The organism is Hamadaea sp., from assembly GCF_013362815.1.
Classification (GTDB): domain Bacteria; phylum Actinomycetota; class Actinomycetes; order Mycobacteriales; family Micromonosporaceae; genus Hamadaea.
This window is the reverse complement of record NZ_JABFVK010000029.1, coordinates 1-47,061: the sequence shown is the minus strand read 5'-3', so window position 1 is coordinate 47,061 and position 47,061 is coordinate 1. Positions and strand designations below refer to the sequence as shown.

Sequence of the window (47,061 nt, the reverse complement as noted above, 5' to 3'; positions counted from 1 at the left end):
GCGCCCGTCGCGCCCGTCGCGCCCGCCGCGGCCGCGCAAGATCCGCAGCAGATCAGGGTTCTGGGTCGAATCTTGGCCCAAGATTCGACCCAGAACCCTGATCCAGCGTCCAAGGAGCGGGAGCTCGTCGTCGTGGGGGCAGGCCCAGCCGGACTGACGGCCGCGCTGGCGGCGGCCGAGCACGGGGTCAACGTGCTGGTGGTGGACCGTGGAGCGAAGCCGGGTGGGCAGTACCTCCGTCAGTCCACAGTGCACGAGAACACCCCGCCGAAGCTCATCCAGCGCGCCGAACGGCACGAGAACATCCGGTTCCTGCTGGGCCACGAGATCTGGCGAGCCACCCCGGGCACGCTGGAGATCGCCGACGTCGACGGCCGAACCACCAGAGAATTGAAGCCGCGCGCGATCGTGCTGGCGACCGGGGCGTACGACCGGGTCGTGCCGTTCCCCGGCTGGGAGCTGCCGGGCGTCGTCACCGTCGGCGGCGCGCAGGCCCGACTCAAGGGGCTCGGCGTCAAGGTCGGGCAACGCGTACTGGTCACGGGAACCGGCCCGTTGCTGCTCTCGCTCGCGGTCTCGCTCGCCGAAGCCGGGGTCGACGTGGTCGCCGTCGCCGATCCGGTTCGGCCCCGAGCCTGGTCACGGCACTTTTCCACAGTGGTACGCGCACCGCGCAAGCTCTGGCAGGCGGTTGCGTACCGGGGTCGGCTCTGGCGTCACCGGGTGCCGGTCTGGTCGGGCTGGGAAGTGCGAGAGATCACTCCCGAGCGGGACGTCATGATCGCGAAACTGCGATGTGGCACAAAGGAACGTACGGCGGTCGTTGACGCGGTCGCCGTCGGCCACGGCTTCACCCCACAGGTGGAGCTGGCGAGCGCGTTGGGTTGCGCACTCCTCGTCGACCCGAGGGATGGCAGCCCGATCGCGCAGGTGGACGCCGACCTGCGGACCTCGCAGGCGGGCGTCTTCGCGGCGGGTGAGCTCGCCGGGGTGGGCGGCGCGGACTCCGCGTACGCCACCGGCACCCTGGCGGGTCTCGCCGCCGCACGCCACCTGGGGCGCCTCGACGAAACGGCGTACCAGGTGGCCTCGAAGCCCTGGCGCAGGCGGGCCGCCGCCGCGCGCCGTTTCGCCGACGCCCTGCACGAGGTGCACGGCTTCGCCCCCGGCTGGAGCACACGGGTCGCCGACGGCACCGTCTTGTGCCGCTGCGAGGGCGTCACCTTCGGCGAAGTGCGGGCCGCACAGGCGCTCGGCGCCGACGATCCCCGCGCCGTCAAACTGCTGACCCGCGCCGGGATGGGCCGCTGCCAAGGCCGGCTCTGCGGGCTGTCCAGCGCCGATGTGCTCGGCTGCGCCCCGCTCGCGTACGCGAATCGTCCGATCGCGACGCCGGTCCCGTTGCGCCTGCTCATGACGAACGACCCGCAAGACCAGTTGGAGGAATCACATGAATAAGCCGTGGAACGGGGTGCTGGTGGCGATCGCCACACCCTTCCGGGAGGACCTGTCGATCGACTTCGACCGGCTGCAGGAACACGTCGCCTGGCTCGGTGTGAACGGCTGCCACGGGATCGTGCCGAACGGGTCGCTGGGGGAGTACCAGACGCTCACCGACGACGAGCGGGCGCGCATCGTCACCGCCGTCGTGGAGGCCGTCCCGGACAACGTCACCGTGGTGCCCGGCGTGGGTGCGTACGGGGGTCATCAGGGTCGCCGGTGGGCCGAGCAGGCGGCGGAAGCGGGCGCCGACGCCGTCATGTCGCTGCCCCCCAACGCGTACGCCGCGTCCCCGGCCGAAGTAGTCGCGCATTACGAGCAGGTGGCGGCGGCGGGGTTGCCCGTTGTGGCGTACAACAACCCGTTCGACACCAAGGTCGACCTGGTTCCGGAGCTGCTCGCCGAACTGCACGGCAAGGGGCTGATCCAGGCGGTCAAGGAGTTCTCCGGCGACGTACGCCGAGTGCACCGCATCCACGAGCTGGCCCCCGGACTGGACGTGCTCGCCGGGGCGGACGACGTTCTCCTGGAACTCGTGTCACAGGGCGCGGTCGGCTGGATCGCCGGTTTCCCCAACGCCCTCCCCGAGCAGTCCGTACGCCTCTACAACCTCTGCATCGAGGGCAACCTGGCCGAGGCGTTGCCGTTGTACCGGCAGGTGCACGCGGCGTACCGGTGGGACTCCCGTCCGTTGTTCGTTCAGGCGATCAAGCTCGGCATGGAGCTGGCCGGGCGCTACGGCGGTCCCTGCCGTCCGCCGCGCCTGCCGCTCTCGCCGGAGCTGCACGCCCAGGTCACTGCCGACATGAAGAAAGCTCTCGGCAGTGCTGATGGCGCCGTCCCCCAGGGGGCCGGCGGTGTTTAGCAGCAAGGTCTTCCACGCAGTCGACTCGCATACGGAGGGCATGCCGACCCGCGTCATCACCGGCGGCGTCGGCGTCTTCCCCGGCGCGACCATGGCCGAACGTCGGCTGTTCGGCGTCAAAGAGCGCGACGACCTGCGGAAACTGCTCATGTGCGAGCCGCGTGGGCACTCCGCGATGTCGGGTGCGATCCTCCAGCCGCCGACCAGGCCCGACGCCGACTGGGGCGTCCTCTACATAGAGGTGTCCGGCTGGTTGCCCATGTGCGGCCACGGCACGATCGGCGTCGCGACGGTCCTGGTGGAGACGGGGATGGTCGAGGTGGTCGAGCCGGTCACCACCATCCGGCTCGACACGCCCGCCGGCCTGGTCGTGGCCCAGGTCGAGGTCCGCGACGGTCGCGCTGCCGGGGTCACCATCCGCAACGTCCCCTCCTTCTTGCATTCTCAAGATGTACGCCTAGAGGTGCCGGGGCTCGGGGAAGTAATCGTCGACATCGCCTTCGGCGGCAACTTCTACGCGTTGTTGCCCGCCGAACGGCTGGGTCTGCCGGTGACCCGGGAGAACATCCCGGCGCTGCTCGACCGGGGTCTGAAGATCATGGACGCCGTCATGGAACAGGCGCCCCCCACGCACCCCGTCGACCCCGCAATCGACGACTGTCGCCACGTCATCGCGTACCAGCTGGGAGAAGACGGCGCGGACGCCCGAGCCGCGACCCTCATCCACCCGGGCTGGGTGGACCGATCGCCGTGCGGGACCGGGACGAGCGCGCGGATGGCGCAGCTGTACGCCCGTGGCGAGCTGGCGCTGGATCGGCCGTTCGTGAACGAGTCGCCGCTGGGTACGCGATTCACCGGGCGGCTGGTGGAGGAGACCACGGTCGGCGACCGGACCGCGGTCGTGCCCACCGTGACCGGCCGGGCCTGGATCACGGGCACTGCGCAGTACCTCTTGGATCCGACCGATCCCTTCCCAGCAGGCTTCGAACTCTGACCGCGCGTTCGCGTTGATCATGAACCTAAGGTCCGGAAACGCCTTCGGCCCGGACCTTAGGTTCATGATCAACGCGGGGTGAGCAGCGGGCGCGGTACGACGGGAGGGTCGGCCGCGCCCGCTTCCTTTACCCTGAGTCGGCCGTCAATGGATGACGGCGCTATGGGGAGGGAGCCCTCGATGAATTCGATGGCGGACTGGATCGGTTTCACCATGGCGTTGCTCGGCGCGGTCCTCGTGCTCGCCGGCGCGACGCTGATCTTCCTGCACGCCCGGGGTCAGCTGCGCCCCGCCAACTCGGTCGGCACCGACACGACGGTCACCTCGGCCGCCGCGCCGGAGGCGACCGGCATGGGTTTCATCCGCCGGGTGTTCAAGGCCGTCCGCTCGTTGCCCGACGCCGACCACCTCATCGCCTGGGGCCTGGTCCTGTTGGTGCTCGGTGCGCTGGCGGCCGGTGCCATCAAGTTCGGTGTGGCGTTCGAGCTGGGCACATTCAACACGAACGTTATTCGGTGACGCGCTGCCCGCACCCGCTTGTGGGTGCGGGCCCGGCGCGTCCAGGCACCCCATGCGTCCTGGCGGCGTGCGGGGGACTATTCTGCGTCCGTGGTACGCCCCGCCGATGATCCGCTCACCCTCGCGGACGGCGGGACGCCCGAACAACACCAGCTGGTGAACAGCACAGGAGGCCGCTCGTGACAACCGTCGCACCGAAGCCGATCGAGACCAGGCAGTGGCCGGTCCGACCGAACGTCAAGGGCTCGGCGATCGCGCGGATCATTCGTACGACGGATGCGAAGCAGATCGGGATCATGTACCTGGTCACGGCGTTCGCGTTCTTCATGATCGGCGGCCTGATGGCGCTGCTCATGCGGACCGAGCTGGCCCGGCCGGGGCTGCAGTTCCTGTCCCCGGAGCAGTTCAACCAGCTGTTCACCATGCACGGCACGATCATGCTGCTGATGTTCGCGACGCCGATCGTCTTCGCGTTCGCGAACTTCATCGTGCCGATCCAGATCGGAGCGCCTGACGTCGCGTTCCCCCGGCTCAACGCGTTCGCGTACTGGCTCTACCTGTTCGGTAGCACGGTGGCGGTGCTGGGCTTCGTCACCCCGGGCGGCGCGGCCGACTTCGGCTGGTTCGCGTACGCGCCGCTGAACGACGCCGTGAACTCGCCCGGCCCCGGCGGCAACATGTGGATCGTCGGTCTGACCATCTCCGGTCTGGGCACGATCCTCGGCGCGGTCAACATGGTCACGACCATCCTGACCCTGCGCGCCCCCGGCATGACGATGTTCCGGATGTCCATCTTCACCTGGTCGATCCTCGTGACCTCGCTGCTCGTCCTGATGGTCTTCCCACTGCTCGCGGCGGCGCTGCTGGCGCTACTGGCCGATCGGCAACTTGGCGCGCACGTCTTCGACGCGGCCACCAACGGGCCCATGCTCTGGCAGCACTTGTTCTGGTTCTTCGGCCATCCCGAGGTGTACATCGTGGCGCTGCCGTTCTTCGGCATCATCAGCGAGGTCATCCCGGTCTTCAGCCGCAAGCCGCTGTTCGGCTACAAGGGCATGATCCTGGCCATGCTGGGCATCGCCGGTCTGTCGATGAGCGTGTGGGCCCACCACATGTTCGTCACCGGCCAGGTCCTGCTGCCCTTCTTCTCGTTCCTGAGCTTCATGATCGCGGTGCCGACCGGTATGAAGTTCTTCAACTGGATCGGCACGATGTGGCGCGGCCAGGTCACCTTCGAGTCGCCGATGCTGTTCGCCATCGGCTTCCTCACGACCTTCCTCTTCGGTGGTCTGTCGGGCGTACTGCTGGCCAGCCCGCCGGTCGACTTCCAGGTGTCCGACTCGTACTTCGTCGTCGCGCACTTCCACTACGTGCTCTTCGGCACGATCGTGTTCGCCGTGTACGCCGGGATCTACTTCTGGTTCCCGAAGATGTTCGGCCGGATGCTGGACGAGCGGCTCGGCAAGCTGCACTTCTGGCTGACTACGATCGGCTTCCACGGCACCTTCCTCGTGCAGCACTGGCTCGGCGCGGAGGGCTTCCCCCGCCGGTACGCCGACTACCTGCCGACGGACGGGTTCACCACGCTGAACACGATCTCCACCATCGGGGCGTACGTGCTCGGCATCTCCACGCTGCCGTTCCTCTACAACGTGTGGAAGTCCTACCGGGCGGGCGAACTGGTGACGGTCAACGACCCGTGGGGCCACGGCAACTCGCTGGAGTGGGCGACCTCGTCCCCGCCGCCGCTGCGTAACTTCGACACGATGCCGCGGATCCGCTCGGAGCGGCCGGCCTTCGACGCGAAGTTCCCGCATCTGGCGCTCAACACCACCGTGACAACCCCGAAGGCCCTGGAACCCCAAGACTGATCTCGTACGCAAAGAGCCCCGCTTCGGCGGGGCTCTTTGCGTACTGCAGACCAGTCCTGGGGTGCTGCAGATCACGGTTACGCATGCTTCCGTGCGCCGAGATGGCATGCGTAACCGTGATCTGCAGCTGAGGCAAAGCGCCGCGCACTCGGGAGAATGCGCGGCGCTTGTTGTGCCCCCGGGCCGCACTACCCGCCGCGCTCAGTGGCTAAACACGGGCTCCAGAACGGGCCGGGGACGGCGGTAGAGCGGCAGGCTCGCCGCGACGACGAGAATTCCGGCCGCACCGACAGCGGCGAAGGCCCAGCCGGGCCCGGCCATGTCGACGACGAAGCCCGCGAAGGGCGCGCCCAGGCTCACACCGGCCGTCATCGCCGAACCCTGGAGACCCATCGCCTCGCCGCGCGACGATGCGGGAACCAGGCGCGTGATCGCCTCATTACCGGCCGTGATCGACGGCGCGCAGAGCAGACCGGCCGGGATGAGCAGTACGCACAGCCACAGCCAGCTCGGCGACAGCCCGACCGGAATGGTGAGCAATCCCATGACGGCCACCAGTGCCAGCGGCGAGAACGGGCGGTGCAGCGCGCCGTAGATCAGCGCTCCGACCAGGGAGTACGCACACCACAAGGCGATGACGAGTCCGGTCGACGAGGTCGCCCCGGCTTCGCGGAGGATGCCGACGACGGCCATGTCGGTGCCGCTCAGGATCACGGTCATGCCGGTCGCGGTGGCGAGCACGGCGAGCACCGGCCCCCGCAACCACTGCCGACGCGGGATGCGTACCTGCTCCGCGGCCGCCTCTTCGGCGTCCGATCGCATCGGCGGGTTGAGCCAGTAGACCCCGATGGCCGCCAGCACCATCGCGGCGCCGAGGACGTACATCGTTAGCGTGCTCGACAGCGCGGTCGCCCCGGCCACCGCCACCGCCGGGCCGACCATGAACGACAGCTCCACGCCCATCGAGTCCAGGGCGAACGCCGGGCGGCGCTGGTCGTCCGGGACGAGCGCCGAGATCGACTGGCGGACCAGGCCGAAGATCGGGATGGCGAACAGACCGGCGAACGCGGCCGCGCCCAGGAGTCCGGCGTACCCGAGGCTCGGGGCGATCGACCAGATCACGAGCTGCGCCGAACCGGTGATCGCCATCACCCGCCGCACCCCGCCTCGGTCGAGCATCCGGCCCATCAGCGGCGACGAGACGGCGGCGGCGATGGTGTAGATCGTCGTCACCAGGCCCGCCTCGCCGTAGCTGTGGTGCAGCGTCAGCACGGTGTGCAGGGTGAACGAGATGCCGATCGCCGTCATCGGGATGCGCGCGATCAACCCGAGCAGCAGGATCGGGCGTACGCCGGGCAGGGCGAGGACGTGGCGGTAAGGTGCGAGACTCATAGCGCTCCTATCATGCCCGGGTGGTGTGACAAGTCCGCAAGCCGAATACGATGCCGAGCCATGACTGATTTCGGCGTACGCTCCTCCGTCTCCGACCTGCGCCGGGCGGCGCTGCGTCGGCCAACCACGACCGGCGACTTCGCCGGAGCCGGGTGGCGCCTCCCCGACCCGGACCTCCTCGTCCGGCAGCACGACGCGTACGCGCAGCTCCTGACCGATCTCGGGGTGCAGGTGGAACGGCTGCCGGCGGCGGACGGGCAGGTCGACGCGGTGTTCGCCTACGATCCCGCGTTCGTCATCGGCTCCGGAGTCGTGGAGTTCCGATCGGCCAAGCCGGCCCGGCAACGCGAGGGAGCGGAACTGGTCGCTGCGTTGGGCGTACCAGTGGTGGGAAAGCTGGAACCGGACGCGGTCATGGACGGTGGCGACGTGTGCTGGATCGCCCGCGACCTGGTCGTCGCGGGCCGGGGCTATCGCACGAACCAGCGGGCCCACGACCAGCTGCGCGCGTGGCTGGCGGCCGAAGGTCAGGAGCTGGTGACCGTGGATCTGCCGCATGACCGCGGACCGGCCCACGTGCTGCACCTCATGTCGGGCATCTCGCCGATCGCGGACGACCTGGCCGTCGTGTACCCGCCGATCATGCCGGTGCCGCTGCTGCAACTGCTGGCCGAGCGCGGGATCGAGACCATCGCGGTCGACGACGCCGAGTACGAGACGCTGGGCTGCAACATCCTCGCCGTCCGGCCGGGCGTCGTGGTGATCTTCGCCGGGAACCCGCGGACGACTTCGGAGTTGCGGGCGCGGGGCGTGGAGGTCCACGAGATCGACGCGAGCGAGCTGGCCAAGGGCGACGGCGGGCCGACCTGCCTCACGCGCCCACTGCTGCGCGCTTGATGATGCGATCATTGGCCTATGAGCCGTGCGCTGATCATCGTGGACGTGCAGAACGACTTCTGTGAAGGCGGTTCGCTGGCCGTCACCGGAGGTGCGCAGGTCGCCGCGGACGTCTCCGCGGCGCTCGCGACCGGCACCTGGGATCACGTGGTGGCCACCAAGGACTATCACGTCGATCCGGGCTCGCACTTCGAGGAATGGCCGGTGCACTGCGTCGCGGGGACCTCCGGCGCGGAGTTCCACCCCGAGCTGGACACGGATCGCATTGAAGCGGTGTTCCTCAAGGGACAGCAGGCGGCGGCGTACTCCGGATTCGAGGGAGTCGCCAACGGCATCGGGCTGGCCGCTTGGCTGCGGATGCGGGATGTGACCTCGGTGGATGTCGTCGGCATCGCCACCGACTACTGCGTACGCGCCACCGCTTTGGACGCTGCCGCTGCCGGCTTTTCCACTACCGTGCTGCTTTCGCTCACTGCGGCTGTCGCTGCTTCGTCGCGGGAGACTGCTCTGGCTGATTTGTCGGCTGCGGGCGTGGCTATTGCTTGATCAACGGAGTTTTCGTGGGGTCATAGCACCGCGAAAACTCCGCTGATCAAGGGATTACGCGGTGACGAAGGTGACCGGGATGGCCGGATCGCCGGCCGACAGCTTCAACCCCTCCCAGGGGATGGAGACGAGGTTCTGCCGTAGGTGCTCCCGAGCGTCCGCCAGCACCGGGGGGTCGACGAGCTTGCCGCCCACCACGTACGCCCGCTGCAACAACCGGTCGTTCGGCTGCGCCTCGGGAGCACCCTGGGAGCAGATGACCTCCTCGGTCGCCGTCCCGGTCGGCTTGTGGCGGCGTACGGCGGTTTTGCGGCCACCGACGGTCGCCTTGTTCTCCGACCGCTTCACGACCGGCCGACCGGCCACCTCGACCAGCTTGTACACCAGTCCGGCCGTGGGTGCTCCACTGCCGACGACCACTGCCGTGCCTGCTCCGTACGCGTCGACTGGTTCTGCGGCGAGGGCGGCGATGGCGTACTCGTCGAGGTCGCCGCTGACGATGATCTTCACGTCGGGCGCGCCCAGTTCGTCGAGCAGCTGCCGGGACTGAGCCGCCAGCACCGACAGATCGCCGGAGTCGATGCGGATCGCCCGCAGGGTCGGTCCGGCCACCGCGACCGCGTTCCGGATGCCCTGCGCGATGTCGTAGGTGTCGACCAGCAGCGTCGTCTCAGTGCCCAGCGCGGCGACCTGCGAGGCGAACGCCGTCGACTCGTCGTCGTGGAGCAACGTGAACGCGTGCGCGGCGGTGCCCGCCGTCGGTACGCCGTAGCGCAGGCCGGCTGCGAGGTTCGACGTCGACGCGAACCCCGCCAGGTACGCCGCTCGGGCGGACGCCACGGCCGCTTCTTCGTGCGTACGCCGGGAGCCCATCTCGATGATCGGACGACCCCGGGCGGCGGTCACCATCCGGGCGGCGGCGGCCGCGATGGCGCAGTCGTGGTTGAGCACGCTCAGGATCAGCGTCTCGAGGACCACGCACTCGGCGAAGGCGCCGCTGACCGTCAGGATCGGCGAGCCGGGGAAGAAGAGTTCGCCTTCGGCGTACCCGTCGATGTCGCCGGTGAACCGGTACGCCGCGAGCCAGTCGCCGGTGGCCTGGTCGACGATGCCCTGCCCGACGAGGTACGCGATCTCGTCCGGATCGAAGGTGAACTCGGAGATCATCTCCATGAGGCGGCCGATCCCGGCGACGACGCCGTAGCGGCGGCCGTTGGGCAGCCGGCGGCCGAACGCCTCGAAGACGCACGGCCGCTGGGCCGTCCCGTCCCGCAGCGCGGCGCTGACCATGGTGAGTTCGTACTGGTCGGTGAGGAGCCCGGGTGATCCACGCACGGTCACAGCGTACGGGCACACACCCGGTCCTCGCCGGGACGGTGAGATTCCGCGATCCCGTGGCAGGATGGGGTCATGACCACGCCCCAGATCCTGCCGGTGGAGCGGCCGGAGACTGCCGAAGAGCCGGAGCAAGCCCGGCCGTGGGTCACGATCGTCCACGACGATCCTGTCAATCTCATGACTTATGTCGTGTTTGTCTTTCAAAAGCTCTTCGGGTTCTCCCGCGAGACCGCGGAGACGCTGATGATGGACGTGCACACGAAGGGCAGGGCCATCGTGTCCAGTGGCGCGCGGGAGCGGATGGAATACGACGCCGCCCGGCTGCACAGCTACGGTCTCTGGGCGACGGTCGACAAGCAGTGAGCCTGTTCCGCCGGGAGGGCGAGGAATGCGTCGCCACGCTCTCGCTCGATGAGGTGCGCGTGCTGCGCCGGGTCGCGTCCGAGGTCGTGGGGCTGCTGACCGAGGGCTTCGACCATTCCGACCCCGTGGTCGTACGCCTGTTCCCCGCCGTCTATCCGGAGGATCCGGAGGAGGCGGCCGACTTCCGGCGCTTCACCGAGGGCGATCTCAAGACGAGCAAGATCGACCAGGCCGGCGCGGTTCTGGCGGCGCTGCCCGGTGAGGACGAGCTCGACCCGTCCGGCGCCGAGGTCCGGCTCGACGCGGAAGCCTCCGAGGCCTGGCTGCGCGCCATCAACGACGTACGCCTCGCGATGGGCGTACGCCTCGGGATCACCGACGAGACCGATCTCGACGAGGCGCTGACGGAGGAGATCGAACGGGACGTCCAATCCGCCCGGGCGTTCCAGCTGTCGGTGTACGCATACCTGGGGTATCTCCAGGAGTCGCTGCTCGACGCGATCATGAGGTAGCTCACGGTCCACCCGAAGGCCGTCGCCGGATACGCTTGTCCGCGTGCTGACCATCGACAAGGCGATCCTCGACGCGATCGTCGCCCATGCCCGCCGGGACCACCCGGACGAGGCCTGCGGCGTGGTCACCGGCCCGATCGGCGCGGACACCCCGACCCGGCACATCGCCATGGAGAACGTGGAACGCTCGCAGACGTTCTATCGGTTCGACCCGATGGAGCAGTTGCGAGTCTGGCGGGAGATGGACGACCTCGACGAGGAGCCGGTGGTCATCTACCACTCGCACACCGCGACGGAGGCGTATCCGTCCCGGACGGACGTCTCGTACGCCGGTGAGCCGGGTGCCCACTACCTGCTCGTCTCGACACGTGAGCCGGAGGTGACCGAGGTCCGGTCCTTCCGTATCCTGGACGGCGTGGTGACTGAGGAACCAGTGAAGCTGGTGGGTGGCGGCGACGAGCTCGCCGTGCAGTCCTACATGTTCGGCCAGACTCCGACGACGGTCGACTACGAGTGTCGCGGCTAGGGACCGCCTTCCTCGCCCGTCCCCGTTCGTACCCTTTCCAAGGAGTTTGAGAAAACCATGGCCGTCGAAGTTCGCATCCCCACGATCCTGCGCAGCTACACCGGCAACCAGAAGGCCGTCCAGGGCTCCGGCGACACCCTCGCCGAGCTGCTGTCCGACCTCGATGCCCGGCACACCGGCCTCAAGGGCCGCCTGATCACCGACGAGGGCGCGCTGCACCGCTTCGTCAACATCTACGTCAACGACGAGGACGTCCGGTTCCTCGGTTCGCTGGACGCCAAGGTCAGCGACGGCGACACCGTGACGATTCTGCCGGCCGTCGCCGGTGGCGCTCTCGGGCTGCTCGCCGCTGCGGCGTACCTCGGCCGCTGACGCTCCCTTTCGCGTTGATCATGAACCTAGGGTCCGTCTCGACGGTGTGTCGGCACCCCTAGGTTCATGATCGACAGCGGTGTCCCCGCGCAGGAGGTGCCCATGCGATACGACTCCATCCTCGATCTGGCCGGCAACACCCCGCTGGTCGGTCTGCCTCGCCTGTCGCCGAGCGAGGACGTGCGCATCTGGGCCAAGCTGGAGGACCGCAATCCGACCGGCAGCGTGAAAGACCGCGCCGCGTTCTACATGGTCCGCGCGGCCGAGGCGGACGGCACCCTGCGCCCGGGCGCGACGATCCTCGAACCCACTAGCGGCAACACCGGCATCGCTCTGGCCATGGTCGCCAAGCTGCGGGGTTATCGACTGGTATGCGTCATGCCGGAGAACGTGTCGGCGGAGCGCGTCCAACTGCTCCGCATGTACGGCGCGGAGATCATCTTCTCGCCGGCGGCGGGCGGCTCGAATCAGGCCGTCGTCACGGCGAAGCGGATCGCCGAGGAGCACCCCGACTGGGTCATGCTCTTCCAATACGGCAACGAGGCCAACGCTCGTGCCCACTACGAGACGACCGGTCCCGAGCTGCTGCGCGATCTGCCGACGATCACTCATTTCGTCGCCGGGCTGGGTACCACCGGGACGCTCATGGGCACCGGTCGCTACCTGCGGGAGAAGAACCCCGACATCCAGATCATCGCGGCTGAACCCCGTTACGGCGAGCTGGTCTACGGGCTCCGCAACATCGACGAGGGCTACGTTCCCGAGCTCTACGACGCCACCGTTCTCACCCGGCGGTTCTCCGTCGGCACCCAGGACGCCGTTCTGCGTACGCGTCAACTGGTCGAAGTGGAGGGTCTGTTCGTCGGCTTCTCCACCGGCGCGGTGTTCCACGCCGCCCTCGCGGTCGCCCATGCCGCCGCGAAGGCGGGGCAGAAGGCGGACGTCGCCTTCCTCGTCGCGGACGCGGGGTGGAAGTACTTGTCGACCGGTGCGTACACCGGGACGCTGGCCGACGCCGAGGAGGCGCTCGAAGGACAGCTCTGGGCCTAGCCCGAAAGCCAGCCGACGATCAGAGCTGGGTGATCACCAGCAGCAGGTTGCCGCCGAGCAGCAGCGACGCCGTCCCGAGCAGCTCCCACGGCAGCCACCGGTGATGCACGGTGGCGAAAGCGAGCCCGCCGCATACCGTCCCGGCAATGCCGACCGACATCACCGTGGGCATCAGCCAGTCCGGTCCGGGCTCGAAGACGATCGCCAGGAAGACGCGGACGGCGACGACTGCGCCGACGAGGACCAGCAGGGCCGCCCAGGCACTCATGCCGAGCATGCGCGTGCTCCCGGGGGCCGGATCGTCTTGTTCCGGTAGCCGCAAGGCGCGCATCGGGTTTCGGCGTACCCCTTGGGTTGCGACCGAAGCCGCGACGGGCAGCACGGGCAGCGAGCCCACACGTGCCCGGGTGAGTTCGGGGGCCGGGTTTTCGGTAAGGGTGTCGATGCGCGTCTCCACGACTGGCACAACGGCGCCGGGTGTGATGCGTAACGCGCCATGCGCGAGTTGTGCCTGGTCACGGTGTCACCTTGGCGACATGTTGGAGCAGACCTTACTTAAGGCTGGCGCGCGCGGCGTAGGCTCCGAGCCGTGACGGACACACCGATCGGGATCTTCGACTCGGGAGTCGGTGGCCTGACGGTAGCCCGAGCGATCCTGGACCAGTTGCCACACGAGCGCCTGCTCTATCTGGGGGACACGGCGCACGTGCCCTATGGTCCGAAGCCGCTGGCCGATATCCGCCGTTATGTCCTCGAATGCCTGGATGATCTGGTCGCCGCGGACGTCAAGATGCTCGTGATCGCCTGCAACTCGGCAGTGTCGGCGTGCCTGGCCGATGTCCGGGAACGCTACGACATCCCCGTGGTGGAGGTGATCCGCCCGGCCGTCCGCCGGGCGGTGGCAGCGACTCGCAACGGCCGGGTCGGCGTCATCGGGACCACCGCGACCATCACCAGCCGGGCCTATCAGGACGCCTTCGCCGCCGCACCGCACGTCACCGTCACCGCGGCCGCCTGCCCGCAGTTCGTCGACTTCGTCGAGCGCGGGATCACCTCGGGCCGGGCCCTGCTCGGGCTGGCCAGCGCATACCTCGAACCGTTGCAGCAGGCCGGCGTCGACACCCTCGTTCTGGGCTGCACCCACTATCCGCTCCTGTCCGGCATGCTGAGCCTCGTGATGGGCGAGCAGGTGACCCTGGTGTCCAGCGCCGAGGAGACGGCCAAAGACGTCTATCGCGTGCTGGTCGAAAACGACATGCTGCGTCCCGACGACGCCCCGCCTCCGCGCCACGAGCTGCGGGTCACCGGCGACGACGAACCCTTTCAGCGGCTCGCGCGGCGCTTCCTCGGCGACTTCCCGGCGGCCCTTCCGGATTCCACTCACGCGGGAGCGGAACGATGAGACTGACCGTGTTGGGCTGTGCGGGCAGCTTTCCCGGCCCCGAGTCGCCGTGCTCGGCGTACCTCGTGGAGGCCGACGGATTCCGGCTGCTCGTCGACTTCGGCTCCGGCTCGCTCTCCTCGCTCCAGCGGTACGCCGGGCTGAACTCGGTGGACGCGATCGTCCTGAGCCACCTCCATTGCGATCACATGATGGATGCCGCGCTGTACGTAGTGGTCCGCCGCTACGCTCCCGACGGCCCCTACCCGCCGCTGCCGGTGTACGCACCCGCGGGCGCGCCCGAGCGGCTGGCCGCGGCGTACAGCGCCGACGAGGGCCCGCTCGACGACGTCTACACCTTCTACAGCCTGCAGTCGGGCAGCTTCCCGATCGGCCCGTTCACGGTCACCGTGGACCGCGTCAACCACCCCATCGAGACCTACGGCGTACGCCTGGAGCACGACGGCCGGGTGTTGGCGTACTCCGGGGACACCGCGCCCTGTGACGCGTTGCTGCGGTTGGCCCAGGGCGCCGATCTGTTCCTGTGCGAGGCGAGCTACCTCGACGGCGCCGACAATCCGCCCGGCATTCACCTGACCGGCCGGGACGCCGGTGAAGTCGCCACCAAGGCGGGCGTACGCCGGCTCCTGCTCACGCATCTGGTGACCGCCTGGGGCAGCGAGGCGGAGACGTTCGAGGCGGCCGTCGCCGCATTCCAGGGACCGGTCGAGATCGCCCGTCCCGGGGCGCGATTCGACGTCTGATCCCCGCCGGACCACGCTGATCGCACGACAAGCCCGCGGCAGGCGGCAAATGGGTGAACTGTAGGGTTACGGGCATGACCCGACCCGATGGACGCGCGGCCGACGAGCTCCGTCCGGTGAAGTTGACCCGTGGCTGGAGCATGCACCCGGAGGGCTCGGTTCTCGTCGAGTTCGGCAACACCCGGGTGTTGTGCACGGCGAGCGTGACCGAAGGCGTCCCGCGTTGGCGGAAAGGCTCCGGCCTGGGCTGGGTGACCAGCGAATACGCCATGTTGCCCCGGGCGACGACGACCCGGTCCGACCGCGAGAGCGTCAAGGGCAAGATCGGCGGGCGTACGCACGAGATCTCCCGGCTGATCGGCCGGAGTCTGCGGGCCTGCATCGAGCTGAAGGCGCTGGGCGAGAACTCCATCGTCATCGACTGCGACGTCCTCCAGGCCGACGGCGGTACGCGTACCGCCGCGATCACGGGCTCCTACGTCGCCCTGTACGACGCGGTGACCTGGCTGGCCAAGAAGAATGCCTTGGCGAAGAAGCAGACGGTCGAGTCCACGTTGCACCGTTCGGTGGCGGCGGTCAGCGTCGGCGTCGTCAAGGGCGAGCCGCGGCTGGACCTGTGTTACGACGAGGACGTCAGCGCCGAGGTCGACATGAACATCGTCTGCACTGGCACCGGCGACTTCGTCGAGGTGCAGGGCACCGGTGAGGACGGCGTCTTCGACCGCAAGCAACTCAACCAGCTGCTCGACCTCGGCGTGGCCGGCTGTTCGCAGCTGGCCGACCTGCAGCGCGAAGTGCTGGGCCTGCCGTCGTTGTCGCCGGCCAGCCTGCTGGCGAAGTTCGGAGGGGACGTCCGTCGATGAGGCTGCTGCTCGCGACCCGCAACGTCAAGAAGCTCGACGAACTGCGCCGCATCCTCGCGACGTCGCCGTCCCTGGTCGGCGTCGAGCTGATCGGTCTCGACGACGTCCCCGAGTATCCGGAGGCGCCGGAGACCGGCTTGACGTTCGCCGAAAACGCGCTGCTCAAGGCGCGTGAAGGGGTCAAGTACACCGGTCTGCCCACCGTCGCCGACGACTCCGGCCTGGCCGTCGACGCGCTCAACGGCATGCCGGGCGTGTTCAGCGCCCGCTGGTCGGGGCGGTTCGGCAACGACTACCCGCACGGCAAGGACGTCGCCAACCTGGAACTGGTCCTCGACCAGACCCACGACGTCGCCGACGACAAGCGTGGTGCGGCCTTCGTCTGCGCCGCCGCGCTCGTCCTGCCGGGCGGTGACGGCAACCGGGAACACCTGGTCAGCGGCCAGATGCGCGGCCGTCTGCTGCGCGCGCCGCGCGGTCTCGGCGGCTTCGGCTACGACCCGATCTTCCAGGCCGAGGGCCACACGCGCTCGACCGCCGAGCTCACGGCCGAGGAGAAAGACGCGATCAGCCACCGGGGCCAGGCTTTCCGCGCGCTGGCCGCGGTGATCGCCAAGCAGCTCCAGCCCTGACGGGTACGCACAACGCTTCGTTTCCGCTGGATCAGGGATCTAGGTCGAATCTTGGCCCAAGATTCGACCTAGATCCCTGATCCAGCGCTGCCGGGGGAGTGGCGGGCGTACCAGCGGCGCATCGAGTTGCCCGCCCACATCACGATGAGCATGAAGCCGATGATGCCGATGGCGATGGCGAAGCAGGACTTGATCACGTGCGCCCAGCCGTCCGGACGGGGATCGACGAACGGGTACGGATACCAGTCCACGATGCCGCCCCTGATGAGCGCGTACACGAGCCACAGCATCGGGTAGATCAGCCACAGCCAGGCGCTCGGCAGCGTGACCTGGTTGCGGGGTGGCCGGATCAGCCAGTCGAGGAAGATGACGACCGGCGAGATCTGGTGCAGGACCGAGTTGACCCACGGCATGGTCGTGCCGACCTGCGCGGCGAGGTTGGACAGCAGTAGTGCGAAGACCACGCCGGTGGTGAAGAGGTAGGTCGTCGCCGCGCCTCGGATCGAGTCCCAGCGAGGACTGTCCAGCCGGGGCCGGATCGCCCCGACGCCGAGGACCGCTGCGCCGATGAGGTTGCTCTGGATCGTGAAGTAGCTGAAGAAGTTGCCGGTGTCGAGGATCCCGTTGGCGTTGCTGCGGCTCAGCTGGGCCACGATCGCGGCGATGATCGCGATCGCCATCAGGGCCCGATATGCCCGAACTATGTACTCCACGTCGGTGAGCCTCCCCGTTGATCATGGACTTTGGGGGTTCGACACGCCGTCGAAGCGGACCTTGGGTTCATGATCAACAGGGTCAGGGCGGGGGTCAGGCGAGCGGGCCGACCTCGGCCTCGATGGTCTCGAGCAGTGCGCGGCCGGAGATCGTCGCCCGAGCGGCGTCCAGCACTGGAGCGAGGAACACGTCCGGGCCTGGCGTACCGGCGAACGCGGTGACCGCCGCCAACGCGGCCCGGCCCGCCGGTGACGGGGTGAGCGGATCGCGAAGCTGGAGGCCGCGGCAGGCCGACAGCAGCTCGACGGCGAGCAACGAGGTGAGGTTGTCGAGCACGGTACGCAGCTTCTTCGTGGCCGACCATCCCATCGAGACGTGGTCTTCCTGCATACCGCTGGTGGGGATGGAGTCGACCGAGGCGGGGGCGGCGAGGCGGCGGTTCTCGGCGACGATGCCGGCCGCGGTGTACTGCGCGATCATCAGCCCCGAGTTGACGCCGGGGTCGGGGGTGAGGAACGCGGGCAGTTCGCGGGAGCGGGTGACGTCGAGCAGCCGGTCCACCCGTCGTTCGGAGATCGATCCGACTTCGCTGGCCGCGATGGCGAGATAGTCGGCGGCGAAGCCGAGTGGCGCGCCGTGGAAGTTGCCGGTCGACTCGACTCGCCCGTCGGGCAGTACGACGGGGTTGTCGGCCACGCTGACCAGTTCCCGGGCGGCGACCGTACGCGCGAACTCCAGAGTGTCGCGGGCGGCCCCGGCGACCTGCGGCGCACAGCGCATCGAGTACGCGTCCTGCACCGCGTGCACCAAGTCGTCGCGGTGCGAGTCCATGATCGCCGACTGCTGGAGCAGGCGGTAGATGTTGGCGGCGCTGATGCCCTGCCCCGGATGCGGGCGGATCTCGTGGATCGAGGGATGGAACGGCCGGTCGGTGCCGAGCATCGCCTCGATGGACAAGGCGGCCGTCACGTCGGCCATGGTGAGCAGGTGACCGAGGTCCTCGCAGGCCATCAGCAGCATGCCGAGCATGCCGTCGGTGCCGTTGATGAGGGCCAGGCCCTCCTTGGAGGACAGCTCGATCGGGGCCAGTCCGGCGGTGTGCAACGCGTCGGCTCCGGCGATGCGCGTACCGTCCTTGCCGAGCACCCAGCCCTCGCCGAGCAGCACCAACGCGCAGTGCGCCAGCGGGGCGAGGTCGCCCGAGGCACCCAGCGATCCGTGCTCGGGCACCCATGGCGTGATGTCGTGGTTGAGCAGGTTCATCAGAGCGTCGGCCACCAAGGGGCGTACGCCCGACCGCCCGAGCGCGAGCGACCGCACCCGGAGCAGCATCATCGCGCGGACGACCTCACGAGGCATGGGCGCGCCGATGCCGGCCGCGTGCGACCGGATGAGCGCATGCTGCAGCTCGGCCCGGCGTTCGGGGGCGATGAAGGTGTTGGCCAGCGCGCCGAAGCCGGTCGAGACTCCGTACACCGGGCGGCCGTCCCGTTCGATGCCGTCCACGATGGACCGGCTGGCCGTCATCGCCTCGACGGCGGCCGGGCTGATCACGACCTGGGCGCTGCCCCGGGCGACGGCCAGGACGCCGGCGGCGCTGACGCCGTCCGGTTCGATAGTGACGATCATCGAACCCACACTCCTTTGTGCAGTACTTTCCTTACGAGGGGGACACCCGGCCGGTAGGCCAGATGCACGGAACTCGGCGCGTCGAGCACCATGAGGTCGGCGTACGCACCGATGCCGAGATGGCCGACGTCCGATCGGCGCAGCGCTCGGGCTCCGCCCGCTGTCGCCGCCCAGATCGCCTCGGCGGGCGTCATCCGCATGTCGCGGACGGCCAGCGCGATGCAGAACGGCATGGACGAGGTGTACGAAGAACCCGGGTTGCAGTCGGTCGCCAGGGACACCGTGGCCCCGGCGTCGAGCAGCCGCCGAGCGTCCGGGTAGGGCGAGCGCGTGCTGAACTCCGCCCCCGGCAGCAGTGTCGCGACCGTCTGCGAGGAGGCCAGCGCGTCGACGTCGGAGTCGGACAGGTGAGTGCAATGATCCGCGCTGGCCGCGTCCAGTTCGACGGCCAGGCGTACGCCGCCGCCCTCGGTGAGCTGGTTGGCGTGGATGCGAGGTAGAAGTCCTTCGGCCATCCCGGCGGCGAGCACCGTCCGGGCCTCGTCCACGTCGAATGCTCCGCGCTCGCAGAACACGTCGACCCACTTCGCGTGGGGTGCGCAGGCGCGCAGCATCTCTCCGGCCACAAGCTCCACATAGGAGTCGCGCGGCACGTCCGGCGGCACCACGTGCGCGCCCAGGAAGGTCGTCTCGGTGGTGAACTCGGACGCCACCCGCAACGATCGCGATTCGTCAAGAACGCTGAGCCCGTAACCGCTCTTGATCTCGACCGTCGTGGTGCCCTGCCGCCGCATCTCGTCGACCAGGCGCTCCACATTAGACCGTAGGACGGCGTCGGAGGCGGCTCGCGTGGCCGCCATCGTGGTGCGAATGCCGCCGCCGGTATATGGCTCGCCGGCCATCCGCGCAGCGAACTCGGCCGCCCGATCCCCGGCGAAGACCAGGTGCGCGTGGCTGTCCACGAAGCCGGGCAGCACCGCCGCGCCCTGTGCGTCGAAGACCTCGTCGGCGGCGTGCGGGCTGCTCGCTGAGCCGACCCATTCGACCCGGTCGGTCACGATCATCGCCGCGTCCGTCAAAACGGAGTCGGAGTGCGTGGTCAGCTCGCCGATGTTGGTGATCAGAAGAGAGCGCACACGGCCTCCTGCAGTTCCCGGGCCACGTCGACGGACACGTGGCGGCCGTCGGCGACGACCACCCGGCCGTCGACGACGACGTGGGTGATGTCGGCCGCACCCGCCGCCATGAGCACACCGGCCGGATCGATCCCAGCCGTACGCACAGTGCCCAGGCTCACGGTGACGAGATCCGCCCGCGCCCCGACGGCCAGCCGTCCGGCCGACGGCCAGCCCAGCGAGGCATGCCCGGTCGCAGTCGCCGCGGTCAGCAGCTCCTCCTGGCTGAAATGGCCGCGCGCCTGGGCGGAGAGGCGTTCGTGCAGTTCGAGCGCGCGCGCCTCTTCCAGGAGGTCGATCACCGCGTGCGAATCGCTGCCGAGCGTGAGGCGTACCGCGCCGTCGGCGAGCGCGCGGGCCGGGCCGATGCCGTCGCCGAGGTCCCGCTCGGTCGTCGGGCAGAAACAGGCGTAGGTGTCGGCCATCAGGTCGATGTCGCCCTTGGTCAGGTGGGTCGCGTGCACCGACGTGAAGGTCTCCTGCAGGACGCCGTGGCGGTCCAGGAGCTCGGTCGGCGTACACCCGTGGGCGGCCCGGCACGCGGCGACCTCGTCCACCTGCTCGGCCACGTGCGCGTGGGTCGGCAGTCCGCCCGTCAGCTCGGCGAAATCGGTCATCACGTCGGCCGGCACGGCGCGTACCGAGTGCAACGCCGCGCCGATCATCGCGTGCGGTTGAGCGGTCAGCTCGTCGAACCGGTTCCACCAGCCGTCCATCGAACCGTCGCCGAAGCGCAGCTGCGGGCCCGCCAGCGGCTGACCGTCCACAGTGGCCTGCAAGTACACGGTGTCGAGCAACGTGATCCGAATGCCCGCGTCGGCCGCTGCGGCGACGAGCGCCTCACCCATCGCGTTCGGGTTCGCGTACGGCTTCCCGCCGGGCGCGTGGTGCAGGTAGTGGAACTCGCCCACGCAGGTCACGCCCGCGAGCGCCATCTCCGCGTACACGGCGCGGGCCAGCCGGTGGTAGCTGTCCGGGTCCAGCCGGTCCGCGACCTGATACATCTGCTCACGCCACGTCCAGAAACTGCCTTTGCCCATGTGGGTACGCCCTCGCAGCGCCCGATGAAAGGCATGTGAGTGGGCGTTGGCCAGGCCGGGTATGGTCAGACCGGTCAGCTTCGGAACATGATCCTCGACCCACCCGACGGGTTCGGCTCGCACGATCGTGCCGTCCTCGATCGCGATCAGCACGTCGCTCTGGATCCCGTCCGGCAGCCAGGCGTACTCGCAGAGGTAATGGCTCAGCAAGACAACTCCTCCAGCACGTCGGCGAGCGCGCGTACGCCCGCCTCGCAGTCGGCGTCGGAGGCGTATTCGGCGGGGGAGTGGGAGACGCCGGTCGGGTTGCGTACGAAGAGCATCGCCGTCGGCAGGTACGCACTCAGCACCCCGGCGTCGTGCCCGGCGCCGGTCGGCAACACGGGAACTCCGCCGAGGAGGGCCGCGATCCGGTCGCGTACCGCCACGTCGAACTGCGTCTCGCCACTGACCGACTCGGCGGTCAGGCTCACTCGCGTACCATCGCGGACTGCTCGTTCGGATGCGCGGCTGGAAACCGCCGCGACCAGCTCCTCCACATCGGACGTCGTGGCCGCCCGAGCATCGAGCCAGGCGCTGACGCGGGCCGGGATCGCGTTGGTGGCGTTGGGTTCCACGGCGACCCGGCCGATGGTTGCGTGACAGCCGCGCAGCCGGGCCTCCTTGTTCGCCGCGAGCACCGTGTACGCGAACGTCAGCATCGGATCGTGCCGGTCGGTCATCAGCGTGGTGCCGGCGTGGTTGGCCTCGCCGGAGAAGTCCAGCCGCCAGCGGCCGTGCGGCCAGATGGCGCTCGCGACGCCGACCGCGTGCGGGGTCTCGGCCAGCGCGCGGCCCTGCTCGACGTGCAGTTCGACGAAGCAGCCGAAGCGCGCGAGCAGGTCGGGCCGATGACCCTTGGGCGTCGTGCCCATGGCCTCGGCCAGCGTCACGCCGTCGCGGTCCCGGAGGGCAGCCGCGGCCTCGGCGTCGACCGCCCCGGTGAGCAGCCGGGAACCCAGGCAGGCGAGCCCGAACCGGGAGCCCTCCTCCTCGGCGAAGACCCCGACGACGATCGGCCTTTGTGGACGGACGCCGCGTGACCGGAGTTCGTCGACCGCGAGCAGCGCGCTGACCACCCCCAGCGGCCCGTCGTACGCCCCGCCGTGCGGCACCGAGTCGAAGTGACTGCCGGTCAGGACCGCGTTGTCTCCGGCTCCCCACCAGGCGAACAAGTTGCCGTTGCCGTCGTCTTCCAGGACCAGATCTCGTTGCGCTGCTTGGTCTTTGAACCATTCGCGCAGGTGCTTCTCCGGCTGCGTGAAGGCGTATCGCAGGTAGCCCAAGGACTCAGGGTCACGCCCGATCGGCGCGATCTCGTCCCAGAGCTCCCGGAAACCCATCACTGCTCCCGCATCGGCACGCGTACGTGCTTTTCCTCGGCGACCGTCTCGGCCAGGTCGTACCCGGCGTCGACGTGCCGAATGACGCCCATGCCGGGGTCGTTGGTCAGGACGCGCTCGATCTTCTGCCCGGCCAACGCCGTCCCGTCGGCGACGCAGACCTGCCCGGCGTGGATCGAGCGGCCGATGCCGACGCCGCCGCCGTGGTGGATGCTCACCCATGAGGCGCCGCTGGCCGTGTTGACCAGCGCGTTCAGCAGCGGCCAGTCGGCGATCGCGTCCGAGCCGTCCAGCATGGACTCGGTCTCCCGGTACGGCGAGGCGACGCTGCCGCAGTCGAGGTGGTCCCGGCCGATCACGATCGGAGCCTTGAGGGTGCCGTCGGCGACCATCTCGTTGAACCGGACGCCGGCCTGGTCGCGCTCGCCGTACCCGAGCCAGCAGATGCGCGCCGGCAGACCCTGGAACGCCACCCGCTCGCCGGCCATGGTGATCCAGCGGCGCAGCGATTCGTTCTCGGGGAACAGATCCAGCACGGCCTTGTCGGTCGCCGCGATGTCGGCCGGGTCGCCGGACAGCGCCGCCCAGCGGAACGGGCCCTTGCCCTCGCAGAACAGCGGCCGGATGTACGCGGGCACGAACCCCGGGAAGGCGAAGGCGTTGGAGAACCCGCCGAGCTGCGCCTCACCCCGGATGGAGTTGCCGTAGTCGAAAACCTCGGCCCCGGCGTCGGAGAAGCCGACCATCGCCTCGACGTGCTTGGCCATGCTCCGGCGTGCCCGATCGGTGAACTCCTCAGGCTTCTTCGCCGCGTAATCCGGCCCGTCCGCGAGGTCGATGTCCTCTGGCAGGTACGCCAACGGGTCGTGCGCGCTGGTCTGGTCGGTGACGATGTCGATCTCGACTCCGCGGCGCAGCAGCTCGGGGAAGACGGTGGCGGCGTTGCCGACGACGCCGACGGACAGCGCCCGCTTCTCCCGCTTCGCCTTCGTCGCCCGCTCGATCGCGTCGTCGAGGTCGTCGGCGATCTCGTCCAGGTACCTCGTCTCGACCCTTCGCTGGAGGCGATGCCGGTCGACGTCCACGATGAGGCATACGCCGCCGTTCATGGTGACGGCGAGGGGCTGTGCGCCACCCATGCCGCCGCAGCCCGCGGTCAGCGTCAACGTGCCGCTGAGGGTCCCGTTGAACCGCTTTTCGGCCACGGCTGCGAACGTCTCGTAGGTGCCCTGGAGGATGCCCTGCGTACCGATGTAGATCCAGGAACCGGCCGTCATCTGGCCGTACATCGTCAAGCCGAGCTTCTCCAGGCGGCGGAACTCGGGCCAGGTCGCCCAGTCGCCGACGAGGTTGGAGTTCGCCAGCAGGACGCGGGGGGCCCATTCGTGCGTACGGAAGACGCCGACTGGACGGCCCGACTGGACGAGCATCGTCTCGTCGTCCTTGAGCGTGTCGAGCGTACGCACGAGGGCGTGGAAGCTCGACCAGTCCCGGGCGGCCTTGCCGGTGCCGCCGTAGACGACCAGGTCGGCCGGGTTCTCCGCGACCTCGGGGTCGAGGTTGTTCATCAGCATGCGCTTGGCGGCCTCCTGGCCCCAGCCCAGCGCCGTCCGCTGCGCACCCCGCGCCGCCCTGACAATCGGCGTCGTCACTGCGTTCCTCCGTCTCCCTCGCTGCTTTCTGCGCGATCATGAACTTGTGGTCGTGATCGACCGGTGTGTCGTATCCGCAGCGCCCTGATCGACTCCGCGGCGCAATGATCAATCCACGAAGACGCCCCGCCGGGCGGCGGTGGTCTCGAAGTCCTCCAGCCTTCGCTGGGTCTGCCCCGGGTCGGCGTCGGTCATCGCCTGCAATACCACCATCGTCAACACCATCGGGGCGGTATGCAGGTCGAACACCAGATCCGAGCCGACTGCGGCGGGCAACGTGAGGTCGGCGACCTCGCCGACCGGGCTCAGTTTCGAGTCGGTGATCACGACCGTGGTGAGCCCGAGTTCCCGGGCGAACCGCAGGGCCTCGACCGATTCGCGGGGATAGCGCGGCAGCACCACCGCGAGCAGGGCGCTCGCCCCGGCTTCCCGGGCCTGCTCCAGGCGGTCGGCGAGCATACTGCCGCCCTCGGTGAGCGGCCGGACGTCGGGGTGGATCTTCGCGGCGAAGTAGCCGAAGTAGCTCGCGATGGGCGCGGCGGCTCGCAGGCCGAGGACCGGCAGCGGGCGTGAGCCAGTCAAGATCTGGGCGGCCTGGGTGATCGGCGACGGGTCCAGCAGCTGGTCGGCCAGCCGAGTCAGGTTCGCGATCTCTCCGCGTACGGCGAGTTGGAGATCGTTGGCGGCCGGTTCGATCGCATCCGCGGATTCGGCGGTCAGCTCGCGCAGCCGTCGGCGCAGCGCCGGGTATCCGTCGTAGCCGAGCGCCATCGCGAATCGGGTCACCGACGGCTGGCTCACCTGGGCCAGCTCGGCGACCTCGGAGGCGGTCAGGTGAGCCGCGTGCGCGCCCTGGTCGACCAGCGATCGGGCGATGCGGCGCTGGGTCGGCGTCAGGCGTACGCCGTGCACGAGGTCCGCAACATTCACGGCCGGACTGTATGCATATTTTCATTCAGTACGCAAGCCGTACTGCGGGTTTTGCGAAATTTACTCCGCTTTGGTCGCCGAGTCCCTAGTCTGCGAGCATGGCGAAATTCGAGGTCTTCAAGGACGTACGCGGCGAGTACCGCTGGCGGCTGCGGTCGGCCAACGGCCAGATCTTCGCGATCGGCGGCGAGGGGTTCAAGCAGAAGTCGGGCGCGGAGAACGGCATCGCCGCCGTCAAGCGAGACGCCGTGGCCGCCGAGATCATCGATCTCAGCGACAGCCCGCTGACCACCTCGATCAGCTCCAAGATGGAGCCCGGGATGGCGAAGAAGAAGCTGCCGCCGCCCATGTAGTCTCCCGGGGTGGCAGACCTGAGCATGGCGGGCACCCTGGGCGAGCGGATGGGCATCGAACTGCTCGAGGCCAGTCCGCAGCGGATCGTGGCGACCATGCCGGTCGACGGCAACACCCAGCCGTTCGGGCTGCTGCACGGCGGGGCTTCGTGCGTACTGGCCGAGACGTTGGGCTCGATCGGGGCTACCCTGCACGCACACGAAGTCGGTCAGGCGTACGCAGTCGGCGTGGACATCAACGCCACCCACCACAAGGCGACCCGGGCCGGCACCGTGACCGGGGTGGCGACGCCCCTGCGGCTCGGCCGCAACGTCGCCACCTACGAGATCGTCATCACCGACGAGTCCGGCGAGCGCGTCTGCACCGCCCGCCTGACCTGCCTGCTCCGCGACCGCTGACCAGCCCAGCCGAGGCGGGATCGCTGACCGCGCCTCCAAGATCGGCGCAGGATCACGGTTCGCGGTCGAATCTTGGACCAAGATTCGACCTAGAACCCTGATCCAGCGCCCAATGGGCGAGTGGCGGGCCGACGCCGGAGGCGAAGGGCTACGCGGTGCTGACGGCGCTGATGGCGTGGGCCTTGCCGAGGTTCCCGCTCACGATCGTGAAGGTGTACTGCGTGCCACCGAGTGTCGGCGAGACGATCACCTGATCGCCGGACGTATGCGCGCTGTACGAGTCGAGTGCGGTCTGCGACTTCAGTTTGTCCGCCACGGAGGACGTCGCCAGCCGCGCCATCCGCTGCACGTTCTTGTGCTGCCAGGCATACATGAATGCGCTGACGTAGCTCTCGGCGCTAGAGGCGTAGGTCGTCCGTTCCAACAGCGCCTGGGTCGCCGCGGTCGGATGCCCGATCTGGGTGTTCGTCAGCGTGATCAGAACCTCGTCGCCGTGGGCGTTCCGGAAGACGCACTCGCTCGTCTCACCGCTCGCGGTGCAATCGATGTAGGTCCAGTCGGCGTTGGGATAGCCGTTGTCCTTGATCTGTTGCACCGTCGCCTGGTTGGCCAGCAGCTCCAGCCGGCTGCTGCTCTTGGTTCCCCACGCCGACAGCAGCGCTTGTGCGTACCCCTTGGCTGTGGTGGGGAAGGTGAAGCTCGAACCGCCGGTCTTCGACGAGCCTGGCGTGGGGGACGCGGACGACGCCGAGGGTGCCGCGGTCGGTGAGTCCGACGGGCCGACCGTGGTCGTGACCGACGGCGCCTGGCTGGACGGGGTGTCCTTGCCGGAGCAGGCGGTGAGCGTCAGTGCCGCGGTGAGGACGGCGGCGAGGCGGAGGGGGAGGCCCGTCATGGCGGTCAGGATAGGAGCCACCGCGACGACGACGATGGATCCGTCCGAAACCTGTCAGTCGACGGCCTGCCAGTAGGCCATGGCCACCGGCCCGATCGCCGAGCGCATCTGCTGCCGCACCTTCGGAGGCAGCTCTTCGAGCTGGTCGGCGAGCACCTTCGTCAGCGCGTCGTGGAACCCGGTGGCCGCCTCGCGGCCGGACGGGGTGAGTTCGACCTTGACCACGCGACGGTCACAGTTGTCGGCAGTACGCCGGACATAACCGCGCCGTTCGACCCGGTCAACCAACCCGGTCAGCGTGGACTTCTCGATGTGCAGGTGATCGATGAGCCCGGCCATGCCGAGCGGCTCGTCCATCAGGGCGCACATGAGCAGCGCCTGCTGCGAGGTCAGCTCGTGCGCGCGGCTGACGTCGGTGAAGACGTGCTGCACGGCCAGCGACAGCCGGATCAGCGCGCCCGCGAAGTCCTCATTATCACCGCTCACGGCGCAAGTCTATCCGCATGTAGTTCGTATCACCAACTATTGGAGTGGTTCGCATTACCAACTAATCTCGTTCGTACTACGTACAGTTTGTACTACGAACCAGGAGATCTCCCATGCGTCAGACCGTTGCTGTCGTCGGCGGTGGATACGGCGGCATCGAGGTGGCCCGAGGCCTCGACGAGTTCGCCGACGTCGTCCTGATCGAGCCTCGCCAGGACTTCCACCACAACGCGGCCGCCCTGCGCGCCGTCGTCCGCCCCGACTTCGCGCACCAGACCTTCATCCCCTACGACAAGCTGCTCGTGCACGGCCGCGTCGAACGGGACGCCGCTGCGCAGGTTTCGCCGGGCAGCGTACGGCTGGCTTCCGGGCGCGCCATCGACGCCGACTACATCGTGCTCGCCACCGGCGTACGGCATCCGTTCCCGGGCAAGCCGAGCCAGCTCGATACTCCTGAAGCGGTCGCGTCCTACGCGCAGTTGCAGGCTCAGCTCGCGGCGGCCGACCGCATCCTGCTCGCCGGGGCCGGTCCGATCGGGCTCGAACTGGCGGGCGAGATCAAGGCCGAATGGCCCGGCAAGGAGGTCGTCCTCGTCGATCCGGCGCCGTCGATCCTGCCCGAGCGGTCCGCCGAACTGCGGGCCGAGATCGAACGCCAGCTCGCGGAGCTAGGCGTCACGCTCGTGCTCGGCGCGGCGCTGCCTGCCTCGTTCGACGTCGCGCCCGGCACGCTCGCGCCCTTCACGGTCGAGCTGACCGACGGCCGCTCGCTGTCCGCGGATCTGTGGCTGCGGTGCTACGGGACCAACCCCGCAGCCGACTATCTCGCCGATTCGCTCCAGGCCGCGCGTCTTCCCAACGGACTGGTACGCGTGACGCAGAGCCTGCGTCTGCACGGTCAGGACCGGGTTTACGCCATCGGGGACATGACCGACGTCGCCGAGCCGAAGCAGGCGGTCGCCGCGATGGCGCACGCGGCCGTGGTCGTGGCGAACATCAAGGCCGACCTCGGACTGGGGGAGTCCACTGTGTACGAGCCGGCCGGGAGCAGCATCCTGATCCCGCTCGGCCCGTCGCACGGCGCGGGCGAGCATCCCGGCATGGGCGTGCTCGGCAGCGAGGTGACCGCGCAGTACAAGGGGGGCGATCTGCTTCTCGGGCACTACAACTCGGTCTTCAACCGCTAGCGGGGTTTGGCTTTTCGGCGCTGGCCTTTGGCGCTGGCCTTTTGGCGCTGGATCAGGGTTCCGGGTCGAATCTTGCGCAGAATACGACCCAGAACCCTGATCCGGCGCTATTCCGCTGGCCGCCCAAGCGTCAGGTACGCGAACCCGAACCCACCCCGGTACCCGTGCAGCCACCGTCGCCGGTGATCCTCGGCGGCAGCGCGTACCTCGGGCGCACGCGGATGCCGTGGCCGGCGTAGCAGCCACTCCTCGTCGTCGGCGAGATAGCGCGACTCGAAGTCGTCGAGCTCGGCTGGGGAGGCCGTCTCGGTGTAGAGCGGGAGGTAGCCGGTAGCGACCGCCAGGTCGACGAGCCGGGCGATGTCGGGCAGTTCGAAGAAGTCCGCCCACACCAGTTCCGGCCGGGGCGGCTGGAAACTCGGATCCCACAACCCGTCGCCGTAGAAGAGCCGGCCGCCGGGGCGTACGTGGCGCATCAACGAGGCGAGCGCCGCCGCGTTGCCGCCGAAGGCGTGGCTCGCGCCGACGCAGATCACCAGGTCGGCCTGCTGGTCGACGGCGGCACCGGCGGTGTTGGCGAAGACGGCCCGCTCCGACAGTCCGCGCTGCTCGGCGGCGGCACGTCCCCGGCCGAGCAGGTCGTCGTCGGTGTCGACGCCGAGCCCGGTCGCCTCCGGGGCCCGGTCGAGTACGCGCAACATCAGTTCGCCCCAGCCGCACCCGATGTCGAGGACGTCGGCCGGCCGGGCGTACGCGAGCCGCGCCGCGATCTCGTCCGCGTGGGTCTCCGAGAGCGGTGCGTTGAACGACATGTACTGGTAGCGGCCAGGACCGTCAAGATCACTCATCGCCCGCGACGGTAGCACTCGATCTTGTGTGGGCAGCGCTCAACCGCCGGGCGAGCAAGCCCACCTCGTCGATCAGTTCGGGTGGCGCCAGCACCGTGAAGTCGTGCCCGAGCAGGGCCACGTGCATGGCGATGACCGCGGGATTGTCGGCCCCGGTCACGAGCAGACAACTGTCGGCGTCGAGCGCCTCGACCACTCCGATGGTGGGTGGGAAGCGTTCGGCGACCACTGCGGCTGGGGCGTTGATGCGTACGCGGGCCTGATATCGATAGGGCGCCGTGGTCGTCGCAGCGGCGACGTAGGCCGCTGCGTCCGGCGGATCTTGGGGAAGGAAGCGGATTCCGGTGCTCCGCGGCTGATCGATGCGATCGGCGCGGAACGTGCGCCAGGCGTCCCGGTCGACATCACGCGCGACCAGATACCAGCGCCGGCCGGTATGCACGAGCCGATGCGGTTCGACCGTTCTCGTCGTCACCGAGCCGTCCCTGTCCCGATAGCCGAAGGTGAGCCGATGCGACGACTGGCACGCCTCGGCGATGACGGTCAGATCGCCTGGATCGACGGTCGGTGGCGAGCCCGTCAACGCAACCGTGGTCGACCGCAAAGCGGCTGCTCGCTGCCTCAGCCGGGCCGGAAGAATCCGCTCGATCTTCGCGAGCGCCCGAGTGGCGGTGTCGGCGATCCCGGTGACGGTGTGGCTGGTCGCGGTACTCAGACTCAGCACGACCGCGACCGCTTCGTCGTCGTCCAAGAGCAGCGGGGGCAACGTCGACCCAGCCGTCAACCGGTAGCCGCCCGCGACTCCCGGCGTCGCCACCACCGGATAACCGAGATCACGCAGCTTCGTCATGTCCCGGCGCAGCGTGCGTACCGTGACGTCGAGGCGCTCGGCCAACTCGGTCCCGGTCCAGGCCGGACGGCTGGGCAGAATCGTCAGCAGCCGCAGCAGCCGCGCGGAAGTTTCCAGCACTTGACGAGCGTCTCACACATCGCGGACCGAACCTGTCCGCAATTGGTTCTACCGTGGCTGCCATGACCATCGACTGGACGAACGAGCTGACCGACCAGCTGGACTGGCACTGGCAGAACCACGTCCGGCCCCGGCTGGAAGGGCTCACCGACGACGAGTATTTTTCGGAACCCGCCGCCGACTGCTGGACGATCCGCCGAGAGCCTGGCACCGGCCGGTACGCCATCGACTGGGCGTACCCGGAACCGAGCCCGCCGCCCGTCACGACGATCGCGTGGCGAGCCGCCCACCTCATCGTCGGCGTCTTCGGCGCACGAACCGCCGCCCACTTCGGCGGACCCGCCATCGACTACGACCGGCACGCGTACGCCGAAACGGCGGCCGATGCCCTCCGCCAACTCGACGACGCGTACGCGGCGTGGATCAAGGGCGTACGCAGCCTAGACGCGGCAAACTTGAGCCGGCCGTGCGGTCCGGCCGAAGGACCCTACGCGGCCCTCCCGATGGCCGCCCTGGTGCTGCACATCAATCGGGAAGCAATCCATCACGCAGCCGAAATCCTTCTGCTGCGCGACCTCTATCGGAATCGAGGCTGAGCTCATGGCGTACAACTTCCAAATCGTGGTCGACAGCGCGGACCCGCACCAGCAAGCGGACTGGTGGGCCGAGACGCTGGGCTGGGAGGTCGAGCCCTCGGACGAGGCGTTCATCCGCAGGATGATCGCCGCGGGCCACGCCACCGAAGCCGATACGCGCGAGTACAACGGACGCCTGGTCTGGGCCGTCGGCCAGGCCATCCGCCACCCGGACGGCCTGGAGCACGCGCCGCGCGTGCTGTTTCAGACGGCGCCGGAGGCCAAGACGGTGAAGAACCGCCTCCACCTGGACGTACGCGTCGGCGCCGAGAACCATCCGGAAGTCGTGGCGAAGCTGATCGCGCGTGGGGCGACGAAGCTGTGGGACGGGCAGCAGGGGCCGTCGACGTGGGTGACGATGGCCGACCCGGAGGGCAACGAGTTCTGCGTCGCCTGACCGCCGCATGGGCGGTCATGATCAGCGGAAGATTCGCGGTGCCATGACCCCGCATTTTCTCCGTTGATCTCCGATGGCCGATAGTCACGCCTGCTGCGGCGGGCCGAACGGGTCGCCGTCGCGGCTGGCTGCCTGGGTCGTCGGTGATGCGATGCGGCGCGGCCAGCTCCAGGCGGAGCGCAGGATGAAGGCCAGAAGTAGCACCTCTAGTCCGATGGAGAGGCCGTAGAAGTAGGAGTAGGACCACGGCTCGCCGGCGGCGTTGAACACCGAGACGGGGATGTAGAGCGCTGCCACGACGAGGTTGATGGTGCGGTTCACTCGGGCGGGCAGGGTCGCCGAGAGCAGGATCATGAGGATCGGGATGGCCACGAGCGTGAGCGCAGCGGCGACGAAGATCGGGCCGAGGTCGAACTCGTGGACGGTGCCGGCCCGGAGGTCGTCCACGAAGCCGGGCTTGTACAGGGCGAGGTAGTCCACGTAGATGTAGAGGAACATGAAGCTGGTCCACGCTGCAGCGAGCTTGACCTGCACGGGCATGCGCAGATCTTCCATCGTGCTTCGGGACGGCGGATTCTCTGGTGCGGTGTGGGATTGAGGCGTACTCATCACAATGCTCCTCGGCTTGCTCAAGTGGACGCTCCTACCTTCACTGCTGCCGACGGCGGCCACATCCGTCCCGGAGCCTGATCCGACCTGGTCATTGGCACAGCCCGCTTCTTAGACTTTCGACGGATACGCCGGACACGCGGGCTGCCTAGGCTGATCAAGATGGCGACCAACGCACTCCGCTCGTTGTGGGCCGAACCGCGACCTGCGAGTCCCCCGGACCGGAGGACGCGGGACTGGGCGCTGGTCGCGGTCCTGATCGGCTGGTCTGTTCTGGAAGCGGTGCTCCGCAAGGACATGGCGCCGCTCCCGCTGCTGGTCATCGCTGCGCTCGCAGTCGTCGTCCCCCTTCCCTGGCGACGTACGCACCCGCTCGTGGTGGTCGTGATCGCGTTCGGCATGGTGACGGTGGTCGACATCGCCCGAATTCTCACCGGATCGCCAGGCGTACTGCCCTCGAGTGTCTCGGCCACCCTGGTCATCGCCTACGCCCTGTTCCGGTGGGGCTCCGGCCGGGAAGCCGCTAGCGGACTCGGTGTCATCCTGCTCTGGCTGGCCATCACCTGCGTCGCCGAATCGAGCAGCCTGGCGGAGACGGTCGCGGGATACGTGTTCTTCCTGTTCGCCGCCGCGCTCGGTGCCGCGATCCGCTATCGCACGAAGATCCGCGTCCGCGACGTCGACGAAGCCAAGGCCCGCGAACGCGAGCTGCTCGCACGTGAACTCCACGACACCGTCGCCCACCACGTCTCGGGCATCGCCATCCAGGCCCAAGCAGGGCGTGCCATCGCAGCCTCCCACCCCGAGCGGGCCATCGAGGCCCTGGCCGTCATCGAGGACGCGGCGACCCGGACCCTTACCGAGCTGCGCGCCATCGTCGGCGTACTCCGCTCCACACAGGACACAGGGTTCGCGCCGCAACCCGGCGTGGCCGAGGTCGAACAGCTCGCCACCGACGGCCGGACGCGTCCGCGCGTCGAGGTGACGCTCTTCGGGGAACTCGAGGATCTCAGCCCCGCGGTCGGAGCCGCGATCTACCGCCTGGCCCAGGAGTCGATCACCAACGCTCGACGACATGCCCGCCACGCGACCCATGTCACCGTCTCCGTCACGGGCGACGCCGACGAGGTACGGCTGACCATCGACGACGACGGCTCCGCCGCCGGTGGCCGCGTCCCGGCTGGCTATGGCTTAGTGGGTATGCGAGAACGCGCCGCACTGCTCGGCGGCACCTTCCACGCAGGCCCCGCCGCCGAGCGGGGCTGGCGGGTAGAGGCGGTCCTGCCCCGAACTGGGACACCGCGATGAGCATCAGGGTCCTCATCGCCGACGACCAGCCCATCGTGCGCAGCGGGCTGACCATGCTGCTCGACGCCCAACCCGACATCGAAGTGGTCGCTGCGGCCGCCGACGGGCGCGAGGCCGTCCGCCTGGCGCTCCAGCTGCGTCCCGACGTCGGCCTGTTCGACATCCGGATGCCGCTGATGGACGGCATCGAAGCCACGAGACGCCTCGCCGGTGCCGACGTCACCGACCCGCTGCCGATCGTCATCATCACCACCTTCGACCTCGACGAGAACGTCTACGGAGCGCTCCAAGCCGGGGCCCGCGGGTTCCTGCTCAAGGACGCCGGACCCGCGCTGCTGACCCAGGCCATCCATGCCGCCGCCGATGGAGACGCACTGATCGCGCCTAGTGTGACCGTCCGACTGCTCGCAGCGTTCGCCCACGGGAAGACCTCACCATCGAGGCAGCCGATAGAGCCGCTCACCGCTCGCGAGGAGGAAGTCCTCGTGCCCGTAGCGCAAGGCCGCACCAACAATGAGATCGCCGGCGAGCTCTACATCACCCAAAGCACCGTCAAAGCCCACCTTGCCAGCCTCATGCGAAAGCTCGGCGCCCGAAACCGCGTCGAGGTCGCCATGTGGGCCCACGAGACCGGCCGCATTTGACGCCGGTCGGAGCAATCGCTAGTCATCGGGGATCGCTCGTGTTCTTGCGGCGAGCGTGCGGAGCGTTTGGGTGAATGCCGCCCGATGTTCGGTGGTCAGGTCGGCCATCATCTGATCCTCTCGCTGGTGCAGCTCGGCTTGCGCGGCGAGCGCCCGGTGCAGGCCGTCGGTGGTGAGATGCAGCCGGTTTGCCCGGCGGTCGTTGGGGTCAGCCGTACGGCCGAGCAGTCCTGCTCCCTCGAGTGCGTCAAGGTCGCGCGCGATCCGGTTCTTGTCGTGTCCGATCGCCTTGGCCAGCTCAAGCTGGTTCATACCGGGGCTGTCCCGCACGGTGATGAGGATGATGTATCCCCAATGACTCAGGCCGTGCACCCTGGCCACGTCGGTCTCCATCGCGAGGACGGCCTTCCAGACCGGTAGCAGGAGAGCGGCAAGATCAGTTCTCGGTATAGTATGCACGTGTAGATAATATACGCACGTAGACTAAGAGGAGTTGATAGATGTCAACCATCGATCTGCGGCCGGTCGAGGACGCCGACCACGACGAGATCTTCGAGATGATGCGCGATCCGGAAGCGGTGGAGATGGCAGCCTTCACCGCGCAAGATCCGAATGATCGGGCAGCATTCGAGGCGCATCTGCGCAAAATACGGGCCAACCCCGAGGTGATGTTTCGCGTGATCACCTGCGACGGCGCGTTGGTGGGCACGATCAGCAGCTTCGTCATGGAAGGCGACACCGAAATCACCTACTGGGTGGATCGCGCCCGGTGGGGACAGGGCGTGGCCAGCCGGGCTCTCAAGCTGTTCCTGCCTCAGGTGGCCGTCCGGCCGCTGTTCGCCCGCGCCGCCAGTGACAACGTGGGCTCATTGCGCGTACTGGAGATGGCCGGCTTCCGGGTGGTCGGCAGCGAAGTGTCGTACGCCAACGGGCGTGGAGGCCCTACCGAGGAAGCCATTCTCACATTGCCCGGCGGTCACGATCGCTAGCGGACGAAGACGAAGATTCCGAAGTCGCGGCGAGCCGCAGGCTCCTTGTGTCGACGTGCTACTGATGACGGGAGGCTGCTAGGTCCGGAGGGATTGGTATGTCGATGAGGGCGGTCGTGTACGACCGTTACGGGCTGCCGGATGTGCTGCGGATCGAGAACGTTCCCCGGCCGGCTCCGGGCGTCGGGCAGGTGCTCGTCAAGGTCGCGGCGACCTCGGTCAATCTCAGCGATTGGGAGACCCTACGAGGCTCGCCGCTGTATTCACGCATCGGCGGTCTGCGCTTTCCGGCACGCCGGATTCTCGGCTCGGACATCGCCGGTTGGGTCGACGCGGTCGGCCCAACCGTCTCTCGGTTCCGGCCAGGTGACGAGGTGTACGGCGACAACCTCATGCTCAAGGGCGGCTTCGCCGAGTACGCGATCGCCCCGGAATCGGCGCTGGCCCATAAGCCCTCGGCGTTGACGTTCACCGAGGCGTCGACGATTCCGCAAGCGGGCGTCATCGCGCGGCAGGGCGTCGACGGCACCACGGCTGGACAACGAGTCCTGATCAACGGTGCCGGTGGCGGCTCGGGTTCGTTCGCGATCCAGCTGGCCAAGCGACTCGGCGCTGAGGTGACCGGCGTCGACAACGCCGACAAGCTCGACTTCATGCGATCGGTCGGCGCGGACCGGGTGATCGACTACCGCGGCGAAGACTTCACCCGCAGCGGCCCCTACGATCTCATCCTCGACCTGGTCGCGCACCGGTCGGTGTTCGCATACCGGCGGGCATTGGCTCCCGGTGGCCGTTATCGATGCGTGGGCGGATCGGTACGTGCGCTGCTGCGCGTACTGACGATCGGCTCGGTGATGGGCCTGCTCACGCACCGCCGACTGGGCGTACTCGCTGTCAAGGAGGGGCCGACGCACTTCGAGCCGATTGCCGAGCTCTGCGTAGCCGGCGATCTTCGCATCCACGTCGACCGCACCTTCACCCTCGACGAGGTGCCCCAGGCGCTGGCCTGGGTGGGCGAGGGACACGCTCTCGGCAAGGTCGTCGTGAACGTCCACTGAGCAGACGGACGTCCGCGTGCCGCCGTTGCGTCGGATCTCGGCTAGCGGAGCGTTGCTATCGCTCCAGGAGGCGCTTCAGCGTGCCGAGGTTGTCCCGCATCCCGCGCTTGAAAAGCCGCTCAGCCAGCGGCGCGAGCAGGGAGGCTGGGCCGGAGAGCCCGGAGCCGCTGATCGTGCCTTCCAGGACGAGTCGCGTCGCGCCGGCCGTGGGCTGTACCCGATAGCGGTAGACGAATGGAGTCGGCCCGCTAAGCGACGTGAACGTGACCTCGTCACCGTCTGCGTAGCTGGTGATCGCCACATCGTTGACCGCAGCTCCGCCGGGTAAGTCCCGGTGCACCTCGTATCGGGTGCCGAGGCCGCCCGCTCCTTCGACGCGCTCGACACGCTTCACTGCGGAGTACCACTGCGGAGTCGTGGTGAAGTCGGCGACGAAGTCGAACACCCTGGCCGGTGGCGCGGCGACGTCGAGGCTCAGCTCGAAGGTCATGTGGCTGCCTTTCTGCTCACCCCGACATTGTCCCGTGTCGCGGCGACGCTGTGGCCGGAAACGGCGGCGACGTGGATCGGGCGGGGCGTTGGCAGAGCAGGACGCCGCCAGGCGATGGCGAGCGACCCGGCAAGGGTGGCCACGCTGAGGCTGGGCCACAGTACGCCTGGGCCGATCTCCAGTAGAGCGGTCAGGGCAGCCGGAGCGAAAGCCATGCCGAGTCCGGTGGAGAGCTGGAAGCGCACCAGTGCACGGCCCAGTTGTGCGGGCGGCGTACTCGCGATCACCAGGGCGGTTCCGCTTCCGGTGTAGAGGATCTCGCCCATCGTGTAGACGACGCCGACTGCGGCGACGGCGATCGCGCCCATCGTTTCGCCCCACCAGAAGCCCAGATAGGACAACGCCAGCACGAACCCCGAAGCGGCGAAGACCGTACTGCGGGCCCAGGTCGACAGCCGCTTGACGATGGGCACCTGGCAAAGGATCACGAGCACCGTGTTGCCCACGAAAAGCGCGGCCGGCCAGGCAGTGTCCGCCTGCATCCTGGTCACCAGGAGTGCCGGAAGCACCACCTCGAGCACACTGAAGCACATGGCGAAGGGCAGGTTGGCGACGAGCAGCCGGGCCATACCAGGTGCTTGGTGGAGGCTGGGATCGTGACGGATCTCCCCGGCGGTGACTCTCGTCGAGAGCGCTAGCAGCCCGGCGGCGAGGAAGGCCAGGGAAGTGACGATCAGGATCTCGTTCAGACGCCGTCCGCCCCCGGCCACGGCGATCGTCGCGAGGAGCGCACCCACGCCCATTCCCGCGTTGCGTACCGATCGCGTCATGGCGAGCGCGGCGTCCCGGTCGCGCCCCTGCTTGAGCGCCGCGATCACGGCCGCGTGCGCAGCTGGGAAGGCCTGACCGCCGACGCCCAGCAGCACTGACGCCACGGCGAAGGCGACGAATCCGCGTCCCGTCAACAGCGCCGTCACGCCGACGACGCGTACGAACAATGTCGCTGCGACCGCCATCGACCGCGCGCCGTGGTCGATCCAGCGTCCCAGGAACGGGAGTACGCCGAGTCCCGCCAGTAAGCCTGCCGACAACGCGATGCCCGCCTCGCCGACTCCCAACCCGAGCACCGTCACTCCGTACAGCAGCAGGAATGGGCGTAACATCCCGCCGCCCACCGAATCGACCATCAGGGCCACCAGATATCTCCGCACGCAGTCGACTCTCCGCACGTGGAGCCGGGGACGCCCGCGGGTTGACGGAGATCGTCAATCGACGGGCCGCCGCGTCGCGTACCGGAGCATCATTGGCGGCGTGGCCCTCTCGATCGACATCACCGGCGTCCCGCCGGAGCGCTTCGTCTTCGCGCCATCTCCGTTGGCGGAGCTGACGGCGATGCTGCACGCGCTCTCCGAACCGGCTCATCACCCGGCACTCCACGGCTGGATCGCGGCCACCTCCGCCTCGCTGAAGCCGGAGCTCAGCGAACGCTTGATCGAGGCGGACTTTCTCTGGCGGTCGTCGCGGGCCGACTTCTTCGTGCCCGGCAGGCCACGGGCCACGCTGGCCGAGGAGCTGGACGAGATCGATCGGCTCGACGACGAGACGTATGTGTTCGCGGCGCTGATCACCACTAGTTGCGGTTCGACGCCGTTGCACCGGCTGTTCTCCCGCGAGAAGGCACTCGAGCTGGCGTTGGCCCGTGGTCCGCGGCAGGCCGAGTTCGCCGAGCGCCTGCTCGCCGATCCGCCCCGGGTACGCGCTTGGGTACGTCGCCTGCTCGAGGACTCCGAGCAGGCGTTCTTCGCGGATTCCTGGGCGCGGGTGCAGCATCAGCTGGCGGCCGACTCCCGCCAGAAGGCGGATCTGCTCGCGCGCCATGGACTCCCGGCGATGCTCGACGCGATCTCCCCGTCGGTCTCACTACACGGCGACCGGATCGTCATCGACAAGCTTCAGGACGACGCGACCACTGCGTACAACAGCGGAATGACCTTCATCCCCACGGCCTTCGGGCGTCCCCACCTGCTGGTGGTGCATGCGCCCGGCTGGCGGCCGGTGATCCAGTACCCGGTGGCCGACGCGAGCCTGCCTCATCCCGTGCCGCTGGACCTCGTGCAGCAGCGGATCGACGCGCTTGCGCACCCCGTGCGGCGACGCCTCGCGCGCACCCTGGCCCGCGGCTCGCACACCACCGGCGAGCTCGCCGAAGCGTGGCAGCTGACGCCGCCCGAGGTTTCCCGGCACCTGGCCGTGCTCAAACAGGCCGGGTTGCTGACGACGAGCCGACGCGGCCGGTACGTGCTCTACCAGCTGGATCTCATGGTCTGCGCCAGGCTGGGCGCCGACTTCGTCGAGGCGATCCTTCGCTGAGCAGCTTGCGCGGATTCAATACCTAGAACTACGATGCATGACGCTTCTATGTATTGACGATCCGGGGAGCTGGTCGATGGCCGACGGTGGAATCGCAGTCGAGGGACTGACCAAGGTCTACAAGAACGTGCGCGCGGTCGACGACTTGTCGTTCGCCGTGAGCCCCGGCCGGGTCACCGGTTTCCTGGGGCCGAACGGCGCGGGGAAGACGACGACGCTGCGTATGGTGCTGAACCTGGTCCGGCCCACAGCGGGGTCGGCGACGATCGGCGGCCGGCGCTACGCCGACCTCGTCGATCCGATCCGCAAGGTCGGCGGGCTCCTGGAGGCGTCGGGCGCGCACCGGGGCCGCACCGGCCGCAATCACCTGCGCATGTTGTGCGACGCGGCGGGGATACCGATCAGCCGCGCCGACGACGTGCTCACGGCGGTCGGGCTGACACCGGCCGCGGATCGCAAGTTCAAGGGGTACTCGCTCGGCATGCGACAGCGACTGGGCATCGCCGCGGCGCTGCTCGGCGATCCGGACGTGCTCATCCTGGACGAGCCGGCGAACGGGCTGGACCCGGAAGGCATCCGCTGGATGCGGGACCTGCTCAGGTCGCTCGCGGACGAGGGCCGGACCGTTCTCGTGTCCAGCCATCTGCTCTCCGAAATGGAGCTCCTCGCCGACGACGTAGTGATCATCGCGGCGGGGAAGCTGGTCCGGCAGGGTCCGGTCGCCGAGGTCATCGATTCGGCGGGCGGTGCGCAGATGCTTGTGCGTACGCCGTCTCCGGAGGCGCTCATCGCGGAGCTCGGCTCGACGGTCACGGCTTCGCCGATCGACGGCGGCGCGCTCCGCATCGTCGGCGCGGACGGGCCAACGATCGGCGCTGCTGCCCTTCGGGTGGGTGCTGAGATCCACGAGCTGACCGTGGAGCGCCCCGACCTCGAGAACGTGTTCCTCCAGCTGACGGCCGGAAAGGCAGACATCCGATGACCGCGACCCTCCAACCGCCGCAGGCCGCGGACCGGCCGGTGATTCCGCACGTCGGCGTGCCGGGGCTCCGGCTCGTCCGCAGCGAGATCCGCAAGATCGCCACCACCAACGCGTGGTGGCTGTTCGGCATCGCCTCGACCGCGTTCACCGGGCTGGCGCTATGGATCAACATGGCCGAGGCCGCCGAGCACATCTCCCGGGCACGCGACACCGCTGCGGTGTTCCGACCGGGCCGCGGCCTGAGTGCGGCTGAGCTCGCCCAGGCCCAAGCCGAGTTCGCTCAGCTGCACGATCTGCATCTCCAGGCGACAACCGCGGCCGGGAACATCTTCACCAGCGGTCAGTTCTTCGGCCTGCTGTTGGTGATGCTGATGGGCGCCCTCGTCATCACGAACGAGTTCCAGTATCAGACTGCGACCGCCACGTTTCTGACGACCCCGCAGCGTACGCGGGTGGTGTTCGGCAAGCTGCTGGCAGTGCTCGGCCTCGGTCTCTTCTTCTGGCTCCTGTCGCGGGCGCTGTCCTTCGTGGCCGGCCTGATCTTCTTCCACAACATCGGGCTGACCAACTCGCTGACCGAATGGCCGGTGCAACGGGCGATCATCTTCAACCTGGTCGCGTACCTGCTCTGGGCACTGCTCGGCTTCGGGCTCGGTACGCTGATCCACAGCCAGATCGGGGTGGTCGTCACCGCGATGCTGATCTACCTCGGCGGCTTCATCGGCGGGATCGGCGTGTTCAACCTGATCCGGGCCTATCTCATCCACGGCGACTGGGTGCTGACCTCCGCCGTCGTCATGCCCTCCATCGCCTCGCAGGTCATGGTCTCGCCGGAGAAGCTGTACCCGGAGGCTGCGTCGTGGTGGGTCGGCGTACTGGTCCTGACCGGCTGGTCGGTCGTCGCCGGCGCCATCGGCATCGTGCTCAACCGCCGCCGCGACATCACCTGATCGGGAATTGGCACGGGCACGGCCGATGAGTTTTGTCGGTGGGTTCCGTCAGTCTTGGTATGGCAACGATTGTCAGCACGACCGCCGACCATGTTCTGACCGACAACTCTGATCGAGGTACCGTGCCTGTCCAGCAGCTTGAGTCACCTGTCATCCCCACGCCTTCCACGATCTCGGGTCGCACGCCTCCGGTGATTCGCCTGCTCGTGCTGGCGACGTTCGTCGTCATCCTCAACGAGACGATCATGATCAACGCGATCCCGAGGCTGATGACCGCGTTGAGCATCACCGAGCAGACCGCGCAATGGCTGTCGACCGCCTTCATGCTGACCATGGCGGCGGTCATCCCGATCACGGGCTGGTTCTTGCAGCGCGTGTCCACTCGCACCGCATACGCCACGGCTATGGGTCTGTTCCTCCTCGGCACTGCGCTGGCCATCGTCGCGCCGACCTTCGGCGTGCTCCTCGGCGCGCGCATCATTCAAGCTTCCGGCACAGCGGTGATGATGCCGCTGCTGATGACCACCCTCATGCACGTGGTGCCGGAGCAGGACCGCGGCAAGGTGATGGGCAACGTCACCCTGGCCATCTCGGTCGCGCCCGCCATGGGCCCGGCGATCGCGGGAGTGATCCTCAACTTCGGGTCCTGGCGCTTGCTCTTCGCCGTGGTGCTGCCCATCGCCGGGCTGATCACCTGGGGCGGGATGCGGCAGCTCAAGAACGTGGGCGAGCCGCAGGTCAGCACCATCGACTGGATGAGCGTCGCGCTCGCCGCGCTCGGGTTCGGCGGCCTGGTCTACGGGCTCAGCCGGTTTCAGGGTGGCAACGTCGGGCTGGCCACGGGCATCGTCGGTGCCGGTCTGGCCTGCATCGCCGTCTTCGTCTTCCGCCAGCTGTCGCTGCAGAAGACCGGTACGCCGTTGATGGATCTGCGTACGCTCAAGCACCGGACCTACACGGTCGGGCTGACCCTGATGTCGGTCGCCTTCATGGCGATGCTCGGCTCGATGATCCTGCTGCCGCTCTACCTGCAGAACGTACGCGAGCTCACCGCCCTGCAGACCGGGCTGCTCGTGATGCCCGGCGGTCTGGCGATGGGCCTGCTCGGGCCGACCGTGGGCCGCCTGTTCGACAAGTTCGGCGGCCGGGTCCTGGTCATCCCCGGCGCGATCGCGATCACCGCGTCACTCGCCGGATTCACCCAGGTCTCCATGACCATGCCCTACTGGCAGCTCCTCGGGCTGCACGCGTTGCTGATGGTGGGCCTCGCCGCCACCTTCACGCCGGTCTTCACCTTGGGCCTCGGCGCGGTTCCGCCGGCCCTTTACTCGCACGGCAGCTCGATCCTGGGCACTCTGCAGCAGGTCGCAGCGGCTTTCGGGACTGCGCTCGTGATCACGGTGATGAGCGCGCGAGCCGACTCGTTGAAGGCACAAGGCGTCGCGACGGTGGCCGCCAATCTGGACGGCATGCGGCTCGCGTTCATCATCGGCGTGGTGCTGTCCGTCGGCGTGATCATCACGGCGTTGCTGCTCCCGGCGCGGGCGGACAACAGCGCCCACGGGGCTCCCGGCGGCCATTGAGGGTTTGCCGACCGTCGGCACCAGGATCTCGCTGGTGCCGACGGTCAGCCGGTCAGCTGGTCACACAACATCCGTGATCAACAGGTCGTCCAGGTAGAGGCTGTCGTTCGGAGCACCCGAGGTGCTGTAGATCTCGAGGAGCGCGGTCGCCGTACCGGTAGGGGCGGTGACGTCGCTGGTCGCCTGCTGCCAACTCGTGCTCAATGCGGTGATCGGCACGAGGTCGGTCTGCAGCAGTGTCTGGCTCGCATCCAGCCACTTCACCCGCAGTGTCACACTCGCAACGGACCCGGCTCCCTGCTTGCCCCAGAAGCTGATGCGCTTGGCTCCGGCTCCGGTCGTGAAGCCCGGCCAATTGGCGAGCGACAGCGCCCAGCCCCAAGAATCCGTGACCGTGACGCAGAGACTGCCGGAGCCGGAGTGCGCCTCCTGCGTAACGGCGGCGACGTTCGCGGAGTACCAGGACTGCCACTGTCCGACGGTCGATCCGGCTCCCGCCGTGTCGGCGTCCAGGAGGTTCGGCGCGTTGCCGACGACGAAATCGTCCAAGTACAGGTAGTCACCGGCACTGCCCGCGCCGTGGAGCGCCACTAGTGCGTTAGCGGTTCCCACTGGGGCGTCGACGAGCGCCGAGGCCGACTGCCACGTAGTGGTCAGTACCGGCAGCACTACCTCGTCGGATCGCAACACTGCCGCGCTCGCGTCCAGCCACTTGACCGTCATCTTGGGCTGAAGGTTCGTCCCCGACCCGAGCTTGCCCCACAGGCTGATCTTCTTGATGCCCGGGGAGGACGCGAAACCAGGCCAGTTGCCGGTCTGCACACCCCAGCCGTTCGCTGCGGTCACGTCGACTCGCAAGCCGTAGCTGCCACTGTGCTTCGCATCGGCCGAACGCGACGCGGTTTCTGCGTACCAGTCCTGCCACTGGCCGATCGACCCTTCCAACGTCGCCGTGTCCGCGTCCAGGTCACTGGCCGAGGGATTCGAGGGCGTACCGCCCTGGTCACCGTCGAACGTGCTGCCCGCATCCTGATTGAACGGTGCGGTACGCCACGCGTTGAACGCGATCGTGTCGCCGTACGCCTTCGCGAATCGCCAGTTGCCGAAGTACTGGTTGTCGTGGAACGAGTTGTTGTTGGTGAACATCACGGCGTTCTGTACGCCGGCGACGGTGTACGGAGACCACAGCAAGTTGTCCGCACCGGTCGCCATCAGCGCCTGTACGCCGCAGTAGCTGCCGGCGCAGGGGACGACGGAGCTGTCGAAGCGGAACTCGTTGTTCCTGACCTCGATGTTCTTGGCGTGCCACCGGCAATCGGTCAGATATGGCTCGCTCGTGATGTTCGTGAAGCAGGGATGGGTGTTGTTGATCGGGTTCGCGTACGCGCTGTCGTGCGGCTCGGGGATGAGCGTCGGCGTGATGAACGGCGTGCAATACCCCGTGCTGGTGTTGCCGTTGGAATTGCAGAACCGGTTGGCGTTCTCGTAGATCGAGACACCGGAGAAGTTGTCCTGGATCAGGTTGTCGTAGATGCGGATGGCGGCAGCCCCGCTCACCGTGCTCGCCAGGCGCGCGTCGCCGCCCGACTCCGACAGGTAGATGGCCGGCCCGGGCGAGCCCAGGTTGTTGTTGCCGCTCACCCAGGCGTTACGCGTCAGGGTGTTGTTGCGCATCGTGGCGTTGTAGCTGATCTCGTACCAGATGCCTTCACCGTCGTTGTGGTCGATGAAGTTGCCCTCGAACAGGAAGTCGATGTTGTTCGTGTCCGCCCAGAGGCCCGTGCTCTTGTTGTCGTGCACGTAGTTGTTGGTCACGGTCGCGCCGTTGACATCCCAGAATTTGCCGCCGCCCGTACAGCCGCAGCCGGAGATCCGGCTCTCCCAGTCGTCGGTGTTGTTGCCGGCGATCTCGTTGTGGTCCAAGACGATGTTCTTGATCGCCGAGTCACCCTCGATCGGCATCTTGAACATGCTGAAGCCGTACTGCCCGTTGTCCTTCAGACAGTTGTAGGACACGATGTCGCCGCTGCCGAGGAAGACGCCCGCTCCGTCGTTGTCGATCACGGTGTTGTACTGGATCACCCAGTTCGAACCGGAGTCGTGGTTGACGACGCCTTCGTTCTGGTTGTCCAAACCACGGCCGAAGTTCTTCACCGTCAAATACTTGATGGTCACGCCCGCAACGTCGCCGGTGAAGGCGTACAAGTTGATGTTCCGGCCGTCGAGGATCGCGCCGGGACCGCCGATGTAGCTGGTGCCGGGCTTGGCGCTGATCTGGCCGTAGAGATCGTCGGCGAGGGTGTGCGTTCCGGGCGCGAACCAGAACGTCGCGCCGGGCTGGTTGAAGTCGAAGGCGCTGTTGTCCCCGGCCGGGACGGTGATGGCGCCGGTCGGCGGAGCGGAAGGCCCGGTCAGGACGCCGGCGTTGCCGCAGATCGCGGCCGGTGGTGCGGTCGGCCAGGGCGGATCCGCGGCCGCGGGCCTGTCGGACAGGGTCAGGACCGCGCCCACGACGGACAGTGCCGTCAGTGCGGAGAAGACACGTGCTTTCAAGCTTCGGAACCTCCAGATCGGACGTCTGCTCGGCCTGGACCGCCGTTGACTACGCTCCTTATGGGCCGGTGCGGGCGTACTATACCGATCTTGAAGCGCACCGTCGATATCGGACGGTGTAGGCGTCCGCCGGGCCAGGGAAACCCGGTCGGCAAGCGACGAGACGGACTGGCACCGTGTGCCGGTGAGATCCACGCCCACGCTGTTTCTGACTGTCGACCTACCCGGCGCGGGTAACTCACCTATGCTCCGGTCCCGCCACCGCCGCCGAGCTTCGACAGCTAGGCGCATTGGGCGAGCGAACGCCGGCCGACGCTACCCCGATTCGACCGCACCTTCAGCTAGCTTCCGTCAGCTCGCCGTTCCATCGTGGCAAGCTCCTCCGCTGGGAAGGGTGTCTCCAAGCCCACCGTCCGGAGATCACGATAGAACCGGCCCATCGTGACGGCGACGTCGCGATTCCGCCCGACGATGCCGGCGGCAATCTCCGGCAGGTCCAGGCCACCGGCGTGCGCGCGAAGGTGGTCGTCGGCCTCTCCCCAGGGCACTCCAGCCAGATTGCTGATCAGCCAGTGGGTGAAATGGGTCGCCGAATGACCACGGTCATAGCCGGCATGCTCGCGAAGGAACGAGCGCTCAGCCGGCTCGAGATCGAACGTGTCGCTCATCGCCAGCCCGAAGTCCGCGAAGTACACGCGATCGCCATCGGTCAGCAGATTGAGGAAATGCGCGTCGAAGTGCGCCAGGCCGCGGGAACCCATGAACGCGATGCCCGCGTTGATCTCTCGCTCCACCATCTGGTACGCCACGGCGGCGGTCTGCCCTCCGACAGCCGTCTGCTCAGTCAGCCAGGAGTGCACCGAGTACGGAATGTGCTCCATGAACAGTGCCACGCTGGCGGAAGCCTGATCGATCGCAGTGAGCCGCCTGCGTACCGCCGTCGAACCGCCCCACCGCGCGACTATTCGTTCGTTGTCTTCCGGGTCCGGCGTCACCGGCGAACGCGGAAGCACTCGCCAGTGATACACGAGCGGGAAGCCGGCGAACTCGTCCGCCAATACCCAGCGCGTCGTCATGGTGTGCACCGCTACTTCGCGCCACACGCCGAAACCAGCCGAGCCGAGCCCATAGTGGTAGTACATCGGCAGGTCGAACAAATTCGCCGTGGATCCCACGTGCTCGGGCTGTCGCTCGAGATCTGTGAGCGGCACCTGCTTCACGAAGACCCGTACGCCATCGACGTCGACGGTCGCCGTAGCCCCGCCGATGCCGACAGCACCCGGGGTGGCTTCGCCGAGCATGGCCATGAGCTGCTGGTCGGATAGAGCGGCCAGCCGGCCGGAGACGACGTCATGACGTTCGAGCCGGAATGCACGGTTCATAGCAGGTGTGCCGTCTGGGCAATGTGGAGTACTCGTGATTCCTCCAGCGTAGTGATCGCACATGCGGGGACGCCCTTCTCCAGCAGGGACCTCGGAACGGCGTCATCCCCGAGAAGCGTACGCAGCATGTCGGAGGTGGCACCGCCGTGGCTCACTGCGACGACGGGGCCACGCGCCTCGGTAACAGACTGCAGGAACGCGATCATCCGGGCGGCGGTCCGATGCGACGAATCACCGGAGGACGGCACGAAATCGCGTACGCGCGTCGCCCGTTCCCATTCCGCGAGGAACTCCGCAAGCGGCTGCCGGCCGTCCCAGTTCATCCGCTCGGCCAGCCGCCGATCAGGGCGTACCTCGACGCCGACGGCTTCGGCGATGGGCTGAGCGGTCTGCATCGCGCGTATGAGCGGACTGCTGTAGACGGCGCAGACGTTGTGCTGCCGCAGCAGCTCGGCGGTCCGGATCGCCTGCTCGCGGCCGCGATCGGTCAGTGGCGGATCGCCCGGCTCGGACTGCTTTTCGGCGTGCTGGACGAGGTATACGACTGCCACCTCGGCAGCCTTTCGGATCGCGTGAACCCGCGCGACCGAATTCTGTTGCTACCGTTCGGGGGATGTCGCTGGACGTGCACAACGCGAGCCTCGCCAGACGGATACTGGCGCCGACCGGGTCGAACATCGTTCTCGCTTCATGCGCCGGATCGAGGCGACCTTCGTGAGCTGTTCGCGACGCATGGCGCCGAGCTGCTCGAATAGTGCGGAAGGGGGGACTCGAACCCCCACGCCCGAAGGCACCGGTACCTAAAACCGGGGCGTCTGCCAATTCCGCCACTCCCGCGCAACCACCGCAGTCTAGACGTACGCCGTCTCCCGGGTCACTGCGCCGCCCGCGCCGTCCCTCGACGGGGTGCTGATCATGCTTTCGCGGGAACGATCAGGGCCATCGGGACACGACACGCCGATTGATCATGCCCGATAGTGGCTCTTGTGCTGTATGTGTGGGTCAGGTTCGGCCGGGAAGGGTGATTTCGTATCCGCCGAGGTGGAGTCGGATCAGGGCGATGAGT

50 protein-coding genes and 1 tRNA gene are annotated in these 47,061 nt (G+C 68.2%); 29 read left to right on the top strand and 22 right to left on the bottom strand.

Features of this window, described 5'->3' with window-relative positions:
• The 5 genes from HOV77_RS16060 to ctaD form a co-directional block, all read left to right on the top strand.
• On the top strand, positions 1–1,458 hold a 1,458-nt coding region (locus tag HOV77_RS16060; RefSeq protein ID WP_290863010.1), incomplete at its 5' end, for an NAD(P)/FAD-dependent oxidoreductase.
• The gene (locus HOV77_RS16055) at positions 1,451–2,365 is read left to right on the top strand and encodes a dihydrodipicolinate synthase family protein (RefSeq protein WP_290863008.1); all 915 of its coding nucleotides are present in this window, start codon (positions 1,451–1,453) and stop codon (positions 2,363–2,365) included. The genes HOV77_RS16060 and HOV77_RS16055, both read left to right, overlap by 8 nt.
• Positions 2,358–3,359, top strand: coding sequence for a proline racemase family protein (locus HOV77_RS16050; RefSeq protein ID WP_290863006.1), 1,002 nt, complete (start codon positions 2,358–2,360; stop codon positions 3,357–3,359). The genes HOV77_RS16055 and HOV77_RS16050 overlap by 8 nt, the downstream gene beginning before the upstream one ends.
• 180 nt (positions 3,360–3,539) lie before the next feature.
• Entirely contained in the window at positions 3,540–3,878 is a 339-nt protein-coding gene (locus HOV77_RS16045; protein ID WP_290863004.1) for a hypothetical protein, read from the top strand.
• Positions 3,879–4,057: 179 nt separating this feature from the next.
• Positions 4,058–5,749, top strand: a complete 1,692-nt coding sequence (ctaD, locus tag HOV77_RS16040; RefSeq protein ID WP_363260349.1) for a cytochrome c oxidase subunit I — start codon at positions 4,058–4,060, stop codon at positions 5,747–5,749.
• A gap of 201 nt (positions 5,750–5,950) precedes the next feature.
• Here ctaD and HOV77_RS16035 read toward each other — a convergent pair whose 3' ends face one another.
• Positions 5,951–7,141, bottom strand: coding sequence for an MFS transporter (locus HOV77_RS16035; RefSeq protein WP_290863002.1), 1,191 nt, complete (start codon positions 7,139–7,141; stop codon positions 5,951–5,953).
• Between the two features lie 60 nt (positions 7,142–7,201).
• Here HOV77_RS16035 and HOV77_RS16030 point away from each other — a divergent pair, with 60 nt between their 5' ends.
• A complete protein-coding gene (locus tag HOV77_RS16030) occupies positions 7,202–8,038 on the top strand; it encodes an arginine deiminase family protein (protein ID WP_290863000.1) in 837 nt (278 codons plus the stop codon).
• An 18-nt stretch (positions 8,039–8,056) separates the two neighbouring features.
• On the top strand, positions 8,057–8,584 hold the full coding sequence (locus HOV77_RS16025) for an isochorismatase family protein (protein WP_290862999.1): 528 nt from the start codon (positions 8,057–8,059) through the stop codon (positions 8,582–8,584).
• 54 nt (positions 8,585–8,638) lie between these two features.
• Here HOV77_RS16025 and HOV77_RS16020 read toward each other — a convergent pair whose 3' ends face one another.
• Entirely contained in the window at positions 8,639–9,925 is a 1,287-nt protein-coding gene (locus HOV77_RS16020) for a nicotinate phosphoribosyltransferase (protein ID WP_290863018.1), read from the bottom strand.
• A 69-nt stretch (positions 9,926–9,994) separates the two neighbouring features.
• On the opposite strand from HOV77_RS16020, the gene clpS reads away from it, so the two are divergent.
• From clpS to HOV77_RS15995, 5 genes are all read left to right on the top strand, one after another.
• Positions 9,995–10,285 (top strand): ATP-dependent Clp protease adapter ClpS, encoded by a 291-nt coding sequence (clpS, locus tag HOV77_RS16015; RefSeq protein WP_290862996.1) that lies wholly within the window; start codon positions 9,995–9,997, stop codon positions 10,283–10,285.
• On the top strand, positions 10,261–10,797 hold the full coding sequence (locus tag HOV77_RS16010) for a DUF2017 domain-containing protein (RefSeq protein ID WP_290863016.1): 537 nt from the start codon (positions 10,261–10,263) through the stop codon (positions 10,795–10,797). The genes clpS and HOV77_RS16010 overlap by 25 nt, the downstream gene beginning before the upstream one ends.
• 43 nt (positions 10,798–10,840) lie before the next feature.
• A complete protein-coding gene (locus HOV77_RS16005) occupies positions 10,841–11,323 on the top strand; it encodes a M67 family metallopeptidase (RefSeq protein ID WP_290862994.1) in 483 nt (160 codons plus the stop codon).
• 57 nt (positions 11,324–11,380) lie between these two features.
• A complete protein-coding gene (locus HOV77_RS16000; protein WP_290862992.1) occupies positions 11,381–11,695 on the top strand; it encodes a MoaD family protein in 315 nt (104 codons plus the stop codon).
• A gap of 102 nt (positions 11,696–11,797) precedes the next feature.
• Entirely contained in the window at positions 11,798–12,745 is a 948-nt protein-coding gene (locus HOV77_RS15995) for a cysteine synthase (protein ID WP_290862990.1), read from the top strand.
• Between the two features lie 19 nt (positions 12,746–12,764).
• Here HOV77_RS15995 and HOV77_RS15990 read toward each other — a convergent pair whose 3' ends face one another.
• Positions 12,765–13,202 carry a hypothetical protein gene (locus HOV77_RS15990; protein WP_290862988.1) on the bottom strand — a complete coding sequence of 146 codons (438 nt, stop codon included), beginning with the start codon at positions 13,200–13,202 and terminating at the stop codon, positions 12,765–12,767.
• A 132-nt stretch (positions 13,203–13,334) separates the two neighbouring features.
• Between HOV77_RS15990 and murI the strand changes: the two genes are divergently transcribed.
• The 4 genes from murI to rdgB all read left to right on the top strand — a co-directional run bounded on the left by murI (position 13,335) and on the right by rdgB (position 16,385).
• Entirely contained in the window at positions 13,335–14,147 is an 813-nt protein-coding gene (gene murI / locus HOV77_RS15985; protein ID WP_290862986.1) for a glutamate racemase, read from the top strand.
• Positions 14,144–14,890, top strand: coding sequence for an MBL fold metallo-hydrolase (locus tag HOV77_RS15980; RefSeq protein ID WP_290862984.1), 747 nt, complete (start codon positions 14,144–14,146; stop codon positions 14,888–14,890). The genes murI and HOV77_RS15980 overlap by 4 nt, the downstream gene beginning before the upstream one ends.
• A 74-nt stretch (positions 14,891–14,964) precedes the next feature.
• Positions 14,965–15,753 carry a ribonuclease PH gene (rph, locus tag HOV77_RS15975; RefSeq protein WP_290862982.1) on the top strand — a complete coding sequence of 263 codons (789 nt, stop codon included), beginning with the start codon at positions 14,965–14,967 and terminating at the stop codon, positions 15,751–15,753.
• Positions 15,750–16,385: an RdgB/HAM1 family non-canonical purine NTP pyrophosphatase gene (rdgB, locus tag HOV77_RS15970; RefSeq protein WP_290862980.1), complete on the top strand. Its 636-nt coding sequence runs from the start codon at positions 15,750–15,752 to the stop codon at positions 16,383–16,385. Before rph ends, rdgB begins: the two co-directional genes overlap by 4 nt.
• Before the next feature lie 68 nt (positions 16,386–16,453).
• Here the strand turns inward: rdgB and HOV77_RS15965 are convergent, their stop codons facing one another.
• The 7 genes from HOV77_RS15965 to HOV77_RS15935 form a co-directional block, all read right to left on the bottom strand.
• Positions 16,454–17,098, bottom strand: a complete 645-nt coding sequence (locus HOV77_RS15965; RefSeq protein ID WP_290862978.1) for a Pr6Pr family membrane protein — start codon at positions 17,096–17,098, stop codon at positions 16,454–16,456.
• Positions 17,099–17,192: 94 nt separating this feature from the next.
• Entirely contained in the window at positions 17,193–18,728 is a 1,536-nt protein-coding gene (hutH, locus tag HOV77_RS15960; protein ID WP_290862977.1) for a histidine ammonia-lyase, read from the bottom strand.
• The gene (gene hutI / locus HOV77_RS15955; protein WP_290862975.1) at positions 18,725–19,864 is read right to left on the bottom strand and encodes an imidazolonepropionase; all 1,140 of its coding nucleotides are present in this window, start codon (positions 19,862–19,864) and stop codon (positions 18,725–18,727) included. Before hutI ends, hutH begins: the two co-directional genes overlap by 4 nt.
• Complete coding sequence (locus tag HOV77_RS15950) at positions 19,849–21,150, bottom strand: formimidoylglutamate deiminase (protein WP_290863014.1); 1,302 nt, start codon at positions 21,148–21,150, stop codon at positions 19,849–19,851. The genes hutI and HOV77_RS15950 overlap by 16 nt, the downstream gene beginning before the upstream one ends.
• Positions 21,147–22,325, bottom strand: a complete 1,179-nt coding sequence (locus tag HOV77_RS15945) for an allantoate amidohydrolase (protein ID WP_290862973.1) — start codon at positions 22,323–22,325, stop codon at positions 21,147–21,149. Before HOV77_RS15945 ends, HOV77_RS15950 begins: the two co-directional genes overlap by 4 nt.
• Positions 22,325–23,977 carry a urocanate hydratase gene (gene hutU / locus HOV77_RS15940; protein ID WP_290862971.1) on the bottom strand — a complete coding sequence of 551 codons (1,653 nt, stop codon included), beginning with the start codon at positions 23,975–23,977 and terminating at the stop codon, positions 22,325–22,327. Before hutU ends, HOV77_RS15945 begins: the two co-directional genes overlap by 1 nt.
• A gap of 108 nt (positions 23,978–24,085) precedes the next feature.
• Positions 24,086–24,907, bottom strand: a complete 822-nt coding sequence (locus tag HOV77_RS15935) for a MurR/RpiR family transcriptional regulator (protein ID WP_290862969.1) — start codon at positions 24,905–24,907, stop codon at positions 24,086–24,088.
• Positions 24,908–25,005: 98 nt separating this feature from the next.
• On the opposite strand from HOV77_RS15935, the gene HOV77_RS15930 reads away from it, so the two are divergent.
• Both HOV77_RS15930 and HOV77_RS15925 read left to right on the top strand, forming a co-directional pair.
• Complete coding sequence (locus HOV77_RS15930; protein WP_290862967.1) at positions 25,006–25,260, top strand: DUF1508 domain-containing protein; 255 nt, start codon at positions 25,006–25,008, stop codon at positions 25,258–25,260.
• Between the two features lie 24 nt (positions 25,261–25,284).
• Complete coding sequence (locus HOV77_RS15925) at positions 25,285–25,659, top strand: hotdog fold thioesterase (RefSeq protein ID WP_290863012.1); 375 nt, start codon at positions 25,285–25,287, stop codon at positions 25,657–25,659.
• A 148-nt stretch (positions 25,660–25,807) separates the two neighbouring features.
• Here HOV77_RS15925 and HOV77_RS15920 read toward each other — a convergent pair whose 3' ends face one another.
• Both HOV77_RS15920 and HOV77_RS15915 read right to left on the bottom strand, forming a co-directional pair.
• Positions 25,808–26,554, bottom strand: a complete 747-nt coding sequence (locus HOV77_RS15920) for a hypothetical protein (protein ID WP_290862965.1) — start codon at positions 26,552–26,554, stop codon at positions 25,808–25,810.
• Between the two features lie 54 nt (positions 26,555–26,608).
• A complete protein-coding gene (locus tag HOV77_RS15915) occupies positions 26,609–27,040 on the bottom strand; it encodes a MarR family transcriptional regulator (RefSeq protein WP_290862963.1) in 432 nt (143 codons plus the stop codon).
• Positions 27,041–27,153: 113 nt separating this feature from the next.
• On the opposite strand from HOV77_RS15915, the gene HOV77_RS15910 reads away from it, so the two are divergent.
• Positions 27,154–28,227 (top strand): FAD-dependent oxidoreductase, encoded by a 1,074-nt coding sequence (locus HOV77_RS15910; protein WP_290862961.1) that lies wholly within the window; start codon positions 27,154–27,156, stop codon positions 28,225–28,227.
• A 107-nt stretch (positions 28,228–28,334) separates the two neighbouring features.
• Here HOV77_RS15910 and HOV77_RS15905 read toward each other — a convergent pair whose 3' ends face one another.
• Positions 28,335–29,075, bottom strand: a complete 741-nt coding sequence (locus HOV77_RS15905) for a class I SAM-dependent methyltransferase (protein ID WP_290862959.1) — start codon at positions 29,073–29,075, stop codon at positions 28,335–28,337.
• Entirely contained in the window at positions 29,068–30,045 is a 978-nt protein-coding gene (locus tag HOV77_RS15900; protein WP_290862957.1) for a YafY family protein, read from the bottom strand. Before HOV77_RS15900 ends, HOV77_RS15905 begins: the two co-directional genes overlap by 8 nt.
• Positions 30,046–30,107: 62 nt before the next feature.
• Between HOV77_RS15900 and HOV77_RS15895 the strand changes: the two genes are divergently transcribed.
• Positions 30,108–30,641, top strand: coding sequence for a DinB family protein (locus HOV77_RS15895; RefSeq protein ID WP_290862955.1), 534 nt, complete (start codon positions 30,108–30,110; stop codon positions 30,639–30,641).
• Positions 30,642–30,645: 4 nt separating this feature from the next.
• Positions 30,646–31,077, top strand: coding sequence for a VOC family protein (locus tag HOV77_RS15890; RefSeq protein WP_290862953.1), 432 nt, complete (start codon positions 30,646–30,648; stop codon positions 31,075–31,077).
• An 84-nt stretch (positions 31,078–31,161) separates the two neighbouring features.
• Here HOV77_RS15890 and HOV77_RS15885 read toward each other — a convergent pair whose 3' ends face one another.
• On the bottom strand, positions 31,162–31,617 hold the full coding sequence (locus HOV77_RS15885) for a DUF6326 family protein (RefSeq protein WP_290862951.1): 456 nt from the start codon (positions 31,615–31,617) through the stop codon (positions 31,162–31,164).
• A gap of 231 nt (positions 31,618–31,848) precedes the next feature.
• On the opposite strand from HOV77_RS15885, the gene HOV77_RS15880 reads away from it, so the two are divergent.
• Both HOV77_RS15880 and HOV77_RS15875 read left to right on the top strand, forming a co-directional pair.
• A complete protein-coding gene (locus tag HOV77_RS15880) occupies positions 31,849–32,994 on the top strand; it encodes a sensor histidine kinase (protein ID WP_290862949.1) in 1,146 nt (381 codons plus the stop codon).
• The gene (locus HOV77_RS15875) at positions 32,991–33,638 is read left to right on the top strand and encodes a response regulator transcription factor (RefSeq protein ID WP_290862947.1); all 648 of its coding nucleotides are present in this window, start codon (positions 32,991–32,993) and stop codon (positions 33,636–33,638) included. The genes HOV77_RS15880 and HOV77_RS15875 overlap by 4 nt, the downstream gene beginning before the upstream one ends.
• A gap of 18 nt (positions 33,639–33,656) precedes the next feature.
• Here the strand turns inward: HOV77_RS15875 and HOV77_RS15870 are convergent, their stop codons facing one another.
• Complete coding sequence (locus tag HOV77_RS15870) at positions 33,657–34,031, bottom strand: MarR family transcriptional regulator (RefSeq protein ID WP_290862946.1); 375 nt, start codon at positions 34,029–34,031, stop codon at positions 33,657–33,659.
• A 107-nt stretch (positions 34,032–34,138) separates the two neighbouring features.
• Between HOV77_RS15870 and HOV77_RS15865 the strand changes: the two genes are divergently transcribed.
• Together HOV77_RS15865 and HOV77_RS15860 are read left to right on the top strand one after the other, a co-directional pair.
• The gene (locus HOV77_RS15865; RefSeq protein ID WP_290862944.1) at positions 34,139–34,627 is read left to right on the top strand and encodes a GNAT family N-acetyltransferase; all 489 of its coding nucleotides are present in this window, start codon (positions 34,139–34,141) and stop codon (positions 34,625–34,627) included.
• Positions 34,628–34,731: 104 nt separating this feature from the next.
• Positions 34,732–35,685 carry an NAD(P)-dependent alcohol dehydrogenase gene (locus tag HOV77_RS15860; RefSeq protein WP_290862942.1) on the top strand — a complete coding sequence of 318 codons (954 nt, stop codon included), beginning with the start codon at positions 34,732–34,734 and terminating at the stop codon, positions 35,683–35,685.
• A 55-nt stretch (positions 35,686–35,740) separates the two neighbouring features.
• Here the strand turns inward: HOV77_RS15860 and HOV77_RS15855 are convergent, their stop codons facing one another.
• Together HOV77_RS15855 and HOV77_RS15850 are read right to left on the bottom strand one after the other, a co-directional pair.
• The gene (locus HOV77_RS15855) at positions 35,741–36,175 is read right to left on the bottom strand and encodes an SRPBCC family protein (protein ID WP_290862939.1); all 435 of its coding nucleotides are present in this window, start codon (positions 36,173–36,175) and stop codon (positions 35,741–35,743) included.
• Complete coding sequence (locus tag HOV77_RS15850; RefSeq protein ID WP_290862938.1) at positions 36,172–37,386, bottom strand: MFS transporter; 1,215 nt, start codon at positions 37,384–37,386, stop codon at positions 36,172–36,174. The genes HOV77_RS15855 and HOV77_RS15850 overlap by 4 nt, the downstream gene beginning before the upstream one ends.
• A gap of 100 nt (positions 37,387–37,486) precedes the next feature.
• Here HOV77_RS15850 and HOV77_RS15845 point away from each other — a divergent pair, with 100 nt between their 5' ends.
• The 4 genes from HOV77_RS15845 (at position 37,487) to HOV77_RS15830 (ending at position 42,060) form a co-directional block, all read left to right on the top strand.
• Positions 37,487–38,545, top strand: coding sequence for a DUF5937 family protein (locus HOV77_RS15845; protein ID WP_290862936.1), 1,059 nt, complete (start codon positions 37,487–37,489; stop codon positions 38,543–38,545).
• A 76-nt stretch (positions 38,546–38,621) separates the two neighbouring features.
• Positions 38,622–39,527, top strand: a complete 906-nt coding sequence (locus HOV77_RS15840) for an ATP-binding cassette domain-containing protein (RefSeq protein ID WP_290862934.1) — start codon at positions 38,622–38,624, stop codon at positions 39,525–39,527.
• A complete protein-coding gene (locus tag HOV77_RS15835) occupies positions 39,524–40,477 on the top strand; it encodes an ABC transporter permease (protein WP_290862932.1) in 954 nt (317 codons plus the stop codon). The genes HOV77_RS15840 and HOV77_RS15835 overlap by 4 nt, the downstream gene beginning before the upstream one ends.
• 191 nt (positions 40,478–40,668) lie before the next feature.
• Positions 40,669–42,060, top strand: a complete 1,392-nt coding sequence (locus HOV77_RS15830) for an MDR family MFS transporter (RefSeq protein ID WP_290862931.1) — start codon at positions 40,669–40,671, stop codon at positions 42,058–42,060.
• A 60-nt stretch (positions 42,061–42,120) separates the two neighbouring features.
• Here the strand turns inward: HOV77_RS15830 and HOV77_RS15825 are convergent, their stop codons facing one another.
• The 4 genes from HOV77_RS15825 to HOV77_RS15810 all read right to left on the bottom strand — a co-directional run bounded on the left by HOV77_RS15825 (position 42,121) and on the right by HOV77_RS15810 (position 46,832).
• Positions 42,121–44,613: a right-handed parallel beta-helix repeat-containing protein gene (locus HOV77_RS15825; protein WP_290862930.1), complete on the bottom strand. Its 2,493-nt coding sequence runs from the start codon at positions 44,611–44,613 to the stop codon at positions 42,121–42,123.
• Between the two features lie 341 nt (positions 44,614–44,954).
• Positions 44,955–45,995, bottom strand: a complete 1,041-nt coding sequence (locus tag HOV77_RS15820; protein ID WP_290862928.1) for a serine/threonine protein phosphatase — start codon at positions 45,993–45,995, stop codon at positions 44,955–44,957.
• On the bottom strand, positions 45,992–46,546 hold the full coding sequence (locus HOV77_RS15815) for a histidine phosphatase family protein (protein WP_290862926.1): 555 nt from the start codon (positions 46,544–46,546) through the stop codon (positions 45,992–45,994). The genes HOV77_RS15820 and HOV77_RS15815 overlap by 4 nt, the downstream gene beginning before the upstream one ends.
• Positions 46,547–46,750: 204 nt before the next feature.
• A tRNA-Leu gene (locus HOV77_RS15810) sits at positions 46,751–46,832 on the bottom strand.
• Between the last annotated feature and the right edge of the window lie 229 nt (positions 46,833–47,061).

Coding starts and splice junctions, on each gene's coding strand:
- HOV77_RS16055 (WP_290863008.1), top strand. CDS start 1,451: ATGAATAAGCCGTGGAACGGGGTGCTGGTGGCGATCGCCACACCCTTC.
- HOV77_RS16045 (WP_290863004.1), top strand. CDS start 3,540: ATGAATTCGATGGCGGACTGGATCGGTTTCACCATGGCGTTGCTCGGC.
- HOV77_RS16035 (WP_290863002.1), bottom strand. CDS start 7,141: ATGAGTCTCGCACCTTACCGCCACGTCCTCGCCCTGCCCGGCGTACGC.
- HOV77_RS16030 (WP_290863000.1), top strand. CDS start 7,202: ATGACTGATTTCGGCGTACGCTCCTCCGTCTCCGACCTGCGCCGGGCG.
- HOV77_RS16025 (WP_290862999.1), top strand. CDS start 8,057: ATGAGCCGTGCGCTGATCATCGTGGACGTGCAGAACGACTTCTGTGAA.
- clpS (WP_290862996.1), top strand. CDS start 9,995: ATGACCACGCCCCAGATCCTGCCGGTGGAGCGGCCGGAGACTGCCGAA.
- HOV77_RS16000 (WP_290862992.1), top strand. CDS start 11,381: ATGGCCGTCGAAGTTCGCATCCCCACGATCCTGCGCAGCTACACCGGC.
- HOV77_RS15995 (WP_290862990.1), top strand. CDS start 11,798: ATGCGATACGACTCCATCCTCGATCTGGCCGGCAACACCCCGCTGGTC.
- HOV77_RS15980 (WP_290862984.1), top strand. CDS start 14,144: ATGAGACTGACCGTGTTGGGCTGTGCGGGCAGCTTTCCCGGCCCCGAG.
- rph (WP_290862982.1), top strand. CDS start 14,965: ATGACCCGACCCGATGGACGCGCGGCCGACGAGCTCCGTCCGGTGAAG.
- rdgB (WP_290862980.1), top strand. CDS start 15,750: ATGAGGCTGCTGCTCGCGACCCGCAACGTCAAGAAGCTCGACGAACTG.
- hutH (WP_290862977.1), bottom strand. CDS start 18,728: ATGATCGTCACTATCGAACCGGACGGCGTCAGCGCCGCCGGCGTCCTG.
- HOV77_RS15945 (WP_290862973.1), bottom strand. CDS start 22,325: ATGGGTTTCCGGGAGCTCTGGGACGAGATCGCGCCGATCGGGCGTGAC.
- HOV77_RS15930 (WP_290862967.1), top strand. CDS start 25,006: ATGGCGAAATTCGAGGTCTTCAAGGACGTACGCGGCGAGTACCGCTGG.
- HOV77_RS15925 (WP_290863012.1), top strand. CDS start 25,285: ATGGCGGGCACCCTGGGCGAGCGGATGGGCATCGAACTGCTCGAGGCC.
- HOV77_RS15920 (WP_290862965.1), bottom strand. CDS start 26,554: ATGACGGGCCTCCCCCTCCGCCTCGCCGCCGTCCTCACCGCGGCACTG.
- HOV77_RS15910 (WP_290862961.1), top strand. CDS start 27,154: ATGCGTCAGACCGTTGCTGTCGTCGGCGGTGGATACGGCGGCATCGAG.
- HOV77_RS15905 (WP_290862959.1), bottom strand. CDS start 29,075: ATGAGTGATCTTGACGGTCCTGGCCGCTACCAGTACATGTCGTTCAAC.
- HOV77_RS15895 (WP_290862955.1), top strand. CDS start 30,108: ATGACCATCGACTGGACGAACGAGCTGACCGACCAGCTGGACTGGCAC.
- HOV77_RS15890 (WP_290862953.1), top strand. CDS start 30,646: ATGGCGTACAACTTCCAAATCGTGGTCGACAGCGCGGACCCGCACCAG.
- HOV77_RS15885 (WP_290862951.1), bottom strand. CDS start 31,617: ATGCCCGTGCAGGTCAAGCTCGCTGCAGCGTGGACCAGCTTCATGTTC.
- HOV77_RS15880 (WP_290862949.1), top strand. CDS start 31,849: ATGGCGACCAACGCACTCCGCTCGTTGTGGGCCGAACCGCGACCTGCG.
- HOV77_RS15875 (WP_290862947.1), top strand. CDS start 32,991: ATGAGCATCAGGGTCCTCATCGCCGACGACCAGCCCATCGTGCGCAGC.
- HOV77_RS15870 (WP_290862946.1), bottom strand. CDS start 34,031: ATGGAGACCGACGTGGCCAGGGTGCACGGCCTGAGTCATTGGGGATAC.
- HOV77_RS15865 (WP_290862944.1), top strand. CDS start 34,139: ATGTCAACCATCGATCTGCGGCCGGTCGAGGACGCCGACCACGACGAG.
- HOV77_RS15860 (WP_290862942.1), top strand. CDS start 34,732: ATGAGGGCGGTCGTGTACGACCGTTACGGGCTGCCGGATGTGCTGCGG.
- HOV77_RS15855 (WP_290862939.1), bottom strand. CDS start 36,175: ATGACCTTCGAGCTGAGCCTCGACGTCGCCGCGCCACCGGCCAGGGTG.
- HOV77_RS15840 (WP_290862934.1), top strand. CDS start 38,622: ATGGCCGACGGTGGAATCGCAGTCGAGGGACTGACCAAGGTCTACAAG.
- HOV77_RS15835 (WP_290862932.1), top strand. CDS start 39,524: ATGACCGCGACCCTCCAACCGCCGCAGGCCGCGGACCGGCCGGTGATT.
- HOV77_RS15820 (WP_290862928.1), bottom strand. CDS start 45,995: ATGAACCGTGCATTCCGGCTCGAACGTCATGACGTCGTCTCCGGCCGG.